The organism is Cupriavidus sp. GW823-FHT06D04 (assembly GCF_058795055.1).
In genome coordinates, this window is record NZ_JBXAHL010000006.1 from 155077 (window position 1) to 210474 (window position 55398).

The 55398-nt window shown below is 67.8% G+C and carries 55 protein-coding genes and 1 pseudogene (1 of these 56 only partly in view); 29 read left to right on the forward strand and 27 right to left on the reverse strand.

The window, feature by feature from the left end; all coding sequences use genetic code 11:
- The 3 genes from AC1Q7H_RS11475 to AC1Q7H_RS11485 form a co-directional block, all read right to left on the reverse strand.
- Positions 1–524: copper resistance protein CopQ (locus tag AC1Q7H_RS11475; protein WP_492381315.1), on the reverse strand; the 524-nt coding region annotated here is incomplete at its 3' end.
- Between the two features lie 400 nt (positions 525–924).
- Entirely contained in the window at positions 925–1491 is a 567-nt protein-coding gene (locus AC1Q7H_RS11480; RefSeq protein ID WP_211981239.1) for a TetR/AcrR family transcriptional regulator, read from the reverse strand.
- A 273-nt stretch (positions 1492–1764) separates the two neighbouring features.
- Positions 1765–2160 carry a hypothetical protein gene (locus tag AC1Q7H_RS11485; protein ID WP_013952787.1) on the reverse strand — a complete coding sequence of 132 codons (396 nt, stop codon included), beginning with the start codon at positions 2158–2160 and terminating at the stop codon, positions 1765–1767.
- A 379-nt stretch (positions 2161–2539) separates the two neighbouring features.
- On the opposite strand from AC1Q7H_RS11485, the gene AC1Q7H_RS11490 reads away from it, so the two are divergent.
- The 5 genes from AC1Q7H_RS11490 (at position 2540) to AC1Q7H_RS11510 (ending at position 5543) form a co-directional block, all read left to right on the forward strand.
- Positions 2540–3544 (forward strand): alpha/beta hydrolase, encoded by a 1005-nt coding sequence (locus tag AC1Q7H_RS11490; protein ID WP_211981238.1) that lies wholly within the window; start codon positions 2540–2542, stop codon positions 3542–3544.
- 183 nt (positions 3545–3727) lie between these two features.
- Positions 3728–4012 (forward strand): hypothetical protein, encoded by a 285-nt coding sequence (locus AC1Q7H_RS11495; protein WP_026201383.1) that lies wholly within the window; start codon positions 3728–3730, stop codon positions 4010–4012.
- A 90-nt stretch (positions 4013–4102) separates the two neighbouring features.
- Positions 4103–4795 carry an alpha/beta hydrolase gene (locus AC1Q7H_RS11500; RefSeq protein WP_211981236.1) on the forward strand — a complete coding sequence of 231 codons (693 nt, stop codon included), beginning with the start codon at positions 4103–4105 and terminating at the stop codon, positions 4793–4795.
- A 60-nt stretch (positions 4796–4855) separates the two neighbouring features.
- Positions 4856–5224: a hypothetical protein gene (locus tag AC1Q7H_RS11505; protein ID WP_211981233.1), complete on the forward strand. Its 369-nt coding sequence runs from the start codon at positions 4856–4858 to the stop codon at positions 5222–5224.
- 97 nt (positions 5225–5321) lie between these two features.
- A complete protein-coding gene (locus AC1Q7H_RS11510) occupies positions 5322–5543 on the forward strand; it encodes a hypothetical protein (RefSeq protein ID WP_211981231.1) in 222 nt (73 codons plus the stop codon).
- Positions 5544–5687: 144 nt separating this feature from the next.
- Here AC1Q7H_RS11510 and AC1Q7H_RS11515 read toward each other — a convergent pair whose 3' ends face one another.
- Positions 5688–6563: a DUF2827 family protein gene (locus AC1Q7H_RS11515; RefSeq protein ID WP_492378005.1), complete on the reverse strand. Its 876-nt coding sequence runs from the start codon at positions 6561–6563 to the stop codon at positions 5688–5690.
- A 365-nt stretch (positions 6564–6928) separates the two neighbouring features.
- Positions 6929–8059, reverse strand: a complete 1131-nt coding sequence (locus tag AC1Q7H_RS11520; protein ID WP_211981226.1) for an AGE family epimerase/isomerase — start codon at positions 8057–8059, stop codon at positions 6929–6931.
- A gap of 137 nt (positions 8060–8196) precedes the next feature.
- On the opposite strand from AC1Q7H_RS11520, the gene AC1Q7H_RS11525 reads away from it, so the two are divergent.
- The 3 genes from AC1Q7H_RS11525 to AC1Q7H_RS11535 all read left to right on the forward strand — a co-directional run bounded on the left by AC1Q7H_RS11525 (position 8197) and on the right by AC1Q7H_RS11535 (position 9259).
- On the forward strand, positions 8197–8445 hold the full coding sequence (locus AC1Q7H_RS11525; RefSeq protein ID WP_013952780.1) for a hypothetical protein: 249 nt from the start codon (positions 8197–8199) through the stop codon (positions 8443–8445).
- 239 nt (positions 8446–8684) lie between these two features.
- The gene (locus AC1Q7H_RS11530) at positions 8685–8963 is read left to right on the forward strand and encodes a hypothetical protein (RefSeq protein WP_013952779.1); all 279 of its coding nucleotides are present in this window, start codon (positions 8685–8687) and stop codon (positions 8961–8963) included.
- Between the two features lie 50 nt (positions 8964–9013).
- Complete coding sequence (locus tag AC1Q7H_RS11535; protein ID WP_436223563.1) at positions 9014–9259, forward strand: DUF6566 family protein; 246 nt, start codon at positions 9014–9016, stop codon at positions 9257–9259.
- 15 nt (positions 9260–9274) lie between these two features.
- On the opposite strand, the gene AC1Q7H_RS11540 is transcribed toward AC1Q7H_RS11535, so the two are convergent.
- Entirely contained in the window at positions 9275–10909 is a 1635-nt protein-coding gene (locus AC1Q7H_RS11540) for an acyl-CoA synthetase (RefSeq protein ID WP_153953922.1), read from the reverse strand.
- Positions 10910–11176: 267 nt separating this feature from the next.
- On the opposite strand from AC1Q7H_RS11540, the gene AC1Q7H_RS11545 reads away from it, so the two are divergent.
- From AC1Q7H_RS11545 to AC1Q7H_RS11565, 5 genes are all read left to right on the forward strand, one after another.
- Positions 11177–11881: a Crp/Fnr family transcriptional regulator gene (locus tag AC1Q7H_RS11545; RefSeq protein WP_013952776.1), complete on the forward strand. Its 705-nt coding sequence runs from the start codon at positions 11177–11179 to the stop codon at positions 11879–11881.
- Positions 11882–12001: 120 nt separating this feature from the next.
- Positions 12002–12643, forward strand: coding sequence for an AraC family transcriptional regulator (locus AC1Q7H_RS11550; RefSeq protein ID WP_211981221.1), 642 nt, complete (start codon positions 12002–12004; stop codon positions 12641–12643).
- Positions 12644–12743: 100 nt separating this feature from the next.
- Entirely contained in the window at positions 12744–12905 is a 162-nt protein-coding gene (locus tag AC1Q7H_RS11555; protein WP_211981220.1) for a hypothetical protein, read from the forward strand.
- A gap of 306 nt (positions 12906–13211) precedes the next feature.
- Positions 13212–13847 (forward strand): response regulator, encoded by a 636-nt coding sequence (locus tag AC1Q7H_RS11560; RefSeq protein WP_013952773.1) that lies wholly within the window; start codon positions 13212–13214, stop codon positions 13845–13847.
- Positions 13847–15679, forward strand: coding sequence for an ATP-binding response regulator (locus AC1Q7H_RS11565; RefSeq protein ID WP_153953924.1), 1833 nt, complete (start codon positions 13847–13849; stop codon positions 15677–15679). The genes AC1Q7H_RS11560 and AC1Q7H_RS11565 overlap by 1 nt, the downstream gene beginning before the upstream one ends.
- Positions 15680–15712: 33 nt before the next feature.
- Here the strand turns inward: AC1Q7H_RS11565 and AC1Q7H_RS11570 are convergent, their stop codons facing one another.
- From AC1Q7H_RS11570 to AC1Q7H_RS11590, 5 genes are all read right to left on the reverse strand, one after another.
- Positions 15713–15880, reverse strand: a complete 168-nt coding sequence (locus tag AC1Q7H_RS11570; protein WP_010812488.1) for a hypothetical protein — start codon at positions 15878–15880, stop codon at positions 15713–15715.
- A gap of 264 nt (positions 15881–16144) precedes the next feature.
- Positions 16145–16567 (reverse strand): VOC family protein, encoded by a 423-nt coding sequence (locus AC1Q7H_RS11575; RefSeq protein ID WP_013952771.1) that lies wholly within the window; start codon positions 16565–16567, stop codon positions 16145–16147.
- Positions 16568–16597: 30 nt separating this feature from the next.
- The gene (locus AC1Q7H_RS11580) at positions 16598–17713 is read right to left on the reverse strand and encodes an NADH:flavin oxidoreductase/NADH oxidase (protein WP_013952770.1); all 1116 of its coding nucleotides are present in this window, start codon (positions 17711–17713) and stop codon (positions 16598–16600) included.
- Between the two features lie 81 nt (positions 17714–17794).
- The gene (locus AC1Q7H_RS11585; RefSeq protein ID WP_153953925.1) at positions 17795–19141 is read right to left on the reverse strand and encodes an MFS transporter; all 1347 of its coding nucleotides are present in this window, start codon (positions 19139–19141) and stop codon (positions 17795–17797) included.
- A 236-nt stretch (positions 19142–19377) separates the two neighbouring features.
- On the reverse strand, positions 19378–20145 hold the full coding sequence (locus AC1Q7H_RS11590; RefSeq protein ID WP_013952768.1) for an SDR family NAD(P)-dependent oxidoreductase: 768 nt from the start codon (positions 20143–20145) through the stop codon (positions 19378–19380).
- Positions 20146–20308: 163 nt separating this feature from the next.
- Between AC1Q7H_RS11590 and AC1Q7H_RS11595 the strand changes: the two genes are divergently transcribed.
- Positions 20309–20902 carry a TetR/AcrR family transcriptional regulator gene (locus tag AC1Q7H_RS11595; RefSeq protein ID WP_013952767.1) on the forward strand — a complete coding sequence of 198 codons (594 nt, stop codon included), beginning with the start codon at positions 20309–20311 and terminating at the stop codon, positions 20900–20902.
- A 108-nt stretch (positions 20903–21010) separates the two neighbouring features.
- Positions 21011–22315, forward strand: coding sequence for an MFS transporter (locus tag AC1Q7H_RS11600; RefSeq protein ID WP_492381316.1), 1305 nt, complete (start codon positions 21011–21013; stop codon positions 22313–22315).
- A gap of 23 nt (positions 22316–22338) precedes the next feature.
- On the opposite strand, the gene AC1Q7H_RS11605 is transcribed toward AC1Q7H_RS11600, so the two are convergent.
- Both AC1Q7H_RS11605 and AC1Q7H_RS11610 read right to left on the reverse strand, forming a co-directional pair.
- Entirely contained in the window at positions 22339–22518 is a 180-nt protein-coding gene (locus AC1Q7H_RS11605) for a hypothetical protein (RefSeq protein WP_013952765.1), read from the reverse strand.
- Between the two features lie 45 nt (positions 22519–22563).
- Positions 22564–23301 (reverse strand): helix-turn-helix domain-containing protein, encoded by a 738-nt coding sequence (locus AC1Q7H_RS11610; RefSeq protein WP_041228613.1) that lies wholly within the window; start codon positions 23299–23301, stop codon positions 22564–22566.
- Between the two features lie 186 nt (positions 23302–23487).
- Between AC1Q7H_RS11610 and AC1Q7H_RS11615 the strand changes: the two genes are divergently transcribed.
- Genes AC1Q7H_RS11615 through AC1Q7H_RS11650 form a run of 8 tightly spaced genes read left to right on the forward strand, consistent with a single transcriptional unit; the run spans position 23488 to position 33280 of the window.
- A complete protein-coding gene (locus tag AC1Q7H_RS11615) occupies positions 23488–24654 on the forward strand; it encodes an NAD(P)/FAD-dependent oxidoreductase (RefSeq protein WP_013952763.1) in 1167 nt (388 codons plus the stop codon).
- Between the two features lie 51 nt (positions 24655–24705).
- The gene (locus AC1Q7H_RS11620; protein WP_211981219.1) at positions 24706–26160 is read left to right on the forward strand and encodes a M81 family metallopeptidase; all 1455 of its coding nucleotides are present in this window, start codon (positions 24706–24708) and stop codon (positions 26158–26160) included.
- Positions 26161–26220: 60 nt separating this feature from the next.
- A complete protein-coding gene (locus AC1Q7H_RS11625; protein ID WP_153953927.1) occupies positions 26221–27804 on the forward strand; it encodes an ABC transporter substrate-binding protein in 1584 nt (527 codons plus the stop codon).
- A gap of 34 nt (positions 27805–27838) precedes the next feature.
- On the forward strand, positions 27839–28774 hold the full coding sequence (locus tag AC1Q7H_RS11630; protein ID WP_013952760.1) for an ABC transporter permease: 936 nt from the start codon (positions 27839–27841) through the stop codon (positions 28772–28774).
- 26 nt (positions 28775–28800) lie between these two features.
- Positions 28801–29694: an ABC transporter permease gene (locus AC1Q7H_RS11635; protein ID WP_492381317.1), complete on the forward strand. Its 894-nt coding sequence runs from the start codon at positions 28801–28803 to the stop codon at positions 29692–29694.
- 16 nt (positions 29695–29710) lie between these two features.
- Positions 29711–30766 (forward strand): ABC transporter ATP-binding protein, encoded by a 1056-nt coding sequence (locus AC1Q7H_RS11640; protein ID WP_153953929.1) that lies wholly within the window; start codon positions 29711–29713, stop codon positions 30764–30766.
- A complete protein-coding gene (locus AC1Q7H_RS11645; protein ID WP_013952757.1) occupies positions 30763–31755 on the forward strand; it encodes an ABC transporter ATP-binding protein in 993 nt (330 codons plus the stop codon). The genes AC1Q7H_RS11640 and AC1Q7H_RS11645 overlap by 4 nt, the downstream gene beginning before the upstream one ends.
- A 31-nt stretch (positions 31756–31786) precedes the next feature.
- Positions 31787–33280: an N-acyl-D-amino-acid deacylase family protein gene (locus AC1Q7H_RS11650; RefSeq protein WP_013952756.1), complete on the forward strand. Its 1494-nt coding sequence runs from the start codon at positions 31787–31789 to the stop codon at positions 33278–33280.
- A gap of 13 nt (positions 33281–33293) precedes the next feature.
- Here AC1Q7H_RS11650 and AC1Q7H_RS11655 read toward each other — a convergent pair whose 3' ends face one another.
- Both AC1Q7H_RS11655 and AC1Q7H_RS11660 read right to left on the reverse strand, forming a co-directional pair.
- Positions 33294–33932, reverse strand: coding sequence for a CDP-alcohol phosphatidyltransferase family protein (locus tag AC1Q7H_RS11655; RefSeq protein ID WP_013952755.1), 639 nt, complete (start codon positions 33930–33932; stop codon positions 33294–33296).
- Positions 33933–33941: 9 nt separating this feature from the next.
- A complete protein-coding gene (locus tag AC1Q7H_RS11660) occupies positions 33942–34232 on the reverse strand; it encodes an antibiotic biosynthesis monooxygenase family protein (RefSeq protein WP_041228612.1) in 291 nt (96 codons plus the stop codon).
- A 146-nt stretch (positions 34233–34378) separates the two neighbouring features.
- Here AC1Q7H_RS11660 and AC1Q7H_RS11665 point away from each other — a divergent pair, with 146 nt between their 5' ends.
- Complete coding sequence (locus AC1Q7H_RS11665) at positions 34379–36187, forward strand: ExeM/NucH family extracellular endonuclease (protein WP_211981218.1); 1809 nt, start codon at positions 34379–34381, stop codon at positions 36185–36187.
- On the opposite strand, the gene AC1Q7H_RS11670 is transcribed toward AC1Q7H_RS11665, so the two are convergent.
- The 8 genes and pseudogenes from AC1Q7H_RS11670 to AC1Q7H_RS11705 all read right to left on the reverse strand — a co-directional run bounded on the left by AC1Q7H_RS11670 (position 36139) and on the right by AC1Q7H_RS11705 (position 45621).
- The gene (locus AC1Q7H_RS11670) at positions 36139–36606 is read right to left on the reverse strand and encodes a DUF2127 domain-containing protein (RefSeq protein ID WP_153953931.1); all 468 of its coding nucleotides are present in this window, start codon (positions 36604–36606) and stop codon (positions 36139–36141) included. The two genes, AC1Q7H_RS11665 and AC1Q7H_RS11670, sit on opposite strands and share 49 nt — an antisense overlap.
- 92 nt (positions 36607–36698) lie before the next feature.
- On the reverse strand, positions 36699–37130 hold the full coding sequence (locus AC1Q7H_RS11675; protein WP_013952751.1) for a hypothetical protein: 432 nt from the start codon (positions 37128–37130) through the stop codon (positions 36699–36701).
- A 26-nt stretch (positions 37131–37156) separates the two neighbouring features.
- Positions 37157–37636: a YbhB/YbcL family Raf kinase inhibitor-like protein gene (locus AC1Q7H_RS11680; protein WP_041228853.1), complete on the reverse strand. Its 480-nt coding sequence runs from the start codon at positions 37634–37636 to the stop codon at positions 37157–37159.
- A gap of 96 nt (positions 37637–37732) precedes the next feature.
- A pseudogene (locus AC1Q7H_RS11685) lies at positions 37733–38308 on the reverse strand (SRPBCC family protein); the annotation flags it as partial.
- A gap of 65 nt (positions 38309–38373) precedes the next feature.
- Positions 38374–39906, reverse strand: a complete 1533-nt coding sequence (locus tag AC1Q7H_RS11690) for an efflux transporter outer membrane subunit (RefSeq protein ID WP_228772381.1) — start codon at positions 39904–39906, stop codon at positions 38374–38376.
- 11 nt (positions 39907–39917) lie between these two features.
- Positions 39918–43103, reverse strand: coding sequence for an efflux RND transporter permease subunit (locus tag AC1Q7H_RS11695; protein WP_211981217.1), 3186 nt, complete (start codon positions 43101–43103; stop codon positions 39918–39920).
- A 118-nt stretch (positions 43104–43221) separates the two neighbouring features.
- Positions 43222–44472, reverse strand: a complete 1251-nt coding sequence (locus AC1Q7H_RS11700) for an efflux RND transporter periplasmic adaptor subunit (RefSeq protein WP_153953933.1) — start codon at positions 44470–44472, stop codon at positions 43222–43224.
- A gap of 183 nt (positions 44473–44655) precedes the next feature.
- Positions 44656–45621, reverse strand: coding sequence for an alpha/beta hydrolase (locus AC1Q7H_RS11705; protein WP_013952746.1), 966 nt, complete (start codon positions 45619–45621; stop codon positions 44656–44658).
- A gap of 387 nt (positions 45622–46008) precedes the next feature.
- Here AC1Q7H_RS11705 and AC1Q7H_RS11710 point away from each other — a divergent pair, with 387 nt between their 5' ends.
- Both AC1Q7H_RS11710 and AC1Q7H_RS11715 read left to right on the forward strand, forming a co-directional pair.
- Complete coding sequence (locus tag AC1Q7H_RS11710; RefSeq protein WP_041228611.1) at positions 46009–46944, forward strand: LysR family transcriptional regulator; 936 nt, start codon at positions 46009–46011, stop codon at positions 46942–46944.
- A 118-nt stretch (positions 46945–47062) separates the two neighbouring features.
- Positions 47063–47647: a superoxide dismutase family protein gene (locus AC1Q7H_RS11715; RefSeq protein WP_492377994.1), complete on the forward strand. Its 585-nt coding sequence runs from the start codon at positions 47063–47065 to the stop codon at positions 47645–47647.
- 75 nt (positions 47648–47722) lie between these two features.
- Here AC1Q7H_RS11715 and AC1Q7H_RS11720 read toward each other — a convergent pair whose 3' ends face one another.
- The gene (locus AC1Q7H_RS11720) at positions 47723–48721 is read right to left on the reverse strand and encodes an isopenicillin N synthase family dioxygenase (RefSeq protein WP_153953936.1); all 999 of its coding nucleotides are present in this window, start codon (positions 48719–48721) and stop codon (positions 47723–47725) included.
- A 542-nt stretch (positions 48722–49263) separates the two neighbouring features.
- Here AC1Q7H_RS11720 and AC1Q7H_RS11725 point away from each other — a divergent pair.
- Both AC1Q7H_RS11725 and AC1Q7H_RS11730 read left to right on the forward strand, forming a co-directional pair.
- Positions 49264–50304: an ABC transporter substrate-binding protein gene (locus tag AC1Q7H_RS11725; protein ID WP_013952741.1), complete on the forward strand. Its 1041-nt coding sequence runs from the start codon at positions 49264–49266 to the stop codon at positions 50302–50304.
- A 175-nt stretch (positions 50305–50479) separates the two neighbouring features.
- Positions 50480–52057 (forward strand): phospholipase D family protein, encoded by a 1578-nt coding sequence (locus AC1Q7H_RS11730; RefSeq protein WP_211981213.1) that lies wholly within the window; start codon positions 50480–50482, stop codon positions 52055–52057.
- Between the two features lie 25 nt (positions 52058–52082).
- Here the strand turns inward: AC1Q7H_RS11730 and AC1Q7H_RS11735 are convergent, their stop codons facing one another.
- Positions 52083–52346 carry a hypothetical protein gene (locus AC1Q7H_RS11735; protein WP_013952739.1) on the reverse strand — a complete coding sequence of 88 codons (264 nt, stop codon included), beginning with the start codon at positions 52344–52346 and terminating at the stop codon, positions 52083–52085.
- A 122-nt stretch (positions 52347–52468) separates the two neighbouring features.
- Positions 52469–53728, reverse strand: a complete 1260-nt coding sequence (locus AC1Q7H_RS11740) for a M20/M25/M40 family metallo-hydrolase (protein WP_211981212.1) — start codon at positions 53726–53728, stop codon at positions 52469–52471.
- Between the two features lie 185 nt (positions 53729–53913).
- Here AC1Q7H_RS11740 and AC1Q7H_RS11745 point away from each other — a divergent pair, with 185 nt between their 5' ends.
- Positions 53914–54996 (forward strand): GlxA family transcriptional regulator, encoded by a 1083-nt coding sequence (locus AC1Q7H_RS11745; RefSeq protein ID WP_211981210.1) that lies wholly within the window; start codon positions 53914–53916, stop codon positions 54994–54996.
- 18 nt (positions 54997–55014) lie between these two features.
- Here the strand turns inward: AC1Q7H_RS11745 and AC1Q7H_RS11750 are convergent, their stop codons facing one another.
- Positions 55015–55398: the 3' portion of a BON domain-containing protein gene (locus AC1Q7H_RS11750; RefSeq protein WP_013952736.1), read on the reverse strand. Its footprint extends 348 nt past the window's final position; the window shows 384 of its 732 coding nt (coding positions 349–732); its start codon lies beyond the right edge, outside the window; its stop codon occupies positions 55015–55017.

The window sequence follows — 55398 nt, forward strand, 5'->3', positions numbered from 1 at the left end:
GGGTCGAAGCTGCGCGACGGTTGGGCCGACACGCCGCTGCGGTCCAGGCCCGCTACCGTGCGGGCACCGTCGGTGTAGGGATCAGCCTTGCCCACGCGGGCACCATCGGTGTACGGGTCGAAGCTGCGCGACGGTTGGGCCGACACGCCGCTGCGGTCCAGGCCCGCTACCGTGCGGGCACCGTCGGTGTACGGGTCGACGCTGCGCGACGGTTGGGCCGAGACACCGCTGCGATCCAGGCCGGCTACCGTGCGGGCACCGTCGGTGTAGGGATCAGCCTTGCCAACGCGGGCACCATCGGTGTAGGGATCGGCCTTGCCAGCGCGTGCGCCTTCGGTGAACGGATCAAACTTGCCGGTGCGGGCGCCTTCCGTGAAGGTGTCGAACTTGCCGGTGCGGAAGGTGTAGCCGTACTTGTCGCCGGTGAAGGTGCTGTCCTGCACGCTGGCCGCTTGCGCAACACCGCTCGCGAGCGCGGCGGCAAGGGTGGCGGCGGTAATCAGGGTCTTGGTGATCTTGGTCATGATGGGCTCCAGGGTGCGATGTTTCGGGATCGCGTCAATTCGGTATCAGTGGCTGTGGCAGATCGCTCTTTCGATCCCGCATCTACTAGTAGATAGATACTCAGTCTCGAAAAAATGACCGCCTCCGGTCATGCAATGGGACCGCCACGTTTTCGCCTTGTCTTGCTTGTTGCCGGCGGTGCAGCGCTTCCATGAGTCAAATACTATCTACTACTAGGTAGAGAGTCAAGGAAAAACATTTCTATCGGCCCGATAGCCTATGCCTTTCTTGGCTCTATCTCATTGTTTTAAAAGCGCTTATCACCGATCCCACAGCGTCGGCAGGCTGTCAATAAAAAAGCCGCCATGCAGCTTGCGCCACATGACGGCTTCAGACGCGCCACTGATATGCGCGAAAACTTTAGCCGGCGACGGCGGCCATCAGCGTGTCCGCCGCGGCCTCAACCCGGTCAGACGTCCCGAACAGGCGCGCCGCAATCAGCCCGCTCTGCAGCGAGCCAAACACCACCTGCGCCAGCCGCGCCGGCGGCACCGGGAACGGCGTGCTGCGCTGCGGCTGCGCGCGCTCCAGCAGGCCGGCCAGCCATTGTTCGTTCATCAGGAAGAAGCCCTGCAACAGCTTGTGCACGGACTCCGGCAGGCACAGTGTCTCGGTCGACAACATGCCGCACAGGCAGATCTGGTCCGAGCCGCAGCTGGCGCGAAACGGCGCCAGGTAGATGGCCGCCTGCTCGGTAACCGGCAGGCTGGTGTCGATGGAGCGGATGCGCTCGGACAGGCGGGCGCTGTATTCCTTCACCGCCTCCAGGACCAGGTCCTCTTTGGCCGGGAAGTAATAATGGATGCTGGAGGTCTTGACCCCCACCAGTTCCGCCAGGTCGCGGTAGCTGAAGCCGTTGAAGCCGCGGCGGCGGATCAGGACGAGGGTGTGCTCGAGCAGTTGCTCGCGTACTGATTGCGTTTTCATGAAAGCAGTGTATCTACGCGAAGATAGGCGCTCAAGTTGAAATGCCCCGGGGCTGGGGTAATTCCCTAGCCCAGGGGCATCCGCGGCATGTGCTTTAGCCAGGCAGGACCTGCGCGGCGATGGTGATCATCGAGCCACTCGTCACGCAAAGCACCAGCCATCCGCCAAGCAGCAGGATACTGTCACGCAAACTCATGATGAACTCCATCGGACGGCAGTCAGCGTGACCGCCGCCGTAAAGTTGTTGGCCGCCGACCTTAAGGCCGGCAGCAATCAGGCCAGGGCGCCGTCGGTGTAGGGGTCAGCCTTGCCGACGCGCGCGCCGTCCGTGTACGGGTCGAAGCTGCGGGCCGGCCCGGCCGACACGCCACTACGGTCCAGGCCAGCCACGGTGCGGTAGCCGTCCGTGTAGGGATCGGTCTTGCCGACGCGGGCGCCGTCGGTGTACGGATCAAACTTGCCGACGCGGGCGCCTTCCGTGAACGGGTCGAACTTGCCGGTGCGGGCACCTTCCGTGAAGGTGTCGAACTTGCCGGCGCGGTAGCTATAGCCGTACTTGTCGCCAGCCGAGGTGTTGTCTTGCACGCTGGCGGCTTGCGCCACGCCACCTGCCAGTGCGGCGGCAAGGGTGGCGGCGGCGATCAGGGTCTTGGCGAACTTTGCATTCATGATGGGCTCCTGGGTGCGATGTTTCGGGATCGCGTCAATTCGGTATCAGTGGCTGTGGCAGGGTCACTCTTTCGAGCCGCATCTACCAGTAGATAGATGCCAGGTGCTAAAAAAATGACCGTGCCGGTCTTGCGATGGATCGCCACTTTTGCGCCCGTTCTTGCTTGCTTCCGGCGGTGCAGCGGTGCCATGGACTGAATGCTATCTACTACTAGGTAGATAGTCAAGGCAAAAGTTTTCTATCGGGTCGATAGCCGCCTGCCGACGCTACACGATAGGGACGCAAATCCACTTGAGGCACGCATGCGAATGAACTTTTCTTCACCCGGACACCGATGGCCTGCTAGCCTGAAGGGAACGCCCTCCCCGAAACATCGCCATGCCTGAAGGCCCCCGCCCCGCTCAGCCGGCATCCCGCCACCGCTGGCTCGCCACCGCCGCGGCACTCGCCGTGGCCGCGGGTGTTGCGCGGCATCTACTGTTTCGTGCGGTGGAACGCAAAGCCTTTGTCACGCCGACGGATGAAACAAAGGATGCGGCAGCACCCGACATTTCAGCCCTGACGGTGCGCCATGCCACGTTCGCCAGCGGCAGTCGCATCCTGCACGCCGCCTTCATGCCGGCCGCGGACCCCGAAGCGCCGGCGCTGATGGTGTGCCACGGCGACAATGAGAGCCTGCCCGACTGGGCCCCGGTCCAGGCCATGCTGGCCGGCGCGGGCATCGCCTCCTACGTCTTCGACTACAGCGGCTACGGCCGCAGCAGCGGGCGGCCAAGCGTGCGCCGCCTGCGCGAGGATGCGCTGGCCGCCTACCGGCAATTCCTGGCAACCACGCCGCAGGCAAGACGGCGCGTGGTGCTGGGGCATTCGCTGGGATCGGGCATCCTGCTGGAGGTGGCGCAGCGCTTCGATCCGCAGCCCGATGGCTATGTCATTGCGGCGGGCTTCAGTTCGGCGCGCCTGGCCGCGGTGCAGACCGGGCGCATCCCCGCATGGGCCGCGTGGCTGCTGCCGGATCCGTGGAACAACGCCGCGCGTGCCAGCCGGCTGGAGCGGCCGCTGCTGGTGGTGCACAGCCGAGACGACGCGGTGATCGTCCCACCCCACGCGGAACGCGTGGCCCGTGCGGCCAGGCATCTGCATGCGCTGGTGATGCTGGAAGCCATGCCGCATGACGCAGCCATCCTGCCGGAACATATCGATGCATTCTGGCCGCCGATCCTGCGCTTTGTGCGCGCGCAGGACGGCGATGCCGTGCAGGCACTGTTGGCAGGAAACGACGCGAAATATGAAGGCGATCCACCTGGAAACACGGATCAGGCAGGCACACCGGGCAGTCGCACAGGCACGTTGGCGACAGCAAGCGGCAAGCCCGGGCAGTAGGGTCGCGGGACGGCCGGACCCTGGCCGGACAATCTACCGCAGACGTCCGCCACCGGCAATCATCCTTGTGGGCGAGGCGCCACGGCGAGGTGCCTGAGAGACTTTCTGCCGGATTCTTGTCTATATTGGACCCCATGGCACGAGCATCGCAATTTCGCCATTGACAGCACTGGAGGTACTGCCATGCGTAGGCTTGCAAACCTGTTCAGTCCGCCGACCCCGGAGAAAATCGCCGAGAGGGAACTGCAAGACATGAGGCTGACGCTGTTCCAGGCCGAAAGACGCTTGCTCGAAGCGCAGATGCAGGTGGCCTACTACCGCGACATGGTGGCTTTCCTGGAAGACGTTGCGGCCAAGGGCGTGGAAGACGTGGTCGACAAGCGTCGCGCCACGCCGCCTGCCGTGCCGGAGCTGCCGGCACGCACGCCCGGCCTCACCACGGTCCCGATCGTTCCGTCCGCGGCCTGACGCAGCCGGGGCTGGCCCCGACCTGTGCGATACTCGCGCTGCCTGGCGCCCGTGCGGCGCGCAGGCGCACTATCCACAGGAACCAGCCCCATGAGCGAACTGCTGCCCGCGATCGAATTCGAAACCGCGCCCAATCCCGCCAGCGCCGTCATCTGGATGCATGGGCTGGGCGCCGACGGCAGCGATTTCGCCCCGGTCGTGCCTGAGCTGCGCCTGCCCGCATCGCCCGGCGTGCGCTTTATCTTCCCGCACGCGCCGGCTATCCCCGTGACCTGCAACGGCGGTTATGTCATGCCGGCCTGGTATGACATTTATTCCCTCGATGAAGCCGGCCGACGCGCCGATGAAGCCGGCATCCGTGCCTCATGCGAAGCCATTCGCGCACTGATTGCGCGCGAAAACGCCCGTGGCATCCCCACGCACCGCATCGTGCTGGCAGGCTTCTCGCAAGGTGGCGCGATTGCCTACACGGCCGGACTGAGCCATGCCGAGACCCTGGCCGGCGTCGTCGCGCTGTCCACCTACATCCCTGCGCCGGCAGCGCTGGCGGCCGAGGCCAACGCCGCCAACGCCACCACGCCCGTGTTTGCCGCCCATGGCACGCAGGATGACGTGGTGCCGCTGCAGCTGGGCGTCGCCGCCCGCGATTTCGTGCAGGCGCGGCAGCACCCGGTGACGTGGCACACCTATCCGATGGGCCATTCGGTCTGCCTGGAAGAGATCGCCGCCATCGGCACATGGCTGGCAGCGCGCTTTGCGCAGGCAGCCACCGCGCAGTCCTGATCCGCTCCCTGACAAGATGATTGCCGGCCGCTGCGCCGCGCATCACACCACGCCGCAAGCATGACTCTCGCCCCACTGTCCAGGATCGATTTCAATACCCGCAAGGCACTGCTGTTCGCGCTGGCCGCCGAACGGCTGTCGGCCTACTACGAACACCGCCAATGGATGACCGACGCCCAGGGTGCGACGCTGGCCGGCGAATGGCTGTCGCGCTCGAAACTGCAGTTGCCGCTGTCCGAGCGGCGCCTGTTGTCGGAACTGAGCGACCAGTTCGCACGCCAGCTGGCTGAGACCCTGTCACGCGAGGCCGGCCTGTATGCCGCGCACGAGATGATGGAAGCCCTCGATCCCAACTACCAGTCTGCATTTGCCTACGACATGCTGGAAGAATGCGAGCGGCTGCTGCATGAAAACGGCGTGACGGAATAGCGGGCGGGACGGCGGGCGGCGTTTGCAAAGATTGACAGTTGCATTGCGCGCGGGCGCGTAAACTTCGCGCACTGATGACGCCCCCCTCCCGCCTACCATGGAACGCAAGCACTGCCTGGCCTGGATCGCGCTGAGCATGATCGCAGCAGCCTTGCTGACACTGCTGTGCCTGATCCTGAATGACCACGCCGAGACCCAGGCCGCCAAAAGGGTCGAGCAAATGGCCGTCCGGGTGAAGCCCGCGGGCGCAGGCCTGATCCAGACCCACGCTGCGCAACAGCCGGAGCGGCTGTCGCAGGCCCTGGGCGCGCGGCGCTGAGCCGCATCGGGTGCGCCCCGGCCCGTAACTTCAGAACGACGACCAGTGGTTAAGAAGAACAACAGCACGGGCCGGAGCGCGGGCTTGAGTGTAGGCGCGGTGCCCACCGACGACTGCAAAGAATTGATAAGAGCGCCGTAGCAGCTACGCAACTGCCGGCGCAAGGCCTGCACCGCCACAAACGCCGCGCAGCAGCGCGTCATAGGCCGTCACATTGGCGGTATTGCGGATGCTCACCCCATCCAGCAACGCCTGGCACGCCTGCTCGTATTCCTCCAGCCGCGCATCGTGCTGCCGCACCGCCTCGCGCAGGGCCCTGGCCCCATCCTGGGCATCGAAGGACGCGTACTGGTAGCCAAAGCCTGACAGGAGGTCCGAGTTGTGGACCAGCGGATAGCGGCCATAGGCGGCATCGTAGTAGAGATAGTTAAGCCCGTTTTCCCACTGGTGCGTGACGACGATGTCGGTGAAGCGCGCAAGAAAATACGGCGTGCTGTAGCGCGCCTCGAACGAGGCCTTGCCCGCCTGCACGATATCCAGCCCGAGCGCAAACCGCTCAAAGGCTTCATGCCGCTTCAGGTCGATGGCATTGGTGACAAAGATGTCGCCAATGCCGGACGGATCCTGCCGATAGGCCGCCTCGCATACCAGCATCGGATAGTGCGCGGTCTTCACGACATTGATATTGGGCTCGAAGATCGCAATGCGCTTGTCCTGCGCGCCCGGCGCATAGCCGAAGCGCAGCCCGGACGGCAGTTCTCCGATCAGCTTGTCGATAAAGAATGAATCCCAGATATGCGGCACGATGCGGACCTGGCATCGGTAGACGGTCTCGAAAAAACTGCGGCAAGTGCGCGCATGCTGTGGATTGGTCCAGATTTCATCGATGCGCACGCCGTTGAAGATGCCGGTGCCGTGCTTGCCGGCGACGAGCCGCTCGATCTCCATCACATAGTCGTTGCCGACCCGATAAGCGATCACGCGCGCGCCCTGGGCGCGTGCCCGGATCTCTATTTGAATGTATTAAACGGTAATCAACATGTCCTGCCCAAAGAATTAATACACCGTTTTAGCGCACTCACGGTTGGCATTTCTTCCTGCCGACAAGCGACCGTTTCAAATAAGTCCGAAAACCAAAACAATTCCACTAAGTCCCTGTTGATTATCACCGCAGCCCCGCCACATTCGCGAAATCAGGACCGAGAATCGGAAAACCTGCGCATGAGAACGTTCATGTCTTCCGATAGATGCAGGCAGAGGGAGGCTGCTTGTCGCCTTCCATTGCAGGCATGGCGTGGCCCGGTTGGAAGACGTGTTGGCGAGCGCTGCCCGCGCAGCAGGCAGCGCATGGGGAAAGTGAGCGCAGGAGACCCGCGCAGGGCTGCCTAGACCGCTGGCGTGGCCGGCCACACCGCGCCGGTCAGCGCGGCCAGCGCGCTGTATGACGTGGCCAGGTGATAGGGCGAAGTCGACGGCATCTCCGCGCGCACCACCTCTCCCGAGCGCGCCACGCATTCATGCCAGCCTTTTTCCTGCAGGAAGCGGCTGCGGAACTGCTGCGTCCAGGCTTCCAGCGCCGCCATCGACTCCGGCGCGCCATGCACGGCGAGCGCGCGCGCGTACTCGGTCTGCGCCCAGATGCGCTGGGTATCGTCCAGCATGGAGCCATCGGCGTTCAGTGCCGCGCTGACGCCCTGCGTCGACGGCACCACGCCGTGCCGCTGCGCAAAGGCAAAGGCCTGGCGCAGCGTCTCGGCCAGCGGCAGGTCGCCGAACAATGCCGGCCTGCCGCCCACCAGCGAGAACCACTCGAACTGGTGGCCCGGCTCGATGCGGTTGCCGGCGCTGCCTTGCGGCAGCTCGGCAATGCAGCCGCTGGCCGGATCGACAAAGCGCTCATGCACGGCCATCGCGATCTCGCGCAGGCGTTCGGCATACCACTCGTCCCCGGTCGCATCCAGCGCGGCCAGGTAGGCCTCGGTCAGGTGCATGATGGGGTTCTGCAGCACGCCGGCGCCCTTGGGCCGGAAATGCTCGGTGAGCGCGGCCTGGTACAGGCCCCCGCCGTCCGCGAAGCGGTCCTCGACGATGTCGACGGTTTCATCGAGCACATCGAGCGCGTCAGGGTTGCCGCGTCGCGCGTGGTAAGTGGCGCAGGCAAAGATCACGAAGGCATGGGTGTAGAGGTCGCGCGTGGCATCGAGCGGCGTGCCGCCCGGGTCGACGCTGTAGATCCACGCGCCCCCGCCATTGCCGAAGTAGGCCTGCAGCGAGCCGAAGAGCGTATCCGCATGCGCATGGTTGCCGGCCAGCGAGAACACATAGAGCTGGCGGGCGCACGCCATGGCGCGATAGCGGGCCGGCGGCAGCGGCGCGGCACTAGCGCCGTCGAGTGCCTCGTAGGGCAACAGCAGGTCGGCATTCCAGCCACTGGCGGTCCACAGCGGCAGCACGGTGGCATCGTAATGTGCCGTCAGGGCGGCGACCCGTTGGATGAGCTCAGGCGAGATGGGCATGATCTGGCGACGAAGTACGGGCGCGGCGGAGGCCGCAAAGGCCGTATCTTGCCATGCCGCGGCCGAAAGACAGTCATGGCATTTGCGGCGTCCAGTTGCTAGCATCAATGGCGCCCCCCCGCGAATGGGAGAAACCCATGTCGACTTTGCCCCTCACGCTGACTGACGATCACCGCACATTGGTGCTTCACGTCCTGGAAGATGCACCCGGCCAGTTCACCTGGCGCATCGTCATGGAAGAACGCTGTGGCGCCGCCGACGAGGATTGCACTGTCGCAGCGCCATCCACCTACGGCTCCCGTGCAGAGGCCGAGGCCGCCTGCTGGGCCGCCGGCAACGGCATACTGAACGGTCCGCGCGCCGCAGGCGAACTGCGCGCCACCTGAAGCGTCCGCGGCGTCGCGCAATACTTGCACTACGTGCCCCGTGTCCTAGTCTGGAAGCGTGGCAGTGGCAACGCGGGGTATGCATTTACCCGCGGTTTTCCGTTCCGGCCACGCCCGGGCAACGTATGCTGCCCGGGGCGCTTCCTGCCACCTGCCTGTCATATTCCTGGCCTTAACTGACCTGGTCGCCATGCCGCCCCTAGAAACGGGCACGGTGGACAAGGCCGCAGGAGCATGCAATGGATAAGCCGGTCGTCACGCCCCAGCGCTTCGTTGAACTGATGAACGAGCGCCTCGCCAAGCATCCCCTGTTCCGCGAGGGAATGCGCGTCTATGCCATCCCGCAGCACACCGACCATCCGCGCAGCCTGGTCTGCGTGGGGCCGCGCGGCACCGAATGCGTATGCGCCACCATTGAAAACATCGTGCGGGGTGAATGTGAGGTGTTCCCCGACATCGATCAGGACTGGCACCGCCCGCCCAAGCCCGGCACCCCCGCCGAGATGCGGGCGCGCTGAGTTGCCCCGCGCGCCCGACGCCTATGCCCAGCGGATGGCATGACCAGAACGTGACGTACCGCGGCCACCGCATCCATGTCGCGGCGCTGCGCTATGGCGGCCAGCATGACGGGTGGTGGACGCTGCGCGCGGAGATCTGGCATCACGGCAACAAGCTGGCTCTGCCCTGCCCGGCCGCGCAGACGCGCTTTGGCTGCGCCACCGACGCCACGCGCGCGGGCGTTGCCTGGGGGCGCGAGGCCATCGACACGCACATCGCCGGCCAGCACGATGCCGAAGACGCGGCGCTGCACTAGTGCCGCTGCTGTTCGTCAAACGTCGATCGCCGAATCCGACTTCACCTTGCGGCGCAGTTCGAACTTCTGGATCTTGCCGGTCGAGGTCTTGGGCAGCGGCCCGAAGTAGACCGCCTTGGGCACCTTGAAGCCCGCCAGCAGCGTGCGGCAATGCGCGATCAGTTCTTCCGCGCTGACGCTGGCGCCGTCTTTCAGTTCGACAAACGCGCATGGGGTCTCGCCCCATTTGGCATCGGGCTGCGCCACCACCGCGGCGGCCAGCACCGCGGGATGCCGGTAGAGCGCGTCTTCCACCTCCACGCTGGAGATGTTCTCGCCGCCGGAAATAATGATGTCCTTGCTGCGGTCCTTGATCTTGATATAGCCGTCGGGCATGCACACGCCCAGGTCGCCGGTATGGAACCAGCCGCCGGCAAAGGCCTCGCGCGTGGCCTTCTCGTTCTTGAGGTAGCCCTTCATGCAGATATTGCCGCGGAACATGATCTCGCCGATGGTCTCGCCATCGGCCGGCACCGGCTGCATGGAATCGGGATCGAGCACCGCCACCTGCGACTGCAGGTGATAGCGCACGCCCTGGCGCGCCTTCTTGACCGCGCGGTCCTGCTCGGACAGCGTGCTCCAGTCATCCTGCTCGGCGCAGACCGCGGCCGGGCCGTAGACCTCGGTCAGGCCATAGACATGGGTCAGCTCGAACCCCATCGCCTCCATCTGCGCCAGCACCGCGGCCGGCGGCGGTGCGCCGGCCACCATGCCGCGCACCGGGCCGCGCACGCCCTCGCGCCACGCGGCGGGCGCATTGACCAGCGCGGTATGCACGATCGGCGCGGCGCAGTAGTGCGTCACGCCCTCTGCTCGCATCAGGTCGAACACCAGCCTGGGCTCGAACTTGCGCAGGCACACGTTGACGCCCGCGCGCGCCGCAACGGTCCACGGGAAGCACCAGCCATTGCAGTGGAACATCGGCAGGGTCCACAGGTAGACCGGGTGCTTGGGCAAATCCCACTCAAGGATATTGGACACGGCATTGATGGCCGCGCCGCGGTGGTGGTAGACCACGCCCTTGGGGTCGCCGGTGGTGCCAGAGGTGTAGTTCAGCGCGATGGCCTCCCACTCGTCGGCCGGCATGTGCCACGCGTAGTCCGGGTCGCCCGAGGCGAGGAAGGCTTCGTAATCGGTGTCGCCGAACGGCGCCTCTTGCGGGCCCAGCACGTCATGCACGGCGATGACCTTCAGGCCGGGGATCTCCAGCGCCATCTGGCGCGCGAGGTCGGCAAACTCGGTATCGGCCAGCAGCACGCGGGCCTCGCCATGGCGCAGCATGAAGACCAGGTTGGCGGCGTCGAGGCGGATATTCAGCGCATTGAGCACGGCACCCGCCATCGGCACGCCAAAATGCGCCTCCACCATGGCCGGCGTATTGGGCAGCAGCGCGGCCACGGTATCGCCCTTGCCGATGCCGGCCCGCGCCAGCGCGCTGGCCAGGCGCCGTGCGCGCACATAGGTGTCGCGCCAGTTCTGGCGCAGCGGGCCGTGCACGATGGCCAGGCGCTCGCCGTACACCTCGGCGGCGCGGACCAGGAAGTCGATGGGCGTAAGCGGCACGAAGTTGGCCGCGTTGCGGGCCAGGCCGCTGTCGAAATCGGTGGGCATTGCTTGTGTCTCCGCGTATCTGCGGCGTTGGCGGCGGGGCCGCGCAACAGGCCGCGTGATGCTGTCAATGCGCTGCATGGCTGCAGCGATGTCCGGGGCAAGGTGACCATTGTCCGCGCCATCCGGCGCTGTCACTTTTTCTGGCACAAGGCTATCATCGCACACGCTGGCGCACTGTCGCCCAGACGACAAACCTGCCGCAAACCCGCGCCAGGCAAGGCTTACACGATTCTTACAGGGACCCGGCCCGAGCCGCGCGTCCATGCCATGAGCGAACCTGCAGACCCGATTTCCGCCCCTGCCGCAGTCCTTGCCGGCCATGCCTGGTTCGGCGCACTGGCGCCGGAACACCAGGCGCTGGCCGCGCGCGAAACGCTGCTGCAGTCCTTTGCCGCGGGCGCCTTCATCGCCCGGCGCGGCGAGCCGTCGCGCCACTGGATCGGGGTGGACAGCGGCCTGATCAAGCTGGCGGTGTACACCCCAGACGGGCGAGGCTGCACCTTCTCAGGCGTGCCCGCGGGCGGCTGGTGCGGCGAAGGCAGCGTGATCAAGCGCGAAGACCGCCGCTATGACGTGATCGCGATCCGCGACTCGCAGGTGCTGCTGGTGCCAGAGCCGGTGTTCAACATGCTGCTGGCGCAGAGCCTGCCGTTCGCCAGCTTTGTCGTGCGCCAGCTCAACGAGCGCATGGGCCAGTTCATCGCCACCGTGCAGAACGACCGCCTGCTGGGCGCCGATGCGCGCGTGGCGCAGGCCATCGCGCAGCTGTTCCACCCGGACCTGTATCCGCGCACCAGCCCCGTGCTGGAGCTGTCGCAGGAAGAGATCGGCCTGCTGACCGGGCTGTCGCGCCAACGGGTCAACCAGGCGCTGCGCCGGCTGGCCGATGCCGGTATGGTCCACCTGTCCTACCAGAGCATCCGCGTGACCGACCTGCCCCGGCTGCGCCACTTCGGGCTGTCCGAGCTGTAACGCCGCCGTCACCGGGCGCTTGAACGATCGAACGGACGATGTCCGCGGCCTTGCGCGGCCCGTGGAATCCTGCGACAGTTACCGGCCGCACCCCCGCTCAGCTTCCGGGATGTCTTCCGCATGCCGCTTGTCAGCCGTCACCACGTCCGCTTTGCCCGCCTGCGCTTTCCCTTTGCCGTGCATGTACAAGCCCTGCACGGCACGGCGAGCCTGCGCGACGCCAATGCGCGGCGCGAGGTGCGGCCCGGCGACCCGTTCGTGGTCCACGCCTTTGCCCACTTCGACTGCGACTTGCCCGGCACGTGGCAGCACCCCTGCGCCATCGTCCTGACCGCCGTCCCGGACAGTGAATGCCCCCGCCTGGCCGGCAAGCCCGGCGACAGGCCCTGGTCGCGCCGCTTCGCCGGCCTGGTCTTTTCCCGCCCCGATACCGACTGGAATGTCGAGCGACTGGCCGCGCAATGGCAGGTGCCGGCACGCCAGGTGCGCGCCCGGCTCTTCGCCGAAGGCGAGGCCCTGCACCCGCTGCTGCGCGAGCAACGCGCCGCCCATGCCCTGCACGCGCTGGCCGCCGCCGGCCCGGTGTGCTCGCTGGACGTGCTGGCGGCGCATGCCGGCCTGCGTTCCGGCAGCGCGCTGACGCGCAGCTGGCAGAACTGGTTCGGCATCGATGCGGTGCGCCTGGTGGAAGATTGCCGGCCTGGCAGCCGCATCACAGTGCCTGCCCCCACCTGGCCCGGCCTTGTGCCGACAGCTGCCTGACGCAGCGGCTTCCGCGTCACGCGGCGGGGAATTTGAGCCACCCTGCAGTGGGAATGGTCTTGGCTATGAACTCGACGACGGACGGGCGGACACCTGGAAGGTGAACACCCCGCTCGACGGCCTGCGCTACCGCGCCCCGCCCCCCTACAACAGCGGCGGCAGCCAAACCACCAGCATGTCGATCGGCAGCACGGGCCTGAATGTGGCGATCGGCGTGAATACGGCTCGCCGCTTCTTCAGCATCTCGGTCAACCGTCCGTAACTCCGCTGCCAGTCGTCAATCCGGACAGCCAAGTCCGGACAGCGATTCAAGCCGGTGCCGCCCTGCGGCGCCGGCTTTTTTCATTCCCGCTCCGACCGCAGGCAAAAAAATACCCACCGCCGGGTGGTAGTGGGTAAGGAAAAGCGGTGTGGGCACGTCGCGGAACTGCCCACGCCTCGAATCTTCGCACCGCCACTCCGCGCGGCAAATAATCTTTCCGGACTAGTCGCACGCACGCACTTTGTGCATGGACAAGCGCCCGGGATTCTTGTCCAATGGCTTTCGCCCGCTGCCCGCCCCTCGCCCATGTCCCAGGCCCGACTGCTGCTGATCGACGACCATACCTTGTTCCGCACCGGCCTGCGCCTGGTGCTGGCCGACAGCCCCAGCGTGGCGCATATCATCGAGGCCGGCTCGGTGATGCAGGCGGTGCAGGACCATGGCGGGGCGGCCGTGGACATCCTGCTGCTCGACATCCAGATGCCGGGGCTGAACGGCATCGAAGGCGTCAAGGTGCTACGCCGGCATTTCTCCAGCGCACGCATCCTGATCGTGTCAGGCACATCGGGCCTGGAGATTATCCCGGCCGAGGTGCGGCGCGACATCGCGGGCTTCCTGCCCAAGTCCGCCGATGCCCGCGAGATCGAGGAAGCGATCGCCTGTTGCCTGGCAGGCGGCACGCATTTTTCCGGCGATGCCGATGCCGGCATCCAACCGCCACCGGCGCCCTATGCCGTCAGCGCGCTGACGCCGCGCCAGCTGGAGGTGCTGCACCAGCTCACGCTCGGCCGCTCGAACAAGGTCATTGCCTACCATATGGGCCTGTCCGAAAACACCGTGCGCGTCCATGTCGCGGCCATCCTCAGTCATCTTGGCGTGGTCAGCCGCCTGGAAGCCATCCTTGAAGCCCAACGCCGCGGCCTGGTGCAGGCGGCGCGGTGATGGCGGACCAGGCGGCATCGTCACGCATGCGGCTGCCGTGGCTGCCCCGCTACGACGAGCCGCGGTTGCTGGCCGCGCAGATGACCCTGATCGACCAGAGCTTCAGCAGTGCCATGCTGGGCTGCTCGCTGGCGGCCTTTATCCTGGCGACGGGCCTGACCCTGACCGGCAACCGGCCCGGCGCCCTGCCCTGGGCGTGCGCGATGGCCCTGGCCTGCGCGATTGCGTACTTCGGCCGGCTGCGGCTGCCGGGACGGCTGTCCGAAGCCGGCGCGGGGCGCTATGCGCGCGGCATGACCGCGATGCTGACGCTGATCGGCGCGCTGTGGGGCCTGGTGGCATGGCTATACCTGGACGTGCGCCAGCCAGCGGTGGTGATCTGCGTGTTGTCGCTGATCGCCGGCATGAGCGCGGCGGCACTGGCCGTGTTCTCGGCATGCCTGCCGGTGGCAATCGGTTTCTTCCTGCCTGCGATCGTGCCGGTCTGGATCGCATTCCTTGCCACCGGCGATATCGAGTACCTGCCGATGTTTCTCGGCACGCCGCTGTACCTGTGCGTGCTGCTGGTCTTTGCCCGCAACTACGCGCGCGTGGCGCGGCACGCAATTGCGCTGCGCTTCGAGAACGTGGAGCTGATCTCGCAGTTGCGCGAGCAGACTGCGCGCGCCGAGGCCGCACAGCATGCGGCCGAAGACGCCAGCCGGGCCAAGTCAGTGTTCCTGGCCTCCGCCAGCCATGACCTGCGCCAGCCGCTACATGCAATGGGACTGTTCCTGGTATCGCTCGGGCGCACCGGGCTGGATGAACGCCAGCGCCAGCTGGTGGCGCATATTGAAGCCTCTTCCGGCGCGGCGCGCGAGATGCTGAACTCGCTGCTGGATTTCTCCAAGCTGGAGGCCGGCGTGATCACGCCCCGGGCGCGCGCCTTCCGCCTGCAGCCGCTGCTGCACAAGCTGGAAAACGAGTTCGCGCCACAGGCCGACGCACGCGGGCTGGTGTACCGCACGCGCGATACCACCGCCATGCTCTACGGCGACCCCACGCTGGTCGAACTGGTGCTGCGCAACCTGATCGCCAATGCCATCCGCTATAGCCGGCAAGGCGGCGTGCTGGTGGCCTGCCGCATGCGCCGGCTGCACGCCGTGGTCGAGGTATGGGACACCGGCATCGGCATACCCGCCGCGCAGCACCGTGACATCTTTCGGGAATTCCACCAACTCGGCAATCCGGAGCGCGACCAGCGCAAGGGGCTGGGCCTGGGGCTTGCCATTGTCGACGGCCTGGCGCGCACCATGCGCACGCGCGTGACGCTGGGCTCACGGCCCGGGCGCGGCTCGGTGTTCCGCTTCAACATGCCGCTGGCATGGGGCACGCCGGAAGAAGCGCCACGCCCGCCGGCGCCGCACGGCCTGGACGGGCTGCGCGTGCTGGTGATCGACGACGACGCCGCCATCCGCACCGCCATGTCCGAACTGCTGGCAGCGTGGCAATGCGAGTGCCGCACGGCCGAATCCGAGGAAGAAGCGCTCGCGCTGCTGTCAGCCTTCACCCCGGCGCTGATCCTGGCGGACTACCGCCTGCGCGGCCACCGTACCGGCCAGGAAGCGCTGGACGCGATCCGCCAGCGGCTGGGCCGACACGTGCCAGCGATCATCATCACGGGGGATACGGCGGCAGACCGGCTGCGCACCGCGCACGCATCCGGCACCGCGCTGCTGCACAAACCGGTGGTACCGCAGGAATTGCAGGCAGCGATCGATACGCTGCTGCGCGACCCCGCGGCGCAGGGCGAAGGCAACCCCGACCGTCAGACGGCGGCCGTGGCAAGGTAAGCAGCACCCCCGCTCAGCCGGGGGCCGGTGGCGTCAGCCGCCAGAGTGCAGCGGGGACAGCGAATAGGCGAGCACCAGCCCCGCAACGATCGCCGGGGAACCCAGCCGGATCGCCGTGCTGCGGGACAGCACGCCCAGATACACATACAAACACACCAGCACCATCGCAGTCACATACAGCAGGCTGTCATAGACTTGCATGGATGTCTCCCTTGCCATTGTTCTTATTGCTTTACTTCGGTGGGCTGCCGACGGGGCGTGATGCGGGGTCTTGCGGGAATGCGTGGGGGGCGCTCCGTCGCCAGCATGCTATGGCTGTCTGTTGAAATGATAGTCACCACTTCGACGGAGCGTGGCAATCATGGAAATCCCTTTGCGGCACTGCACCAGTCATGACGCAGCGCCGCAAAGCAATGTCTTGATACAAGGGATTCGGGCGTGCGCAAGGCGCGCACCGCGCTGGTCTCAATCCGCGGGCAGCATCTCGGGATTCCACGCGATTTCCCACAGATGCCCGTCGGGATCCTGGAAATAGCCGGCGTACCCGCCCCAGAACGTATCCTGCGCCGGCTTGACCACGCTGGCGCCCGCCGCCAGCGCCTGGGCCATCACCGCATCCACTTCCGCCTTGTCGCCGACGTTATGCGCCAGCGAGAAATCCGTCTGCGCGCGCGGCGTCACCGGCAGTCCGGTGTCATGCGCAAGACTGGTGCGCGGCCAGACTGCCAGCTTCAATCCGGCCTGCAAGTCGAAGAAGGCCACGGCGCCGTGCTCGAACTGCTCGCCGACGATGCCTGCGGTGGGCAGGCCCAGGCCGTCGCGATAAAAGCGCACCGCACGCTGCAGGTCATCGACTCCCAGCGTGATCAGCGTAATCCGGGGTTTCATGGCGGGGATCCTCCGGTTTCGACCGGCAGCCTAGCGCTGCCCGAAAGCCGCATCGGCGAACAGGTCCTTCAGTTCGCGCGGCTGCGACCGCCAGTATTGCTTCGGCGCCTGCACGCTTGCGCCGAGCCGCGCGGCCGCATGCCAGGGCCAGCGTGGGTCATACAGCATGGCGCGGGCCAGCGACACCGCGTCGGCTTCATGGTTGGCGATAATGGCCTCGGCCTGCTCCGGCTCCGTGATCAGGCCCACCGCAATCGTCGGCAGGCCGACCTCGGCCTTCACGCGCTGCGCATAGGGCACCTGGTAGCCGGGCCCGAGCTTGATCGCCTGCTGTGGCGACACGCCGCCGGTGGTCACGTGGATCGCCGCGCAGCCGCGTGCATTGAGAGCCTTCGACAACGCCACCGTTCCTTCGATATCCCATCCGCCCGGCACCCAGTCGGTTGCGGAAATACGCATCCACACCGGACGCTCAGCCGGGAACACCTCACGCACCGCGTCGAATACCTCGATCGGGAACCGCATGCGGTTTTCCAGGCTGCCGCCGTATTCATCGTCACGATGGTTGGCCAGCGGCGACAGAAACTGGTGCAGCAGGTAGCCGTGCGCGGCATGGATCTCAATCCCATCCAGCCCCAGCCGCGCCGCACGCCTTGCCGCCGCGACAAAGTCATCGCGCACCTTGTCCATGCCTGCACGATCCAGCGCGACAGGCGCGACTTCTTCCGCGCCATGCGGTACCGCTGAAGGCGCCACCGCATGCCAGCCACCGGGCGCATCCGGCGCGATCTGCTGCCCGCCATCCCACGGCGCCTGGCTCGACGCCTTGCGGCCGGCGTGCCCCAGCTGGATCGCAATGGCGATCGGCGAATGCGCGCGCATCGCCTTGACCACGCGGCCAAGCGCCGCCTCGTTTTCGTCGGAATACAGGCCCAGGTCCTGCGGCGTGATGCGCCCCTCGGGCGAGACTGCCGTGGCTTCCACGATCAGCATGCCGGCGCCGGACAGCGCGAGCGACCCGAGGTGGATCATGTGCCAGTCGCCCGCATTGCCGTCCTGCGCGGAATACTGGCACATCGGGGCGATGATGATGCGGTTGGCGAGGGTGAGATCGCCGATGGCGAGCGGTTCGAACAGAAGGCTCATGCGTGCTGCTCCATGCAGGGATCGGACAGGAAGTATCGATTCTAGGCCGGCGCCGGAATTGCTGCCGGCCCGGCCACGCCGCTACGCCGCCGCCAACGGATCGCGCGCTGCCAGCCGCAGCCAGCTCGCGATCGCGGCCAGCCCGGCGAAGCCCGCGCCCAGCGCCAGGGCCAACCCCGGCCCGTGGTCGCCTGCGATGCCAAAGCACAGCGCCACCAGCGCCGCACCGCTGGCCTGCCCCAGCAGCCGCGCCGTGGCCACCACGCCGCTGGCGCCGCCGCTGCGCTCGCGCGGGGCGCTCGTCATCAACGCCTTGAGGTTGGGCGACTGGAAGAAGCCGAAACCCGCGCCGCAGATGCACATGCGGATGCCGATATCGAGCGCGCTGGGGTCGGCCGGCAGCATGGCCAGCGACAACATGCCGGCGCTGAGCACCGCCAGCCCCACGCCGCCGAGCACGGCCGGCGGATAGCGGTCAGACAGCCGTCCGGCAAGCGGCCCGATCAGCGCCACCACGACGGACCATGGGGTCAGCAGGAAACCGGTCTCGACCTGCCCGCGCCCGAGCACGTGCTGGAAGTAGAACGGCAGCGAGACGAAGGCCAGACCCTGCGCGGCGAAGGAGCACACCGCGGTCAGCGTCGACAGCGCGAACATGGGCCGCCGGAACAGGTCCACCGGCAGCATCGGTGCCGGATGGCCGCGCTCGCGCCACAGCAGCAGGCCGAACGTCACCGCGAAGATGCCCGCCGCGGCCAGCGACAGATGCAGCGGCGCGCGCTGCGCGCCTTCGCCCAGCGCAAGGACCAGCGCGGCAAAGGCAACAACGCTGAGCCCCGCCGCGACGCGGTCGAAGCCGTGCGTGCTGCGCGGCGTCTGCGGCAGCGAACCGCGCCCGATCGCCAGCGCCAGCAGGCCGATCGGCAGGTTAACGGCAAACAGCCACGGCCACGTGCCGAACGAGAGGATCACCGAGGCCACCGTGGGGCCCACCGCGAACGACACGCCTACCACCAGTGCATTGAACCCCAGCCCACGCCCGAGCCGGTGCGTGGGGAAGAGCGCGCTGATCAGCGCCGTGTTGACGCTCATGATGGCCGCCGCGCCAATGCCCTGCAGCACCCGCGCCGCCGCCAGTGTCGGCAGCGACCACGCCAGCGCGCACACCACGGAGGCGGCGGTGAACAGCACCACGCCGCCAAGGTAGATGCGCCGGTGGCCCAGCACGCCGCCCAGCGCGGCGAACGGCAGCAGCGTCGACACCATCGCCAGCTGGTAGGCATTGATCACCCACACCGACGCCGCCGGCGTGGCGCGCAGGTCTGCCGCGATCGACGGCAGCGCCGTGTTGGCGATCGCGGTATCCAGGGTGGCAAGGGCGACGGCGATGAGGATGGCGGCCATGCCGCGGCGCTCGCGCGAAGTCATGGCGGCGTCCGCGGTCGAGGCGGATTGGAGGGGGGCTGTGCTGGTCAATGTCTTTACCGGTTGCCGCCATGCCGGGACTGGTGGTGCAAGGGCTGCACACAAGGCATGGTGATCGTCAGGTCAAGACGATACGGGAAAACCCTTCAACGTGCTGAAGACGCGTTCATATGTGTGTACATTATCGCCCCCTGCCCGGCCAATGACACTGAGCACTGGCCGGTGCCACGCTCCCGGAGTTACTGCACCGACAGCCCGCCATCCACGCCGATGCTCTGCCCGTGGATAAAGCGCCCGGCCGGTGCCGCCAGCAGAACGGCAAGACCCGCGACATCGCTGGCCTCGCCGATGCGCCGCATCGGCACGCCGGCAGCCAGCCGCGCCTCGCGCTCCGGATCGCCCCACAGCGCGTCGCGGGAGAACTCGGTGCGCACCGGGCCGGGATTGATCGCGTTGACGTTGATGCCGGACGGCCCCAGCTCCAGCGCCAGGCTGCGTGCCGCCTGGTCGATGGCGGCCTTGGTCACGCTGTACATCCCCAGGAAGGCAGAGCCACGCTTGGCGGCAATGCTCGACATGAAGATGATGGAGCCGTCGCGGCGATCGATCATCTGCGGCGCCAGGGCGTTCACCAGCACCAGGTTGCCGCGCACATTGCCCGCCATGGCAGCATCGAACACCTCGGGTCCCTGGCTCAGCATCGACCCGGGCTGGCCGCTCGCGGCTGCATTGAGCACCAGTGCATCGACACGCCCATACGCGGCCAGCGCCTGCTCCGCGAAGGCGCGCACGCTGTCAACGTCGGCGATATCGCAGGCGATGCCGGTGGCGCGGATGCCCTCGGCCTCCAGCTGGCTGGCGGCGTCGCGCGCCGCGCCCGCATCGCGCCCGGACACCACCACGGCGGCGCCGGCCGCGCCAAGCGCGCGCGCCATTTCCAGGCCCATGCCGCGGGTGGAGCCGGTGATGACGGCAACGCGGCCGCCAAGGTCGAATAGGTTCTGCATGACTGATCACTCCTGTGAGGATTGGGAGCCGGCGCCTGGACAGCGCATCGGCACAAAAGCGGCGAAAGGGATACTGCAAATAGATGACGCCTGTCATCTATTGAATAAAGTATGATCATCATCTAAACTCCGGTCAAGGTAGAAATTCCGAAGAGGTCTTCAGATGGCACGCGCATCACGCGAACAAACCGACAAGAACCGCGAGGCGATCGAACAGGCGTCGTCGCGCCTGTTCCGCGAACGCGGCCTGAATGGCGTCAGCGTGGCCGAGTTGATGGCGGACGCCGGCCTGACCCATGGCGGCTTCTATGGCCACTTCGCCTCCAAGGACGCGCTGGCCGCGCAGGCCTGCAAGCGCGCGTTTGAAGAATCGACCGCCCGCTGGGAACGCCGCCTGGCCCGCGCCGATGGCGACCGCAAGGCCATGCTGGCCAACCTGGTAGAGCCTTACCTGACCGCCGCGCATTGCGCCAACCCGGGCGTGGGCTGTGCCGCCGCGGCGCTGGCCGTGGACGTGGCCCGCGAACCCGCCGACAAGCCCGTGCGCCAGGCCTACGTGGAAGGCTTGCGCCTGATGGTGGACGACATGGCGCAGACCGTTGAATCCGATGACCCGCAGGTGCGCCACGATGAAGCGCTGGTGCGCATGGCGCTGCTGGTCGGCGCCCTCACGCTGGCGCGTGCCACCGACGGCGATCCGCTCTCCGACGAGATGCTAAGCGCCGTGCGGAGCCGCCTGCTGGGCAGCACCGCTTAAACCCCGTTCTCCCGAAGCCTGAAACACCCCCGCCGCCGTCAGACACGGCGGGGATGGCTTCGCTTTGCCCTTTGCCAACGCCTCCCAGACCCTGACAACGAGACCCCCATGTTCGCGCAAGCCCTTTCCAGCCGGCTCGACCGGCGCGGCATCCACTACGCGTGGCTGGTCGCCGCCCTGACCTTCCTGGTAATACTCACCACCTCGGCCGCGCTTGGCCTGCCCGGTGCCTTCCTGAAGCCGCTGACCAGGGAGATGGGCTGGAACACCGACCAGATCTCATCGATCCTGGCCTTCCGCTTTGCGCTGTTCGGGCTGATGGCGCCGTTCTCGGCCCTGCTGATGGATCGCTTCGGCGTGCGCAACGTGGTCTGCGCCGCGCTGGCGCTGATTGCCGGCGGCATGGCGCTGGCCACCGTGTCGACCGAGTTGTGGCAGCTCTTTGTCGCCTGGGGTCTGATGCTGGGCGTTGGCTCCGGGCTGACCGCACTGGTGCTGGCGGCCGTGATCGCCAACCGCTGGTTCAGCGCGCGGCGCGGGCTGGTGATCGGCATCCTGACGGCCGGCGCGGCGACGGGGCAACTGGCCTTCCTGCCGGTGGCAGCCTGGCTGATCGAGCATATGGGCTGGCGCGTGGCCGTGCTGCCGGTGCTGGCTGCCTGCGCGGCGCTGGCGCTGCTGGTATTCGGCCTGATGCGCAACCGGCCCGCCGACGTCGGCCTGGCTGCGTTCGGCGAAGTCCCGGCCCATCCAGCCACGCCGCCCGCCGCGCAACCCGTCACGCCCTTCACGCTGCGCGGGCCTTTCCGGGTGCTGCGCGATGCCGCCCGCACCCAGACCTTCTGGGTACTGGCCGGCACCTTCTTCATCTGCGGGCTGAGCACCAACGGGCTGATCCAAACCCACTTCATTGCACTGTGCGGCGACTTCGGCATGGGCCCGGTGCCGGCCGCCTCGGCGCTGGCGATGATGGGTGCGTTCGATTTCGTCGGCACCATCCTGTCGGGTTGGCTGTCGGACCGCTACGACAGTCGCAAGCTGCTGTTCTGGTACTACGCGCTGCGCGGCCTGTCGCTGTTCTGGCTGCCGCATTCGAATTTCACGCTGTACGGCCTGTCGATCTTTGCGATGTTCTACGGCCTGGACTGGATCGCCACCGTGCCGCCCACGATCAAGCTGGCGGCCACTGCTTTCGGGCGCGAACGCGCGCCGATGGTGTTCGGCTGGATCTTCGCGGCCCACCAGATCGGCGCGGCCGTGGCGGCATTCGGCGCGGGGCTGAGCCGTACGCTGCTGCTGACCTATACGCCGGCGCTGTATGCGGCCGGTGCGGCTTGCATGGTGGCGGCGTTGCTGGCGCTGATGGTCAGCCGGACACGCGCGGCGGCGGCAATCGAGGCAGCGCGGGCGTAGCCTGCGCTGCCCCGGTGCCAGCCTCAGCAGCCCTTCGCGTAAGCTACGAACGAATACAGGCTCGGCGGCCGCTGGTCGCGCGACACGACATTGATGCACAGCGCCGAGGCCGCTACCGGGCCGGGCAGCAACAGGAAGCGGTTTTGCCCGATGTCGCTGCCGCTGGCGACCACCTGCCACTGCCCGTTGGCATTGGCCTCCACGGTGAAGCTGCTGGTCCAAGCGGAAAAGCGCGGGTTCCGGCCCCTTCAGCCTTTGCCCTTGCTCCTGGTCGCGGCGGCTTTCCCCTGCGAGCGCCCGACGGTCCGTTTTGGCACCGCCTCCGGCTTCGCCGCCTGGGCCGACTTCATGAAGTTGCTTTCGCTGGTGGTCACGCCCACGATCCGGGCGAGCTGCCGGCTTACGCTGATGTAGGCGTGGCCCATGCGGGCATCGAAATACAACGCATCGCCGCGCGCCAGGCGCAGCTTCTCGCCGTTGTCGAACTGTATTTCGATCTCGCCGCTGAGCACATAGACAAACTCCTCGCCGGGATGGCGCGAGAAGTCACCGGGGCCCTCGATGCGGCGCGCATGCACGGTGCCGACCACCGGGCTCATCTGCTTGCCGACGGCCTCTGCGCCAAGAAATTCATAGGTCAGCGACGATCCCCGGTAGGTCACGCCCGCGCCGGCCCGGGTCACGACAGGCCCCTGGAACGGTGACGTCTTCGTGCCGGCACCCGCGAACATCGAGCCCATGTCCATCTGCAGCGCCTGGCCCAGCGCAGCAAAATTCTCGTAGCCCAGCGCCAGTTGCCCGCGCTCCGCACGCGAGATGGTGGTGATCGAGACGCCCGACAGTTCGGCGAGGTGCGCCAGCGTCCAGCCGAAGGCCTTGCGCGCCGAGCGCAGGCGCTTGCCAAAGGTTTCGCGGTCGAGCGTGCGCGACTCGTCGTCATCGGTCCCGATGCCGCTGCCGCGCCCCTGGGCGGTGTGTGGTTTCAAGCCTGCATCCTTTTTTCCATTGGACGGAATGCTAACAGAGCAGACCGCGCCAAGGCTCATCCCCTGGCGCCCACCTTAACGCAAGATTTGCGTATTCGCAATTTGCATATACGCAAATTCTTACCTACACTCACTCCCATTCCGAATGCACGAGCGCCTCGCAGGCGCTCTCATGCCACCTGATCCATGCGCCCGACTCACGCTGCCTCACCGATTCCAGCCGACTTTCTCATCATTGGAGGCGGCATTGCCGGTGCTTCCGTCGCGTACTGGCTCGCGCCCCATGGCCGCGTCATCCTGCTCGAACGCGAAGCCCAGCCTGGCTACCACTCGACCGGCCGCTCGGCGGCGTTGTTCATGGAAAGCTACGGCACCACGCAGGTCCGCGCGCTGACGATGGCAAGCCGCGCCTTCCTGCAGGATCCGCCGCCGGGTTTTGCCTCGCACCCGCTGCTCACGCCGCGCGGCGCGCTGATGGTCGCCGGCCCCGGGCAACAGCATTTGCTTGACGCGCACTGGGACGTGGTGCGCGCCGTCGATCCCGACGCCCGCCTGCTGAGTGCCGCGCAAGCGTGCGAGCGCGTACCGGCGCTGCGCGCCGAGCAACTGGCCGGCGGCGTTTATGAGCCCGGCGCCGCAGACATGGATGTAGACGCGATCCACCAGGGCTACCTGCGCGGCATGCGCCAGGCCGGCGGCAAGCTGGTGTGCGATGCCGAAGTCACGGCCATGGCACGCGTGCAGGACCGCTGGCGCGTGGATGCTGGCGGGGCGGTATATGCGGCACCGGTGGTACTCAACGCCGCCGGCGCCTGGGCCGACGTCATCGCACGGCTGGCCGGCGTGCAACCGCTGGGGATTGAACCCCGCCGCCGCTCTGCCTTCGTCTTCGCGCCGCCCGTGGAGATGGACACCAGCGGCTGGCCCATGGTCTTCGGTGCCGACGAGGACTGGTACATCAAGCCCGATGCCGGCATGTTGCTGGGCTCCCCGGCCAATGCCGATCCGGTCGAGCCACAGGACGTCCAGCCCGAGGAAATGGATATCGCGCTCGCCATCGACCGCATCGAGACCGCGACCTCGCTCAGGATCCGCCGCCCTGCGCGCACCTGGGCCGGGCTGCGCTCTTTCGTCGCCGACGGCGACCTGGTGGGCGGGTTCGACGACGCCGTGCCGGGCTTCTTCTGGGTGGCGGGCCAGGGCGGCTACGGCATCCAGACCTCGGCGGCCATGGGCGAGACCTGTGCCGCGCTGGCGCGCGGCCTGCCGGTGCCGGCGCATCCCGCTTCGTTCGGCCTGAGCGCCGAGATGCTCGGGCCGGCGCGCCTGGCCCGCCTGGCCGCTTCGGCCTGAATCGCGTCTTCCCCCAACCGCTAGTCCCCGACTGACCAGGAGCCAACCATCGTGCGTGTCTTCAGTGCCTCCCTCGCTACCGAAACCAACACCTTTGCGCCGATGCCCACCGGCCTGTCGTCCTTCAGGGACCGCGGCTACTTCGCGGCCGGCCAGCATCCTGACCAGATGACGTTTTTCTCAGGCCCGCTGTGGGCAGCACGGATTCGCGGCAAGGAGCGCGGCTGGCAGCTGTGCGAAGGCATGGTGGCCGGCGCGCAGCCCAGCGGCACCACCACCCGCCATGCCTACGAAACCCTGCGCGAGGAACTGTTGACCGACCTGCGCGCGGCGCTGCCGGTGGACATGGTGGTGCTCGGCCTGCACGGCGCGATGGTGGCCGATGGCTATGACGACTGCGAGGGCGACCTGCTGCAGCGTGTGCGCGCCATCGTCGGACCCGAGGTGGTGATCGGCGCTGAGTTGGACCCGCACTGCCACCTGACGCCCGAGATGGTGGCATACGCCGACGTGCTGGTCGCCTTCAAGGAATACCCGCATACCGACGTGCTGGAACGCGCGCTGGAACTGGTCGACCTGTGCGCGGCCACGGTGGAAGGCAAGGTTCGCCCGGTGGCGGCGGTGGTCGATTGCAGGATGATCGTCACGGTCCACACCTCGCGCGAGCCGGCGCGCGGCTTCATCGACCGCATCCAGTCGCTGGAAGGGCGCGACGGCGTGCTGTCGATCTCGGTGGCGCATGGATTTTCATGGGGCGATGTGCCAGGGATGGGCACCAAGGTGCTGGTCTACGCCGATGGCAACCAGGCCAGGGCCGATGCGCTGGCGCGGCAACTGGCCGACGAACTGATCGCCATGCGCGACGGGCTCACGGTGCGCTACCCGGACATCGACACCTCGCTCGACGAGGCGCTGGCCTTCGACGCCGGGCCGGTGGTGCTGGCCGACGGCGCCGACAATCCCGGCGGCGGCGCAGCGAGCGACTCCACCTTTATCCTGCGCCGCATGATCGAGCGCGGCATCGGCAATGCGGCGGTCGGCCCGATGTGGGACCCGATCGCGGTGCGCATCGCCTTCGATGCCGGCGTGGGCGCACGCCTGTCGATGCGCATCGGTGGCAAGATCAGTCCGCTATCCGGCGACCCGCTGGACCTGGACTGCACGGTCAAGGCCCTGCTGCCCGACATGGTGATGACCGGCCTGTCCGACGCGCCGGTGCCGATGGGCGACTGCGCGCTGGTGGAAGCCAACGGCATCGACATCGTGCTGATCACGCTGCGCAACCAGGCCATGGGCACGGACATGTTCACCCAGCTGGGCTGTGACCTGGCGCGCAAGCAGATCATCGTGGTCAAGTCCTCGCAGCACTTCTACGCCTGCTACTCGAAAGTGGCAGGGCACGTGATCTACGCGGGCGCCCCGGGTGCCGTCACGCTTGACCTCACGACCCTGCCCTATCGCAAGATCCAACGGCCCAAGTGGCCGCTGGACAGCACCGCGGCCTGAGCGCCGGCCGCCTGGCTGCGATCACGACAACAACGACAACGACGAAAACGGAGACTGCAGATGACACCAAACCGACCCCTGTCCGCCGCGCTCGCGGCGGGCGCCCTGGTCCTGGCAGGGGGCAGCCTGCCCGTGCTGGCGCAGACCAAGACGCTCAAGGTCGTGGCGCATGCCGACCTGAAGATCCTCGATCCGACCTTCACCACGGCCTACATCACGCGCAACTTCGGCTACATGGTCTACGACACCCTGTTCGCGCAGGACGCCAGGAGCAAGCCCCAACCGCAGATGGTCGAGAAGTACAGCAGCTCGAAGGATGCGCGGCAGTGGAGCTTCACCCTGCGCCCCGGCCTGAAGTTCTCGGACGGCAGCGCGGTTACCTCGGCGGACGCGATCGCCTCGCTGCAGCGCTGGGGCGCGCGCGACAGCCTGGGCCGTGCCATGGGCGAAGCCGGCGCCGAGTGGAAGGCGGTCGACGCGCGCACGTTCACGCTGACGCTCAAGGAGCCCTTTGGCATGGTGCTCGATGCGCTGGCCAAGCCCTCTGGCTTTCCCCCGGTGATCCTGCCGGAGCGCCTAGCCAGGATGCCCGCCACCGCGCCGCTGCCCGAGGTGCTGGGCTCCGGCCCCTTCATCTTCAAGCGCGACGAATGGGTGCCAGGCAACAAGGCGGTCTTCGTGCGCAACCCGCACTACGTGGCACGCAGCGAGCCCGCGAGCGGCCTCGCCGGCAGCAAGCAGCCTCGCGTGGACCGCGTCGAATGGCTCTACCTGCCGGACGCCAACAGCGCCATCGCGGCGCTCAAGCGCGGCGAGGTCGACCTGATCGAGCAGGTACCGCCGGACTACATCACCCCGCTGCGCGGCGACGCCGGCATCAAGCTCGGCTCGGGCGGCGCCTACCAGGGCGTGCTGGTGATGAACCAGCTGCATCCGCCATTCAACAACCCGAAAGTGCGCCAGGCCTTCCTGCAGGCGGTCAGCCAGGAACGCTTCACCGCGGCCATGGGCTACCCGCTCGACATGCGCATCAACTACTGCGCCACCTTCTTCATCTGCGGCGGCCCCAACGATACCGCTGCCGGCGCCGAACCGTACCGCAAGGCCGATCCGGCCCGTGCCAAGCAGTTGCTGGGCGCGGCGGGCTACAAGGGCGAAAAGGTGGTGCTGCTTGTGCCGACCGACATTCCCCAGCTCAACGCTGAAGCCCTGATGGCGGCACAGACCATGCGCAGCATGGGCATGAACGTCGACATGCAGAACATGGACTGGGCCTCCATCGGCGCGCGCCGCGCCAAGCGGGATGCGCCCGAGGCCGGGGGCTGGAATATGTACGTGACCGTCGCGGGCGAGTTCGATGCCGATTCCCCGATCACCAATGCCTACCTCGGCGCCGCATGCGGCACCAGCCTGCCCGGCTGGCCCTGCGACAAGCCGCTCGACGCACTGCGCACGGCCTGGATCCGCGAGACCGTGCCCGCCAAACGCAAGGAACTGCTCGATGCCTTCCAGAAGCGCGCCTATGAGGCGGTGCCCTATGTGAACGCCGGCCAGTACTCGGCGGCCTTCGCGGCGCGTGCCAGCCTCAAGGGCATCGACAGGATGTGGGCCGGCATGCCCACGGTCTGGATGCTCGACAAATAACCACGAAGCACGAACCACCGGGGGAAACACGACAATGGGCTACCTGCTCCGACGCCTGGCCGCGACGCTGCCTGTGATGGCAGTGGTGGCCGTGGTGGTCTTCCTGCTGATCCACTTGTCGCCGGGCGATCCGGCGGCGCTGATCGCAGGCGACCTCGCGACCGTTGACGACATCGCCAGGCTGCGCGGCGTACTGGGGCTGGACCAGCCGTTGTGGCGGCAGTTTTTGCTGTGGCTTGGCCGGCTCGCCACCGGCGACCTCGGCACCTCCATCTTCACCCAGGTGCCGGTGGCCCGGTTGCTGGCACAGAGGCTGGAGCCGACCGTCTCCGTCGCCGCGCTGACCATGCTGCTGACCTTGCTGGTCGCGGTGCCACTGGGAACGCTGGCCGCATACCGCGCCGGCAGCTGGGTCGACCGGCTGGTGATGCTGTTCGCGGTGCTGGCATTCTCGCTGCCGGTGTTCCTGGTGGGCTACCTGCTGGTCTACGCCTTTGCCATCCAGTTGCCTTGGTTCCCGGTACAGGGCTATGCGCGCCTCGCCGACGGCGCTGGCGCATGGCTGCGCAGCCTGGTGCTGCCCTGCGTCAACCTGGCGCTGGTCTATATCGCGCTGGTGACGCGCATGACGCGCGCTACCGTGCTGGAAGTCCTGCACGAGGACTACATCCGCACGGCGCGCGCCAAGGGCCTGGGCGTGCTGCCGGTGCTGGGCCACGCGCTGCGCAACGCGGCGATCCCGATCGCCACCACCGTCGGCATGGGCATCGCGCTGCTGATCGGCGGCGTGGTCGTGACCGAGACCGTGTTTGCGATCCCGGGTGTCGGCCGCCTGGTGGTCGACTCGGTGCAGCGCCACGACTACCCGGTGATCCAGAGCGTGCTGCTGGTCTCCGCCGGGGTCTACGTGCTGATCAACCTGATGATCGACCTCAGCTACCGGCTGTTCGATCCGCGGATCAAGTACTGATGGCTTTCGCCGCGAGACCTGCTGACATGACCACTTCCCTGCCCGCGACCGAACCTGCCGTACCGGCACCCGACGATGCGCCTTTCGTGCTGCCGCGCTGGCACTGGGCGCGCAAGCACCCCACGTTGATCCTGGGCGCGCTGCTGCTGGCGGTGATCGCCGTGCTCTCCCTCGGCGCGCCCTGGATTGCCACCATCGACCCGCAGGACATCGACCCGCTGGCGCGCATGCAGCCGCCATCGGCCGAGCACTGGTTCGGTACCGACGCGCTGGGCCGCGACGTGTTCAGCCGCGCGGTCTGGGGCGGCCGCGTATCCATGATCGTCGGTCTGTCGGTCGGGCTGCTCGCAACCGTGTCCGGCGTGCTGCTGGGCCTGGTCGCAGGCTTCGTGCGCCGGGCGGACTCCCTGGTGATGCGCGTGATGGACGGCCTGATGGCAATCCCGGGCATCCTGCTGGCGATTGCGCTGATGGCCGTTACGCAGGCCAGCCTGAGCGCGGTGATCATCGCCATCGCCATACCCGAGGCGCCGCGCGTGGTGCGGCTGGTGCGCTCGCTGGCGCTGACCCTGCGCGAGCAGCTCTACGTCGAGGCGGCGCATGCGGTCGGCACCCGCCTGCCGGTGATCCTGGTGCGCCACGTGGTGCCTAATATGGTGGCGCCGCTGATCGTTCAGGCTACTTTCGTGGCCGCCACTGCCGTGCTCACGGAAGCCGCGCTGTCTTTCCTCGGCGTCGGCCTGCCCGCCCAGATGCCGAGCTGGGGCAACATGATGGCCGAGGGGCGCAATTTCGTGGCCGTGGCCTTCCACATCATCCTGTACCCGGGCATCCTGCTGGCCGCGACGGTGTTGGCCATCAACCTGCTCGGCGACGGCCTGCGCGACGCGCTGGATCCGCGCCTGGCGCGGCAACTCTGAATCCGGGAGCGCAACCATGACCATCACGATGTCGCGCGCGCTGTCCCACGTTACGCCGGCCACGGGCGAGCCGCTGCTCGAAGTGGAGGATCTCCATACGCATTTCGACACGCTCACCGGGCCGGCCCGCTCGGTCAACGGCGTCTCGTACACCGTGCGCGCCGGCCAGACGCTGGGCGTGGTGGGCGAGTCAGGCTGCGGCAAGAGCGTGACAGCGCTGTCCATCATGCGGCTGCTGCCCACGCCGCCGGCACGCATCCGCGGCGCTGTGCGGCTGCGCGGCACGGACCTGTTGCAGCTCAGCGAACGCGAGATGCGCCGCATCCGCGGCAATCGCGTCTCGATGATCTTCCAGGAGCCGATGACCTCGCTGAACCCGGTGCTGACGATTGGCCGCCAGATTGCCGAAACCGTGCAACTGCACCAGGGCGCGAGCCGCGCCGTCGCGCTCCGGCGCGCAGTGGAAATGCTGCGGCTGGTGCAGATCCCCGAGCCCGAACGCCGCGTCAACGAGTACCCGCACCAGCTTTCGGGCGGCATGCGCCAGCGTGTGATGATCGCGCTGGCGCTGGCCTGCAATCCCGAGGTGCTGATTGCCGACGAACCCACCACGGCGCTCGATGTGACCATCCAGGCGCAGATCCTGGACCTGATCCGCCGCCTGCAGCAGGAACTGGGCATGGGCGTGGTGATGATCACGCACGACCTGGGCGTGGTGGCCGAATGCTGCGACCGCGTGATCGTGATGTACGCCGGGCTCAAGGTCGAGGAAGCCAGCGTCACTGAGCTGTTCGACCGCCCGCTGCACCCCTACACCCGCGCATTGATGGCATCAATGCCATCGATGAACACCCGCAGCCGGCGCCTGGCCGAGATCCCCGGCCTGGTGCCATCGCCACAGGAAGCGCGCCGCGGCTGTGCCTTCGCGGCACGCTGCACGCATGCCAACGCGCGCTGCGCGCGCGAGCTGCCGCAGCTCACACGCCACGGCGGCGACCATGCGGTGGCCTGCTTCGCCGTCGAGGAAGGCCGCATCGAATGCAACCCACAAGCCCAGGAAGCCATCGCATGATCACGACCTCCGCCACGCCAACGCCCCTGCTCAAGGTCGACTGCCTGAAGAAACACTACCTCGCACCGCGGCGCTGGCTGGCACCGGGCAGGCCTCCGATCCAGGCTGTGGACGGCGTGTCCTTCACCGTGGAGCGCGGCGAGACGCTCTCGCTGGTCGGCGAATCCGGCTGCGGCAAGACCACCACTGCCAAGTCGGTGCTGCGCCTGATCGAGCCGACTTCAGGCTCGGTGCAGCTCGACGGCGAGGAACTGCTGGGCCTGCCGGCAAGCGCCATGCGGCAGCGCCGGCGCGACCTGCAGATCATCTTCCAGGACCCCTATGCCTCGCTCAGCCCGCGGCTGACGGCGGGCGAGATCGTGGGCGAGCCGCTGCGCAACTTCGGCCTGCAGTCGCGTGCCGAGCGTAACGAGCGCGTGCAATGGCTGTTCAGCAAGGTCGGCCTGCGGCCCGAAGCCGTGCGCAAGTTCCCGCACGAGTTCTCCGGCGGCCAGCGCCAGCGGCTGGGCATCGCGCGCGCGTTGGCACTGAACCCAAAGCTCATCGTCTGCGACGAGCCGGTATCTGCGCTCGATGTCTCCGTCCAGGCGCAGGTGGTCAACCTGCTGATGGACCTGCAGGCCGAGTTCGGCATCGCCTACCTGTTCGTCGCGCACGACCTGGCCGTGGTACGCCATATCAGCCACCGGGTCGCCGTGATGTACCTCGGCCAGATCGTCGAACTGGCCGACCGCGACACCTTGTTCTCGGCGCCGCGCCACCCCTATACGGAGATCCTGCTGTCCGCCGTGCCGGTGCCCGACCCGCGCAAGCCCGCCCGGCGCCTGCTGCTGCAGGGCGATCCGCCCAGCCCGGCCAATCCGCCGGCGGGCTGCCGCTTCCACACGCGCTGCCCGCATGCGCAAGCCCGCTGCAAGGAGCAGGCCCCCTTGCTGACCGAACGTCCCTCCGCCACCGGCATCCACCTGGTGGCCTGCCATTTCCGCTGACCGATACGCTCCAGTCCAGGAAAGGAATCCCATGTCCGACCCCACCTCTGCACACGCCACGCACTATGACCTGCTGATCGCCGGCGGCACCGTGATCGACGGCAGCAAGGCACCTCGCTTCAGCGCCGATATCGGCGTGCGCGACGGCTGCATCGCGGCGATCGGCGACCTCGGCGGGCACACGGCCGACCGGGTGCTGGATGCAACGGGCCTGATCGTCGCCCCAGGCTTTATCGACGCGCACACGCATGATGACCAGGCGGTGCTGTCGCAACCCAACATGCCGTTCAAGGTCTCGCAGGGCGTCACCACCGTGATCGCCGGCAACTGCGGCATCAGCGCCGCGCCGCTGCGTGCCGACATGGATTTGCCGATGCCGCTGAGCCTGATCGACACACCGGAGCAAGGCCGCTTCACCACCTTCGCCGCCTACCTCGACGCGCTGCGTACCATGCCGAGCTCGGTCAATGTAGCCGCCATGGTCGGGCATTCCACCTTGCGCGCGGTCACCATGGCGGCGCTGGACCGGCCAGCCGATGCCAAAGAGATCGCCGCCATGCAGGCGCTGGTCGAGGAGGCCATGCAAGCCGGCGCGATCGGCCTGTCGACCGGCACCTTCTACCCGCCCGCCGCCATGGCGACGACCGAGGAGATCATTGAAGTCTGCCGGCCGCTCAGTGCCCGCAAGGCACTCTACGTCACGCATATGCGCGACGAGTCCGACCACGTCATGGCCTCGCTCGACGAGACCTTCCGCATCGGCCGCGAGCTCGACGTGCCGGTGGTGGTGTCGCACCACAAGGTGCAGAGGCAGGCCAACTTTGGCATGAGCCAGGTAACCCTGCCCTTTATCCGCGAGGCCATGAAGCACCAGTGCGTGTCGCTCGACTGCTACCCGTACACGGCCGGCTCCACCATGATCCGCACCGACCGCGGCATGCTCGACGGCCGGGTGCTGATCGCCGCCAGCCAGCCGCACCCCGAATGCGCGGGCCGCGACCTCGACGACATCGCCAGGGAATGGGGCGTGCCCAAGGAAGAAGCCGCGCGCCGCCTGCAGCCGGGCACCGCGATCTACTTCCAGATGGACGAGGACGACGTCCAGCGCATCCTTGCCTTCGACGAAACCATGATCGGCTCAGACGGCATCCCCGTCGGCACCAGCCCGCATCCGCGCCTGTGGGGCACCTTCCCGCGCGTACTGGGGCACTACTGCCGCGAGGTCGGCCTGTTCCCGCTGGAGACGGCGGTCTGGAAAATGACCGGGCTGACGGCGCGCAACTTCGGCCTGCACCGGCGCGGTACGCTCTCCGTGGGCCACCATGCCGACATCGTCGTTTTCGATGCGGCCAACGTGCGCGATGCCGCCAGTTACGAGACCCCCACCCGGCCAGCCGAAGGCATCGACACCGTGATCGTCAACGGCGCCATTACCTGGCAGCACGGCGCGCACAGCGGGTCGCGCAACGGGCAGGTCATCACGCGGCCAGCAGGCCCTGAGGCGGGAAACGCGGTGCCTGCCTGAGGCCCCCGGCGGATCAGAACTTGGGAATGCGCAGCGTCTTGCTGACCATCAGCGTGCCCGACAGCGCGAACAGCAGCACCAGCGGATGCAGCACCGTGGGTCCCAGCACCCACGCGCCGCCCGGCAGCTCGCCGCCCAGCTGGCCTTGCCAGGCGCACCATGCCAGCACCGCGGTCAGCAGCACGCTGGTCGGGATCGGCGTGCCTTCGAAGTAGGCCACCTTGCCGCTGTCGCTGCCCTCGGCCAGCGATTCGGCGGTGACGTTGAAGCGCGCCAGCCGGCTCACGCCGCAGCAGACAAAGTAGATCAGCACGGCCAGGTCCCAGCCGCCGCGCATGCCGGCGGCAAAGGCCAGCGTGGCCGGCCCGACGCCGAACGAGATCACGTCGGCCAGCGAATCCAGCTCGCGCCCCAGCGCAGAATGCGCATGGCGCCAGCGCGCGATGCGGCCGTCCAGCACATCGAAGATAAAGGCCAGCGGCGCCAGCGCCGCCGCCGTGAAGAAATGCGACAGCTGCTGGTCGGCCACGTAGAACATGGCGAAGAACACCGACCCCATGCCGCAGGCCGCGTTGCCCAGCGTAAAGACATCGGCCAGCTGCAGCTCGCGCAGCATCGAGAAATGGCGGGGACGTTCCGGCCGGGTGCTCATGGTGCGCGCTTACAGGACCTTGGCCACGTGATGCACGTTCGGCGGCGCGGCAAAGGTTTCGCCCACCAGGGCTCGCCATTGCTGGAACTCGGGCGACTCGCGGAAATGGACCATGTGGTCTTCCACCGTCTCCCATTCCACCACCAGCGTGTAGTGTTCCGGCTGCTCGATCGAGCGGAACAGCTGCACGCCGTGGCAGCCGCGCGAGCGCAGGAACAGCGGCGTGGCCTGGCTCACGCCCTGCTCCAGCTGCTTGTCCATGCCGGGCTTGATGGTGAGTTGTGCGATTTCCTTGATCATGGTGGTTTTACCAATGGAGTAGAAGCCGGCGCACCGGCGGGTGTCTGCTACCTTAGCACGATCGCGGGCCCGCGTGCCTGCTGCAAGCATTCCGTTACACGCGGCGGTTAGCATCGTCCACCCTGCCACTACCTGCCGATAACGCCATGCGATTGTCCCTGCGCAAGCGCCACCTCGCCCGGGCCGTATTGCCCGCCCTCGCCTTGACCTGCATGGCGGGCGCGCATGCTGCATCGCAGCCATGCGGCACGCCTGCGACGCCGATTGCCGAGATCCAGAGTGCTGCCGCGACGTCACCGCTCGCGGGCAGCGTGGTGGAGGTAGAGGCCGTCGTCACCGCGGACTTCAGCGGCGATGGCGGCCTGCGCGGTTTCTTCCTGCAGACCGCGGACGCGCAACGCCTGCACCGGCCCGGCGTGTCGGAAGGCCTGTTCGTCTATGCGCCACGCACCACGGCACGCGCCGGCGACATGGTGCGCGTGTCCGGAAGGGTCGAAGAGAAATTCGGGCAGACGCAGCTGGTGCTGTCCGGCCCGCAGGCGGTGTGCGCGCGCGGCATGGCGGTGACGCCGCAGACGGTGACCTTGCCGGTCGCCGGCGAATCCGGTCTTGCCGCGCGTGAAGGCATGCTGGTGCGCCTGCCGCAGACGCTGACGGTTGCCGACACCCATGAACTTGGTCGCTATGGCACCTTGGCGCTGAGCGACGGCCGGCCCATCGCACCGACGCAACAGGCACTGCCGGGCACGGCCGCCAGGCAAGCCGCCGCCGCCAACGCCCGCAACCGGCTGTTGCTTGACGATGGCTCGACGCGCCAGTATCCCGCCGCGGTGCCCTACCCGCCACCGCGCCTGGCCGCGGACCATCCGGTGCGTGCCGGGGACACGGTCAGCGGCGTCCAGGGGGTGCTGGAAAAACGCCACGGGCAGTGGCGCGTGCAGCCGGTGCCCGGTGCGAGCGCGCCGGTGTTCCAGGCCACCAACCCGCGCCGCGGCGCGCCGTCAAGACATCCGGCCACCACGCTGCGCGTGGCCGCCTTCAATCTGCAGAACTACTTCAACGGTGACGGCCAGGGCGGCGGCTTCGATGCCCCCGGCAACCGCGGCGCGCAGGGCGCCGAGGCGCTGGCGCGCCAGCAAGCCAAGCTGCTCGCCGCGCTGAGGGGGCTGGATGCGGACGTGATCGGCGTGATGGAGGCAGAAAACGACGGCTACGGCCAGTACAGCGCAATCCGCCAACTGGCCACGCGGCTCGGGCCGGACTGGCGCGTGCTCGACGCCGGCACGCCGGCGCTTGGCAGCGATGCCATTGCGGTCGGCCTGCTGTACAACGCCCGCACCGCCGTGCCCGCCGGGCGTGCGGCCACCACCTGGCTGGGCGAGCGCAGCCGCCAGCCGCTGGCCGGCACCTTCCGCGCGACAGCTGGCGGCGCGCCGGTCACGGTCGTGGTCAATCATTTCAAATCCAAGACGTGCACCGAAGCCACCGGCACGCAGGCCGACCAGGGCGATGGCCAGGGTTGCTGGAATCCCGCGCGCGTGCAGGCCGCCCACGCGCTGGCCGAATGGCTGGGCGCGACGCCGACGGGCGTGCCCGGCGCGGGCGTGCTGGTGATCGGCGACCTGAACAGCTATGCGATGGAAGACCCCGTGCGCGTGCTGGCGCGCCACGGCTACGCCGACATGGTTGCGGAATTCGCCGGCAAGCCGGCCTACAGCTACGTCTACAATGGCCAGGCCGGCTATCTCGATCATGTGCTTGCCGATGCCGTCGCGGCCCGGCATGTCATCGCCGTGCATGCCTGGCATATCAATGCCGACGAGCCCCCGGCCTTCTCCTACGCCCCGGCGCCGGGTGCGCCTGCGGTGCCGGGCCACTACGCGCCCGACCCCTACCGTTCGTCAGATCACGACCCCTTGGTGGTCGACTTCGCCAGCAGCCCCCGCGCCAGGTAAAGCACCACCAGCAGGTTGGCTGCCGCCAGCGTGCCATGCAGCCAGCTGGGGTGGACCAGGGCCTCGTACAGTTCCAGCGGAATGTAGATGCCGCCAGACCACACCCCGATCCAGTTGCCCCATGCAAGCCCGCGCCAGAGCCCGTACGCTTCGGCAAAGCGCATCAGCGCATAGACCGCGGCAGAGCCGCCGATGGCCCACAGGCGCGCGTTGTCGGGATGCGCAAGCAAGGACAGGAAGATGGTGGGATAGCGGCTGGCCGGGTTGACGTGAATGCGCTGGATGATGGCTTCCGCCAGCGCCTGGGCGTCGCGGTGCAGCAGTGCAGCCAGGCCCAGGCCGGCCACGATCACCAGCAAGCCCTTGGCGGCTTCAAACAATGCGATGCCCCTCAGGCCCAGTGCGCCCTGCTTTGCCATGCGGTGTCCCCGGTCGATGCAAGAATTGCAAAGCCGGTATTGTGCAACACTGGCAGGCAATGCCGCAGCCTGCATGGCGCCGGTGCGCGCTTTCAGCGTCCGTATTCGCGCTCGCGCATCGGCCCGTCGGCATCGATGCCGCCGCTGGCGGCAATGGGGCCGTCCACGGTCAGCGGGCCGGCCACGCTCAGATCGCCCCTGACCACCATGTCGCCATGCACCGTCACCGGGCCGTTGAAGACCTTGAGATAGCCGCCGCCGTACGGCAGCCCGCGCGCGCTGGCGGGTCCGGTGAAGTACGCCGCGGTGAGCGGACCGCTGGCATAGACGTGTCCGGCGACAACCAGCTTGCCGTGCACGGTCAGCGGCCCCTGCACCTGCGCCGAACCGCCGATGGTGATCGGGCCGGATTCATGTGGCTGGGCGCGAAGCGGGCCGGCCACGGCCAGCAGTGCCAGCGCCACGACAGCCGCCAGCCGCCACCACGGCCCACGGGCATCGAGGCGAAGCATTCGGTGCGACATGATGTAGCCTCCGGCCGCACCGCGTCCTAGCGCTGCAGCTTCTGGTAAGTGCCGATCAACTCTGCGGTGGCCAGGATATGGCCCCGCATCGCCCGCTCCAGCGCCGCCTTGTCAGGCATCCCCAGGTCCGGCAACGCCGCGTTCAGCGCATAGAGCTTGAAGAAGTAGCGGTGCCGGCCGATCGGCGGGCATGGGCCGCCATAGCCGGCGCGGTGCCAGTCGTTCAGCCCGTCGCGCGTGCCGGCGGGCAGCCCGGCCTTGCCGATGTCCCCCGGCAGCGCCTCGGCATGGGCCGGCAGGTTGTAGAGCAGCCAGTGGACCCATGTCATTTTCGGCGCGGCGGGATCGGGGGCATCGGGATCGTCGACGATCAGCGCCAGGCTGGCCGTGCCGGGCGGCAGGCCGGTCCAGGCAAGCGGCGGGGAAATATCGGCGCCTTCGCAGGTGTGCTCTGCGGGGATCTCGCCACCCGGGGCGAATGCGGTCGATTGCAGCTGGAACGGCATACGGGCCTCGCTGGACGCATTGAGGGATGGCTCCAACTTAGGCCGGATCGGTGCCTCGCGCAAGGCGATGGCAGCAGCGGGCGCCTCCAGCAGCGCCTTGAGCCGGCGCACGGCTACGGTGGACTCGGCCTGGACGCGCTCGCGCAACATCAGGCGGTTGATCAGCGCAAAGAGCAGCGTAGGCGACCGGTAGCGGAATTCCCGCTCGATGCGCGTGCGTTCGGCCGATGGGGTCAGCGACGGCGTCATGGCGGGCGTAAGCCGGTAGGTGATGGTGCCGACCCTGCGCCCGTCGGCCACGCCCTCGATCGACCACGTGCGCGGCCGCTGGCTTTCGATAACGGTCCAGACCACCGCGCCACCGCGCTGCGCGACCATGAAGGTCTCGGTCACGCGCTCGCCCTGCCCCAGCGGATGGTCGGTCGCTCCCGCCACCCCAAGCGAGGCCGGATGCCATTCCGGCCAGTGCCGCGGCGTCGACACGTAGTCGAACACCTGGGCCGCCGGGCGGGCAATCACCACCTCGTCATGGATGGCGGTGCGGTCGGACCAGGGCAGCGGCGCCAGCAGCATGCCCACGGTGATCGCGGCGAAGATCAGTCCCCAGAACGGTTTCCTGTGTCGAACAAGCATGGCGGCGGGACAGGACGCATCCGGGGCGCACCCGTGCATCCCGTACGCATGGCGCGATGCTTCCAGTGTAGTGACTGGGAAGCATCGCGCCAGTCCCGCGCGGCTTAGCGGGCCTGTGAGGCCGGCGCGCCCTCGGCCGCCGGCGCCGGCACGGCCGCCACCGTCTCCGGCAGCGGGCCCCAGCCGCCGCCCAGCCGGCGGATCAGCGACACCGTTGCGGCAGCGCGCAGGCCGGCCACCTGGTTGGCCTCGCGCTGCGACTGCAGCACGGTGCGGTCGGCATCGATCACCGTCAGGTAATCGACCGCGCCGGCGTCATAGCGGCTGCGCGAGATCCGCGCTGCGCGCCGGGCGCCGCCAAGTGCGCCGTCCAGCGCGCCGGCCTGCTGGCTGAGCCAGCGCACGTCCGCCAGGCTGTCTTCCACCTCGCGGAACGCCACCAGCACGGTCTGCCGGTAGCCGGCCACGGTTTCCTCATGCGCGGCACGGGCACCGGCGAGGTTGGCGCTGTTGCGGCCGCCATCGAACACGGTCTGTGCGATGGTGGAGCCGATCAGCGGCCCCAGCATCCAGGTGCGCGACGACCACTTGAACAGGTTCGACAGGTCCGCCGATTCAAAGCCGAACAGCCCGGTCAGCGTGATGCGCGGGAAGAACGCCGCCTTGGCAACGCCGATGCGCGCGTTGGCCGCGGCCATCTGGCGTTCCGCCGCGGCGATGTCGGGGCGCCGCTCCAGCAGTTCGGACGGCAGCCCGGCGGGAACCGCGATCGGCGCGGCGTCGAACGGGCGCGCCGGCAGCGAGAATGCCGCCGGCGGCACGCCGGTCAGCACCGCCAGCGCATGCTCCTGGTTGGCGCGGCGGCGCTCGATGCCGGCCAGGTCCGCGCGCGCGGTGCCGAGTTCAGCTTCGGCACGGGCGGGATCGAGGTCGGTGGTTTCACCGGCGTCATAGCGCTTCTTCAGCAGCGACAGCGCATCCTCGCGCAGCCTGATGGTGGCGTTGAGCAGGTCGCGCTCGCTGTCCAGCGTGCGCAGCGCAAAGTACGCCTGCGCCACGTCGGCCTGCAGCGCCAGCTGCACCGACCGATACAGGTCCTCCGCGGCCTCGCCTTCGGCGCGGGCGGCATTGACGCTGGACGCGACACGGCCGAACAGGTCAAGCTCATAGCTGGCGAAGGCGCGTGCCTTCAGCACCGTCTGCGGCGAGACCCGCGTGCCGTCGGGCAGACCCTGCGAGGCCGCCGACGGCTGGCTGCGCGTCGGGTCCAGCCCGACGCTCAGTTGCGGGTAGAGGTCCGCCTCAGTGGCACCCGTGAAGGCGCGTGCCTGCTTCAGGCGGGCAGCGGCAATCGCCAGATCCTGGTTGGAGCTGCCAGCCGCGTCGATCAGGCGGTCCAGTTCGGCATCGCCGAAGATCTTCCACCATTCGCCGCGATGCTGGCCTTCGGCCGGCGTCGCGGTCTTCCATTGCGCGCCTTCGGCCTGGGCGGCCTCGGCCTCCTTGAAGGCCGGCACGGTGGCCGTTTCGGGCACTTTGTAAGTCGGGGCCAGCGAGCAACCCGCAAGGACTAGCGCTGCCGCCAGTGTCGCCAGCTTAGGCAGCCAATTTGTTGTCGAAAATGCAGGGGCATTCATGTTGATCACCATTATTCAGCCGATGCAGTCAGTTGCGCGCTTTGCTCTTGCGTAGCCGCGCGGCGCTGGCCGCGCGTGGCCAGCAGGCGCAGCGCCACATAGAACACCGGCGTCAGGAACAGCCCGAAGAAGGTCACGCCGAGCATGCCCGCGAACACTGCCACGCCCATGGCATGGCGCATCTCGGAGCCGGCGCCGGTGGAGATCACCAGCGGCACCACCCCCATGATGAAAGCGAACGAGGTCATCAGGATCGGGCGCAGGCGCAGGCGGCTGGCTTCGATCGCGGCCTGCACCACGGTGCGGCCGTGATGCTCCAGCTCGCGCGCAAACTCCACGATCAGAATCGCGTTCTTCGCTGACAAGCCGACCAGCACGATGAAGCCGATCTGCGTGAAGATGTTGTTGTCCCCACGCGTGAGCCACACCCCGGTCATCGCCGCCAGCAGGCTCATCGGCACGATCAGGATCACCGCCAGCGGCAGCGTCAGGCTTTCATACTGGGCAGCCAGCACCAGGAACACCAGCAGCACGCACAGCGGGAAGATCCACACCCCCGCATTGCCGGCCAGGATGTCCTGGTAGGTCAGCTCGGTCCATTCGAACTTCATGCCCTTGGGCAGCGTCTCGGCGGCAATGCGCTCGGCCGCGGCCTGGGCCTGGCCCGACGAGAACCCGGGCGCGGGCCCGCCGTTCATGTCGGCGGCGGTAAAGCCGTTGTAGCGCACCACGCTGTCCGGACCAAAGCCTTGCTTGACCTGCACCAGCGACGACAGCGGCACCATGTCGCCGGCGGCGTTGCGCGTCTTCAGCTGCAGGATGTCCTCGGCATGGGCGCGGAACGGCGCGTCTGCCTGCACCTTGACCTGGTAGGTCCGGCCGAACTTGTTGAAGTCGTTGACATAGGCCGAGCCCAGGTAGGTCTGCAGCGTGTCGAACACCTCGGTCACCGGCACGCCCAGCTGCTTGGCCTTGACGCGGTCCAGCTTGACGTCGAGCTGCGGCACGTTGACCTGGTAGTTGCTGAAGATGCCGCTCAGCTCGGGCGTGGCGCGCGCCTTGTTGGCAAACGCGTTGGTGGCCTCGAACAGCGCGTCATAGCCCAGCGCGGCACGGTCCTCGATCATCAGCTTGAAGCCGCCGATGGTGCCCAGGCCCTGCACGGGCGGCGGCGGGAACACCGCGATAAAGGCATCCTGGACGGCCGCGTACTTCTGGTTCAGGTCGGCCGCAATCGCCGCGCCGGACAGTTCCTTGGTCTTGCGCTCCTCGAACGGCTTGAGCGTGGCGAACACGATGCCGGCACTCGGGCTGTTGGTGAAGCCGTTGATCGACAGGCCCGGGAAGGCCACCGCCGATTCCACGCCCGGATGCTTGAGCGCGATGTCGCTCATCTTGCGGATCACGTCCTCGGTGCGGTCCAGCGTGGCGCCGTCCGGCAGCTTGGCAAAGCCCACCAGGTACTGCTTGTCCTGCGCCGGCACAAAGCCCTTGGGCACCAGCTGGAACACGCCCCAGGTCAGCACCAGCATCACCGCGTAGACCCCGAATACCGAGCCCTTGCGGCGGATCACGCCCTTCACGCCACGGCCATAGCTTTCAGCGCTGCGGCCGAAGAAGCGGTTGAAGCGCTTGAAGAAGCCGCCGAACACGCGGTCCATCCAGCGCGACAGCCAGTCCTTGGGCGCGTCATGGCCCTTGAGCAGCAGTGCCGACAGCGCCGGCGACAGCGTCAGCGAGTTGAACGCCGAGATGATGGTCGAGATCGAGATGGTCAGCGCGAACTGCTTGTAGAACTGGCCGGTCAGGCCCGTCATGAAGGCCAACGGCACGAACACGGCGATCAGCGTCAGCGCGATGGCGATGATGGGGCCGCTGACTTCGCGCATGGCCTTGTAGGTGGCCTCCTTCGGCGTCAGCCCCTCTTCGATATTGCGCTCGACGTTTTCCACCACCACGATCGCGTCATCGACGACGATACCAATCGCCAGCACCAGCCCGAACAGCGACAGCGCGTTGATCGAAAAGCCGAACGCATGCATCAGCCCGAAGGTACCTACGATCGACACCGGCACCGCCAGCAGCGGGATGATCGACGCGCGCCAGGTCTGCAGGAACAGGATCACCACCAGCACCACCAGCGCGATGGCCTCGAACAGCGTATGCGTCACTGCCTCGATCGAGTGGCGCACGAACTGCGTGGGGTCGTAGACGATGCTGTAGTCGATGCCGTCCGGGAAGTTCTGCTTCAGCTCCTCCATGGTCTTGCGCACGTCATCGGAGATCTGGATGGCGTTGGAGCCCGGCGCCTGGAAGATGGGGATGGCCACCGCCGGCTTGTTGTCCAGCAGCGAGCGCAGCGCGTATTCCGACGCGCCCAGCTCGATGCGGGCAACGTCCTTCAGGTAGGTGACGGCACCGTCGGCGGAAGTGCGCACGACGATGTCGCCGAACTCCTCCACCGTGCTCAGGCGGCCCTGCGCATTGACCGACAGCTGCAGGTCCGCGCCCGGCAGCGCCGGCGACTGGCCGATCACGCCGGCCGCCACCTGCACGTTCTGCTCGCGGATGGCCTTGACCACGTCGCTGGTGGCAAGCTGGCGCTCGGCCATCTTCTCGGGGTTCAGCCACACGCGCATGGCGTAGTCGCCTGAGCCGAACAGCTGCACCTGGCCCACGCCCTGCAGGCGCGCCAGCCGGTCCTTGACGTTGATCACCGCGTAATTGCGCAGGTAGGTCATGTCATAGCGGTCGTTGGGCGAGACCAGGTGGACCACCATGGTCAGGTCCGGCGAGCTCTTGACCGTGGTGATGCCCAGCCGGCGCACGTCTTCCGGCAGGCGCGGCTCGGCCTGCGAGACGCGGTTCTGCACCAGCTGCTGGGCCTTGTCCGGATCGGTGCCCAGCTTGAAGGTCACGGTCAGCGTGAGCAGGCCGTCGCTGTTGGACTGCGAAGACATGTACAGCATGTCCTCGACGCCGTTGATCTGCTCTTCCAGCGGCGAAGCCACCGTCTCGGCAATCACCTTGGGGTTGGCGCCCGGAAACTGCGCACGCACCACCACCGACGGCGGCACCACTTCCGGGTACTCCGAGATCGGTAACTTGAACATCGATATGGCGCCAATCAGGAAGATCAGCACCGACAGCACCCCCGCGAAGATGGGGCGGTCGATAAAGAATTTAGAGAGATTCATCTTGGTCTCTGCCTGCGTTGGCGTAGCGGCTCCCCTGGCGGCCCGCCGAAGCGGGCGCCATCCACATCACGGGGAGCGCTGGAGTTGTCTGGCTGTGCTGGTTGCTCGGGTCCGGGGATCAGATCACGGGCTTGCCGTCGTCGCCTTCGGCACTGGCCTTGCCGCTGGCGGCCTGCTTGCGGTCGGGCGTGGTGCCGCGCGGTTCCAGTTCGCTGCGGAAGGCCATGGCCACCGGCTTGGGCTGGACCGTGTCGCCCGGGCGCACGCGCTGCAGGCCATTGACGACGATGGTCTCGCCCGGCTTCAGGCCCTTGCGCACCACGCGCAGGCCGTCATGGTTGGGCCCCAGTTCCACTTCGCGGTAGACCAGCTTGTTGGTCTTGTCGACCACCAGCACGAACTTCTTGCCCTGGTCGGTGCCGACGGCGCGGTCATTGACCAGCACCGCCGCATGCGGCGCGCCGCCGCCCAGCTTGACCTTGGCGTACAGGCCCGGCAGCAGGCGTCCGTCTTCGTTCTGGAACACCGCGCGTACGCGGATGGTGCCGCTGCGCGGGTCCAGGCGGTTGTCGACCGACTGGATCTTGCCCTCATGCGGATTGCCGTCCTCGTTGGCCAGGCCCAGGTAGACCGGCAGGTTGGGCTGGCCACCGCCGGCACCCGGCGCGGTGTAGCGCAGGTAGCTCTGCTCGTCGATCTCGAAGCTGGCATAGACCGGCGACACCGATACCACCGTGGTCAGCGCCGGCGAGGCCGCGCCCGGTGCCACCAGGTTGCCGACGGTGATCTCGGCGCGCGACACGCGCCCGGCCACCGGCGCGGTGATGCGAGTGTAGGCCAGGTTCAGGCGTGCGGTTTCCAGCTGCGCCTGCGCGGCGCGCACGTTGGCACCGGTTTCGCGGGCCGCGTTGATGCGCTCGTCGAACTCGCGCTTCGAGATGGCGTTGTCATCCAGCAGCCGCTGGGCGCGCGTCTGTTCGCTCTGCGCGTGGGCGGCGCGCACCTGCGCCGCGGCCAGCGCGGCGTCGGCACGGGCGACTTCCGCGGCATAAGGACGCGGGTCAATGGTGAAGAGCGGATCACCCTTCTTCACCAGCGCGCCTTCGCGGAAGTGCACGGCGTCAATGGTGCCGCCGACGCGCGGACGGATCTCTACGCGCTCCACGGCCTCGATCCGTCCGGAGAACTCGTCCCACTCGGTGATGGTCTGGCCGACCACAGCGGCCACTTCAATCGCCGGCGCGGGCGGCGGGGTGTTGGCATGAGCTTCACCGCTATGCCACGGGCGCAGGATCGAGCCGGCCACGCCGGCGCCCAGCACCAAGACGATGGCGAGGGCAATCAGGGTACGTCGTTTCTGCTGCTGCATTTCTCAAACTCCTGGATCGGGTTTTCTTCAACCGGAAAAGCAAATGGCCGAACGCCGCCTGCCGGTCCGCGTGGGCTGACCGGAACCATGGCCAAACTGATGGTCGGACTTAGGACCGCTTGCGTATTGCGGCGGTCCTGGCTCTGGCCGAAACAGAGCCGGCTGGCGGTTGTCTGGAGCGGCTCAGCCGGCGGGCTTGGCTCCAGGCCGGCTGGCGTTGGCGTCAGCGCGGCGTTCAGTCAGGGATGAGGTATCGTCGGCCGCGGCCAGACATCGCCGCAGGAACCGCGCACCTTCGTCGACCCATGCCTGACAGCTGTCATGGGCCTCTTCCACGCCGTCGCCGCAGGCGCCGGGCATGATCATGGCCTGGGCCGGCACACCGGCCTTGGCCAGGCGCCCGGCGAAGGCTTCGCCCTCGGCACGCAGCGCGTCGTATTCAGCCACCTGGACCAGCGTGGGCGGCAGCCCGGCCAGGCGCGAGGCCAGCGCCGGGGCGGCATACGGATGCACCGTATCCGCCGGCGTCGGCAGGTAGTCGCGATAGTTGTCGGCCAAGCGCCGCAGGGTGTCCATCGGCACCTGCCCGCCGTCGAACCCCGCGCAAGAGGCATGCTGCAGGCACGGGTCCGTCACCGGGCGGATCAGCCATTGCCCGCGCGGTTGCGCGGTGCCGCGGTCGCGCAGCATCTGCGCCAGCGCGATCGCCAGGTTGCCCCCGGCCTCCTCGCCCACCAGCGCAAAGCGGGTCTTGTCCAGCTTCAGGCGCCGGGCATTGCGCAGCACCCACTGCACCGTGCTGTGCGCGTCCTCCGGCGCCGCCGGGAACGGATGGTCCGGCGCCAGCGAATACGCCGGCGTTACCACCACCGCCGGCACCGTGGTGGCCAGGTCCTGCACCAGCTTGCATGCGTGTTCCAGGCCGCCTTCGACAAAGCCGCCGGCATGCAGGTACACCAGCCAGGGCAGCAGGGGCGCGCCCTCGGCACCCGGCGCCGGATAGCCCGCCGGGTAGCACACCCGCACCAGGATCTCGCGCCCGTCGCTGGTCACCGTATGCTCGGCCACGCGCGCCTGCCCCTGCCCGGCTGCCGTGGGGGCAGTGGCGGCGCTGGCTGCATCAGGGCGTTGGCCTGGCTTCTGGGACATGGCATTGGCGCACGAAAGAAACAATGCGCTTGAGTGTTGCGATGCAACGGATTATGGTGATTGACGAGGATGGGATAAAGCGAGAGATCGCCAATGCACTGTTCCGGGATTGGAATAATCTCAAACCGCCTCGTCATGCCACTGAAACGGCATATCCCCACGCATGACAAGGTCTTGGATTTTGTGATTCACTGCGGCTCTCGGCACGCGTGGCGGTCTGCCAGGCCGGTGCGCGCCCGATCAGAATCCATGCCGGAACCCGCGCCCAGCCAGCGCGCAGTCCCAGTACCAGCCAGCCCGCAGACTCCCCACAACAACAACCAGCATGGCCACGTGCGTCACGAGCGCGCGCGGCACGCCGTTCGGATCTATCGTCGGAACCTCATCATGGACCGTCTCGTATCAATGCAGGCATTCACCCGGGTCGTGGACGTCGGCAGCTTTGCGCGCGCCGCGGAATCGATGGACTTGCCCAAGGCCACGCTGACCCGCCTGATCCAGAACCTGGAAACCCACCTGGGCGTCAAGCTGCTGCACCGGACCACGCGCCGCATCAGCGTGACCAACGACGGCGCGGCCTATTACGAACGGTGCGTGCGCATCCTGGCCGATGTCGAGGAGGCCGAGCAGTCGCTGACGCGGCAGAATAACTCGCCGCGCGGCACGCTGTCGGTGGACACCACCGCGGGGCTGGCGCAGCTGGTGCTGGTGCCCCACCTGCATGAATTCTTCCAGGCCTACCCGGACCTGAAGCTGAACCTGACCATCAACGGCAAGCCGATCGACCTGCTGCAGGAAGGCGTGGACGTGGTGCTGCGCGTGGGCACGCCGGTCGAGGAATCCATGGTGGCCCGCCGCATCGGCCATGTGCAACTGGCGTTCTACGCCTCGCCGATCTACCTGAACCGCTTCGGCACCCCACACGACCTGGCCGAGCTGGCCCAGCACAAGGCGGTCAATTTCCTGTCCAACCGCACCGGCCGTGAGATGCCGTGGCCCATGGCGCGCGGCATGGAGCGCAGCGAGGTGTTGCTGCCATCGGCCATTTCCACCAACGATGCCGATGTCTACATGGGCTGCGCGCTGGAAGGCCACGGCGTGGCACGGGTCTCGCGCGCCATGGCCGAGCCCTATGTGGCCAGCGGCCGGCTGGTGGAGATCATGACCGACTGGCAGACCGAAGAACTGCCGATCTCGGCGATGTATCCGCAGAACCGGCACCTGTCGGCCAAGGTGCGGGTGTTCGTCAACTGGGCAGCGGACCTGTTCTCGCGCCACCCGCACTTTGGTGCGGCACAGCAGCGGCTGGCGGTCGCGGCCTGATGGCGTGATAGGCTAGTGGCCGCAGTCTAGTGCGGTATGTAGGACAAAACCGGAAATCGGCCTGGCGCCGGCCAGCCTATACTGTTTTTTCCGAAATCACGACAAGAAGAGGAGTCCGATGAAACAAGTGCTTACCCCCCTGGCGGCCTGCATTGCAGCGACCATTGCACTGGCCGGCTGCGCCGGCTCCGGCAAGACCTCCTCGTCTGCAGCCAGCGCGTCCGGCGCCAGCACCAGCACCAGCGCCAGCGCCAGCGCTAGGGCGACGGCCACGCTCCAGCCCAAGAGCGGCACCAATACCGCCGGCACCGTGAACTTCCAGCAGCAGCCGGGCGGCGTGATGATGACCGCGGCGATCACCGGCCTGCCGCCCAGCTCGGTGCACGGCTTCCACGTCCATGAGAAGGGCGACTGCTCGGCGCCTGACGCGATGAGCGCGGGCGGCCACTTCAACCCGACCGGCAAGCCCCACGGCCAGATGACCATGCCCGACCACCACGCCGGCGACATGAACAACGTCACCGCGGACGCCAACGGCAACGTGCGCGTCAGCATGCTGCTGCCGGACCTGACCGTTGGCACGGGCGCCAACGGCGTGATCGGCCGCGCGGTGGTGGTACACAAGGACCCGGACGACTACAAGACGCAGCCGACCGGGAATGCGGGCGGGCGGATTGCTTGCGGCGTGGTGGCGGCTTCGTGATCGCGTCACAAACGGCCGGCGGGCTTTGACAAGCCCGCCGGTGTTCTCCCTCGGCAGCGACAATCACTCGCTGCCTCAATACCCCTTGAAATTCGCATTCACCCGCTGCCGCAGGTAATCCCCCGCGCTGATCGGCGGATACTTGCCGCCGGGCCCTTCGATCATCGCACTGCGGTTGGCCTGGCAGAAGAACGCCATGCTGTAGCGCGGACCCATGTATTCATCCGGCGCGGGATTGCGCACGCGGTGGAAGTTCGACGGCAGCCGGTCGTCGCTCCAGCGCATCAGCATGTCGCCGATATTGCAGGTGATGACTTCCTCGTCCGGCTCGATCGGGGTCCATGCCTGCGCCTCCATCTCCTTGCCGGGGCAGACCTGCAGGCCGCCCTGGCCGGGGCGCTGGAACAGCAGCGTCAGGCAATCGAAATCCGTATGCGCGCCGGCGCGCCAGAGGTCCAGCTTGTCGCGCAGTTCGGGCGGGATCGCGTAGTAGTGCAGCAGCCGTAGCGTGCTCTGGTAGTCCGGCGCCCGCGGATCGTGCGCCTGCGTGAAGAAGTCGCTGGCAAAGCCGAGCTTGCCGGCAAAGCACGACAGCACCTTCATGCCCACCTCCCAGCATTGCGCCTCGAAGGCAAGCATGGTGGCGCGGAAGCCTTCCAGTTCGTCATCGCCGGGCCACAGCCCGGCCATATGCGGGCGCGTGATCTGGTAGGACTCCTTCTGGTCCGGGGTGCCGGTCGAGGGGCGCACCTGCGCGCGGCTTTCCCAGCCGGCGTTGTTGGCCTTCTGCAGCGGGTATTGCGCCTTGACGGCGTCGGGCAGCGCGAAGAAGTGCTCGGTCATGGCGAAGGCTTCGCGCACCCTGGCCAGGTCGATGCCGTGGTTGGCGATCTGGAAGAAGCCGACGTCGACCGATGCCTTCCACAGTTCATCGGCGATTTGCGCCTTGCGCCGCGCGTAGTCGGACAGGTCGATGCGGCGGATCTCGCGCTGGCGGGTTTCCGAACCGAACGCGCCCATGCGCGATTCGCGGTGGAGTTCGGCCAGGGCGTAGGCGGTGTCTGGTTGGCTCATGGTGTTCCTTGTGCAATGCGGGTCAGGGATTGGCCCCTCGCCGGCACAGGCAGACCACCCATGGCAACGCACGCCGGGACAACGCGCTCCTGAGGTCGCCTGTGCCAGCCTGCGCGATGGCGAGGGGCACGGACTTCAAGAGCAATTCCCGGCCATCCGGCGTGCGTCTGCGACGCGCCGCGGGGATGGTGAACGCTTCTACTCTTGCCTGAGGTTATGCAGGTTCCGGGCCAGGGGTTTTGCACCGGGATCGCAGCATTGCGCCGGGGATTGCGCTGTGATGGCGCATGCCGGGCAACGGCTTGGTGCATGGCGCCGCGCAGCGCCCGGCACGGATCCTGCTGAAACCGCAACGGAGTAGAAGCGTTCAGCGGCACGCCGCCCGGAAATTGCTCCCGATGATGTGCACGGTCCCCGCGCATGCCCTGGCCGCATGCCGGCGCGGCGTGGTGCCGGCGTCTCGGGAGGCCACGCTCTCCTTCTGCACCCGCGCCAGCCGCCCGCGCACGCATCGTCCAGTGACATTCGTTCCGGAGAAAGACATGCGTCGCCGTTCCTTCCTGCGCGCCACTGGCGCCACCGCCCTGCTTGCCGCCGCCCCGTTCGCGGTGCCCCATGTCCGCGCGGCGGGCTCGCTGCAGAAGTTCAAGTTCAATCTCGGCTGGAAGGTGGAAGCCTCGGGCGCGGGGTTCCTGCTGGCGCACCAGCGCGGCTACTACAAGGACGCCGGGCTCGACGTCACCATCGATACTGGCAACGGCTCGGCTTCGGCCATCAGCCTGGTCGCGGGCGGCGCCTATGACTGCGCCTCGGCCGACCTGGCGGCGATGATCGAATTCAACACCACCAACCCGTCCGCCGCGCTCAAGGCGGTGGCCATCCAGTACGACCTGAATCCGAACGCGATCCTGGTGCGCAAGGGCAGCGGCATCGTCAGGCCCGCGGACCTGGCCGGCAAGTCCATCCTGGGCCAGCCGTTCAATGCCTCGCGCAAGCTGTTCCCTGTCTTCGCCAGGGCGCAGGGCTTCGACCCCGGCGGCGTGAAGTGGGAGAGCGTCACGCCCGATATCGGCGACACGCGCTTCGTCAAGGGCGACTTCGATGCCGCCGCCTATTTTTTCTTCACCGGCCTGCTGAACCTGAAGGCGCGCGGCATGGGGCCAGAGAAGATCACGGTGTTCCGCTTCTCGGACTATGGCATGAAGTCCTACGGCAACGGGCTGGTGGCCAACCGCAAGAGCATGACATCCGATCCGGAGGTGATGAAGGCCTTCGTCAAGGCCTCGACCCGCGGCTGGCTCGACGCCATTGCCGATCCCGCCGCGGGCGGTGCCGCGGTCAAGGCGCGTGAGCCGCTGGCCGACCAGGCGCTGGAGACGGAGCGCCTGCGCCTGATCGTCGACGGCACCATGAAGACGCCCGACACCCGGCGCGACGGCTGGGGCGCGGCCACGCCGGCACGGCTGCAGGCAACGCTGGATGAAACCGTCGGCGCCTTCGGCATCAAGGCGCCGCTGACGGTGGCGGACATCTGGACTGACCAGTTCCTGCCCGCGCCGTCGGACCGCCGCCTCAAGGCGTAAGGAGAGCACGCCCGTGTCTATCCCGTCCCTGGCCTGAGCGATGCGCCGGAGCCCGGTGGCGCCCCGCCACTTCACGCTCCCGGTGCGTAATTAAGCCCGCCGCCCGCGCGGCATGGCAACATGACGGAATTGCCGTAACGATCAGGACCCCGCGAGGGGTCCGCAAGGACCCGTCATGCCATCGCCGACAGACGCCGCGTTCGCCCCCCACCGCCGCCTGCGCGCCAATTCGCTGCTGCTGTGCTGCGCTGCCCTGCTCGGCGGCTGCGCCTTGCCGCCGCTGGATCACCGCACTGAATCCTCTGCGCTTACGCCTGCCGAATCCCAGGCCACGCCGCTGGGCCAGGCGGTGGCCGGCGAAGTGACGCGCCATCCGGGCCTGAGCGGCATCCATCCGCTCGAGAATGCCTACGCCGCCTTTGCGGCGCGCGTGCATCTGGCACGCACCGCGCAGCGCACGCTCGACGTGCAGTACTACATCTGGCGCGACGACCTGACCGGCACCCTGTTGCTGGAAACGTTGCATGAAGCCGCCGACCGCGGCGTGCGCGTGCGCCTGCTGCTGGACGACAACGGCATCGCCGGCCTGGACGAATTGCTGGCGGCCATGGACGCGCATCCGCAGGTCGAGGTGCGGATCTTCAACCCGTTCGTGATCCGCCACCCCAAGACGCTCAATTTCCTGACGGATTTCCGGCGCCTGAACCGGCGCATGCACAACAAGTCCTTCACCGCCGATGGCGTCGCCACCATCATCGGCGGGCGCAATGTCGGCGACGAATACTTCGGCGCCACCAATGGCGTGCTGTTTGCCGACCTCGACGTGATCGCCGTGGGCCCCGCCGCCGGCGACGTGGCGCACGATTTCGACCGCTACTGGTCCAGTGCGTCGGCCTACCCGGTGGACCGGCTGGTGCCGCCCGTCAGCGTGGAACGGCTGCAGGCGCTGGCCAGCAATGCCCGCGCCGTCGAGCAGAATCCGGCTGCCACCGCCTACCTCGCCGCAGTGCGCGACCTGCCCGACGTGCAGCGGATGCTGAACGGCACGCTGCAGTTCCAGTGGGCAACAACGCGCATGGTCAGCGACAACCCCGCCAAGGCGCTCGGCGAGGCGTCGCGCGACACCATGGTGGCGCACCAGCTGCGTGAAATCCTGGGCGACCCGCAGCGCGAGCTTGACCTGGTCTCGCCCTACTTCGTGCCATCGACGGGCGGCACGTCCTATTTCGCCGATATGGCAAAGCGCGGCGTGGCGGTGCGCGTGCTGACCAATGCGCTGGAAGCCACCGACGTGGCCGCCGTGCATTCGGGCTATGCCAAGCGGCGCAAGGCGCTGCTGGAAGCCGGCGTGGACCTGTATGAGCTGCGGCGCTCGGCCGCGCCCGGCAAGAAGGAAGAGCGCGCCGGCCCCTTCGGCAGCTCGGGCTCCAGCCTGCACGCCAAGACCTTTGCCGTCGACGGCACCCGGGTCTTCGTGGGCTCGTTCAATTTCGACCCGCGCTCGGCCACCATCAACACCGAACTGGGCTTCGTCATCGACAGCCCGGAGCTGGCTGGCCGGATCGAATCCACCTTTGCCAGCGTGGTGCCGAGCGCGGCCTACCAGGTCAGGCTAGATGAAACCGGCAAGCTGTACTGGCTGGAACGGCGCGACGATGAAGTCATCCGCCACGACACCGAGCCGAACACCAGCTGGTGGCGCCGGCTAAGCATCTGGTTCATGTCGATTCTGCCGATCGAGTCGATGCTGTAGAACGGGTACCCGGGAGCGCGGCCCGTCAGATCTGGTCGAGCAGGCTGCGCACCACATCGGCCAGCCGGCCGGCGCGCTGGCGCCCCTTGGTGTCCAGCGCCATGCCGCTGCCGCCGGCAAGCGCCTTAAGGCCAAACAAGGCATCGCCAACGTCACGCCAGGCTGGATAATCGGCATGGATTTTTTCCAGCGCGGCGGCGCCGGCGGCCACCTGCGCGGGTTCGGGCGTGCGGCCGGCGGCCAGGTCTTCCAGTGCCGTGGCCGCGTCCAGCAAGCCTTTGCGGTTCATCTCCGTCTCCCCCTGCAATCTCTCTTTTGTCATGGCCGCCGCATGCGGGCAGCCATGACACTGTAGCAGGCTTGCCGGGAGAGGCAACCAGGCGCTGGCAGCGCAGGCCTGGCGGCACCGCCTCAGTTGCGCCCGATATCCTGCAGGATGCGGGTCATCAGGTACAGGCGCGGCACGATCGAGTCCAGTTCGATGTACTCGTCGCGGGCGTGATAGCCGAAGCCGGCCAGCCCAAAGCTTTCCACCACCGCGGGCTTGCCCGAGCGCGCGGCATAGCTGGCGTCAGTGGCGCCGCCGGTGCCTTCGGCCAGGGCCAGCGTGCGGCCGTCCAGCTCGGCGTAGATCTCTTGCGCGCGCTTGGCCAGCGCGCGGCCGCGCGCGTCGGCCACGAACGGCGGGCGGCCCTCTTCCATCGTCACCGTGGTCTGCGTCTCCGGCACCAGCTGGCTGGACTTGGCCTTTTCCTGCAGCGCCACCTTCAGCTTCTCGGCAGCGCCGGCCGCGGTGGTGCGCACATCGCCGTAGGCGACAGCGCTTTCCGGGATCTGGTTGCGCACCGTGCCGGCCTGCGCCTGGGTCCAATTCAGCTGCGAGCCCGGCACCTGGCTGGCGGTGTCGCGCGTCTGCTGCAGCTGGTGGGCGAGTTCGATCAGCGCATTGCGGCCGCGCTCCGGCGCGGCGCCGGCGTGGGATGCGCGGCCCTTGACCTGCATGGTGGCAGTGGCGGTGCCAGAGGCACCCAGCAGCAGCGACTCGGCCTTGACCACATCCTTGGCCGCGGTGGGCTCGCACGACAGCACTACGTCGTGCTGCGCGGCCAGCGCGTCAATGGCTTCGCCGGAGCCGACCGAGCCGACCTCTTCGTCAGGGTTGAACAGCACCGTGATCTGCGCGTAGTCGCGCCAGCCCTGGTTCTTCAGGATCTCCAGCGAATGCAGGATCACGGCGATGCCGCCCTTGTCGTCGGCAATGCCCGGCCCGTAGAGCCGGTTGCCTTCCTCGCGGATGGGCTGCGTGGCCAGCGTGTTTTCCGGGTACACCGTGTCCATGTGGGCGATCAGCATGATGCGGCGCTTGCCGGTACCGGTGAAGGTGGCCTTGACCATGGTGCCCGGGCCCTTGGTGACCGGCATGCGTTCAACCTTCGCGCCCAGCGCCTTCAGGCGCTTCTCGGTATAGCCGGCCATCTGCGCCAGCCCCTTCGCGTTGGCGCTGCCGGATTCGATCGTCACCATCTCCTTGAGCGACTGCACCAGCGCGGGCTGGGCCGACTGCGCGGCGGACAGCAGCGCGGCGTCGGGCTGGGCGGCACTGGCCAGGGTGCCGGCCCCGGCAAGCGTCAGGGCGGCGGCAACGGCAACGTGGCGAACGGAAAACGGCATGGAATCTCCTCGGATTGGTCTTGTTGGTGCCATGCCCCGGCGCACGGGCAGCGCCACGGCACAACTGCACGATGCTAGCCCTTGCCAGAACCTTAGGGGAGGATCAATATCGCCAATCCGGATGCCGATCCCGCCACGGCATCCTGCCAACTCCTCGCGCCATGCACCCGACCACGCCCCCAGGCATGCCAGCCGCCATCGAGCAGCCGTCACAGAACATCCCGCTGCATGTCCGCCTGCTATGGCTGCCGCAAGCCATGCCGGGCAGCCTGTTCACCACGCTCGACGTGCTCCGCACCGTGGCCGGCGTCGCCAGCCTGCAGCGGCCCGACGCCGCGCCCACGCTGAGCTGGCAGCTGTGCGGCAGCAACGGGCGCACGCTGGCGGCGGACCTGCCGGGGCTGGTGTCCTCCACCCGGCGCGCACGGGCCGCGGACCGCCGCACGCTGCTGGTGATCCCGGCCCTGCTGGCCAGCAATGCGCTGCAGCTGGGCGAGATCGTGCAGCGCGATGCCGCGGCGCTGCGCCTGGTGGAACGCCATGCGCAGGCCGGCGGCTGGATCGCGGCGTGTTCGTCGGGGATGGTCTTTCCGCTGCAGCTGGGGCTGCTCGACGGCGCCAGGACCGGCGCGCCGTGGATGTACCAGAGCTGGATGATGCGCCAGTATCCGCATTGCGACCTGGGCAGCGACCAAGCCATGAGCGTGCACCAGCGTGTGTTCTCGTGCGTGGCGCCGGCGCTGCAGGTGGAATTCATGCTGCGCGTGCTGGGCCACCTGCACGACCCGGACCTGGCACAGGCGGCGTCGCGGCTGATGCTGTTCCAGCCCGAGCGCCAGCGCAGCGTGCCGGCGCTGGTGTCGCAACGCTGGCTCAGCCGCACCGCCGACAGCCCGGTGTATCGCGCCATCCAATGGCTGCAGAAACATGTGTCCGAGCCCTACAAGCTGGCCGCGGTGGCCCAGGCGGCCGCGGTCAGCGAACGCACGCTGCTGCGGCATTTCCGTCAGGTCACCGGGCTGAGCCCTCTGGACTACCTGCACACCCTGCGCGTGGAACGCGCGCGCATGCTGCTGGAAGTCACGCTGCACGGCACGCAGGGCATTGCCGAAGCCTGTGGCTACAGCGACGCCGCTGCGTTCCGGCGGCTGTTCCAGCGCACCACGGGCATGTCAATGTCAGACTATCGCGCCCGCTTTGCGCTGCGGGCGCGGCGACGCTACTGGCGCATGGAAGATGCGGCGGTACGGCGCGGCACCGGGGAGTGACCGCGCCCAGGGCAGCGCTCAGGTGCGCAAGGCGATGTGGTTGACCACGTTCTCCACGCCCTGCACGTACCATGCGTCGCGCTCGGCCTGGCGCCGCGTGTCCTCGCTGGTGACGCAGCCTTCCAGCGTCACCACGCGGTTCTCGGTATGCACGCTGACCTGGCCGGCATCGACGAAGGGATCGGTCTCCAGCACCAGCATCAGTGCCTCGGTGATTTCATCGTCGCGGTCGGCTTCGGCGGGCGCCACCACCAGTTCATTGACCACGCAGCGGCAGCCGCGCGACCACCAGGCCAGCACCCCTGCCAGGCGCATGTGCGACAGGCTGATCACCTGCCCCCACAGCGTTACCACGCCGTCGTGCACTTCCACTTCAATCCAGCCGCTGCGTTCGCCCACGGC

Bases quoted from the DNA above. Each gene is read 5' to 3' on its own strand.
- AC1Q7H_RS11730 (WP_211981213.1), top strand. From the start codon at position 50,480: ATGCCATCGCCGACAGACGCCGCGTTCGCCCCCCACCGCCGCCTGCGC.
- AC1Q7H_RS11680 (WP_041228853.1), bottom strand. From the start codon at position 37,636: ATGCCGTTCCAGCTGCAATCGACCGCATTCGCCCCGGGTGGCGAGATC.
- AC1Q7H_RS11660 (WP_041228612.1), bottom strand. From the start codon at position 34,232: ATGATCAAGGAAATCGCACAACTCACCATCAAGCCCGGCATGGACAAG.
- AC1Q7H_RS11690 (WP_228772381.1), bottom strand. From the start codon at position 39,906: ATGAATGCCCCTGCATTTTCGACAACAAATTGGCTGCCTAAGCTGGCG.
- AC1Q7H_RS11540 (WP_153953922.1), bottom strand. From the start codon at position 10,909: ATGCCCACCGATTTCGACAGCGGCCTGGCCCGCAACGCGGCCAACTTC.
- AC1Q7H_RS11495 (WP_026201383.1), top strand. From the start codon at position 3,728: ATGCGTAGGCTTGCAAACCTGTTCAGTCCGCCGACCCCGGAGAAAATC.
- AC1Q7H_RS11485 (WP_013952787.1), bottom strand. From the start codon at position 2,160: ATGAATGCAAAGTTCGCCAAGACCCTGATCGCCGCCGCCACCCTTGCC.
- AC1Q7H_RS11575 (WP_013952771.1), bottom strand. From the start codon at position 16,567: ATGAAACCCCGGATTACGCTGATCACGCTGGGAGTCGATGACCTGCAG.
- AC1Q7H_RS11590 (WP_013952768.1), bottom strand. From the start codon at position 20,145: ATGCAGAACCTATTCGACCTTGGCGGCCGCGTTGCCGTCATCACCGGC.
- AC1Q7H_RS11695 (WP_211981217.1), bottom strand. From the start codon at position 43,103: ATGAATCTCTCTAAATTCTTTATCGACCGCCCCATCTTCGCGGGGGTG.
- AC1Q7H_RS11735 (WP_013952739.1), bottom strand. From the start codon at position 52,346: ATGAACCGCAAAGGCTTGCTGGACGCGGCCACGGCACTGGAAGACCTG.
- AC1Q7H_RS11585 (WP_153953925.1), bottom strand. From the start codon at position 19,141: ATGACTTCGCGCGAGCGCCGCGGCATGGCCGCCATCCTCATCGCCGTC.
- AC1Q7H_RS11615 (WP_013952763.1), top strand. From the start codon at position 23,488: ATGCGCCCGACTCACGCTGCCTCACCGATTCCAGCCGACTTTCTCATC.
- AC1Q7H_RS11580 (WP_013952770.1), bottom strand. From the start codon at position 17,713: ATGAGCCTTCTGTTCGAACCGCTCGCCATCGGCGATCTCACCCTCGCC.
- AC1Q7H_RS11740 (WP_211981212.1), bottom strand. From the start codon at position 53,728: ATGCCGTTTTCCGTTCGCCACGTTGCCGTTGCCGCCGCCCTGACGCTT.
- AC1Q7H_RS11510 (WP_211981231.1), top strand. From the start codon at position 5,322: ATGGAACGCAAGCACTGCCTGGCCTGGATCGCGCTGAGCATGATCGCA.
- AC1Q7H_RS11665 (WP_211981218.1), top strand. From the start codon at position 34,379: ATGCGATTGTCCCTGCGCAAGCGCCACCTCGCCCGGGCCGTATTGCCC.
- AC1Q7H_RS11525 (WP_013952780.1), top strand. From the start codon at position 8,197: ATGTCGACTTTGCCCCTCACGCTGACTGACGATCACCGCACATTGGTG.
- AC1Q7H_RS11720 (WP_153953936.1), bottom strand. From the start codon at position 48,721: ATGAGCCAACCAGACACCGCCTACGCCCTGGCCGAACTCCACCGCGAA.
- AC1Q7H_RS11500 (WP_211981236.1), top strand. From the start codon at position 4,103: ATGAGCGAACTGCTGCCCGCGATCGAATTCGAAACCGCGCCCAATCCC.
- AC1Q7H_RS11600 (WP_492381316.1), top strand. From the start codon at position 21,011: ATGTTCGCGCAAGCCCTTTCCAGCCGGCTCGACCGGCGCGGCATCCAC.
- AC1Q7H_RS11505 (WP_211981233.1), top strand. From the start codon at position 4,856: ATGACTCTCGCCCCACTGTCCAGGATCGATTTCAATACCCGCAAGGCA.
- AC1Q7H_RS11725 (WP_013952741.1), top strand. From the start codon at position 49,264: ATGCGTCGCCGTTCCTTCCTGCGCGCCACTGGCGCCACCGCCCTGCTT.
- AC1Q7H_RS11630 (WP_013952760.1), top strand. From the start codon at position 27,839: ATGGGCTACCTGCTCCGACGCCTGGCCGCGACGCTGCCTGTGATGGCA.
- AC1Q7H_RS11745 (WP_211981210.1), top strand. From the start codon at position 53,914: ATGCCAGCCGCCATCGAGCAGCCGTCACAGAACATCCCGCTGCATGTC.
- AC1Q7H_RS11565 (WP_153953924.1), top strand. From the start codon at position 13,847: ATGGCGGACCAGGCGGCATCGTCACGCATGCGGCTGCCGTGGCTGCCC.
- AC1Q7H_RS11550 (WP_211981221.1), top strand. From the start codon at position 12,002: ATGCCGCTTGTCAGCCGTCACCACGTCCGCTTTGCCCGCCTGCGCTTT.
- AC1Q7H_RS11655 (WP_013952755.1), bottom strand. From the start codon at position 33,932: ATGAGCACCCGGCCGGAACGTCCCCGCCATTTCTCGATGCTGCGCGAG.
- AC1Q7H_RS11670 (WP_153953931.1), bottom strand. From the start codon at position 36,606: ATGGCAAAGCAGGGCGCACTGGGCCTGAGGGGCATCGCATTGTTTGAA.
- AC1Q7H_RS11545 (WP_013952776.1), top strand. From the start codon at position 11,177: ATGAGCGAACCTGCAGACCCGATTTCCGCCCCTGCCGCAGTCCTTGCC.
- AC1Q7H_RS11650 (WP_013952756.1), top strand. From the start codon at position 31,787: ATGTCCGACCCCACCTCTGCACACGCCACGCACTATGACCTGCTGATC.
- AC1Q7H_RS11520 (WP_211981226.1), bottom strand. From the start codon at position 8,059: ATGCCCATCTCGCCTGAGCTCATCCAACGGGTCGCCGCCCTGACGGCA.
- AC1Q7H_RS11595 (WP_013952767.1), top strand. From the start codon at position 20,309: ATGGCACGCGCATCACGCGAACAAACCGACAAGAACCGCGAGGCGATC.
- AC1Q7H_RS11710 (WP_041228611.1), top strand. From the start codon at position 46,009: ATGGACCGTCTCGTATCAATGCAGGCATTCACCCGGGTCGTGGACGTC.
- AC1Q7H_RS11530 (WP_013952779.1), top strand. From the start codon at position 8,685: ATGGATAAGCCGGTCGTCACGCCCCAGCGCTTCGTTGAACTGATGAAC.
- AC1Q7H_RS11640 (WP_153953929.1), top strand. From the start codon at position 29,711: ATGACCATCACGATGTCGCGCGCGCTGTCCCACGTTACGCCGGCCACG.
- AC1Q7H_RS11570 (WP_010812488.1), bottom strand. From the start codon at position 15,880: ATGCAAGTCTATGACAGCCTGCTGTATGTGACTGCGATGGTGCTGGTG.
- AC1Q7H_RS11675 (WP_013952751.1), bottom strand. From the start codon at position 37,130: ATGTCGCACCGAATGCTTCGCCTCGATGCCCGTGGGCCGTGGTGGCGG.
- AC1Q7H_RS11645 (WP_013952757.1), top strand. From the start codon at position 30,763: ATGATCACGACCTCCGCCACGCCAACGCCCCTGCTCAAGGTCGACTGC.
- AC1Q7H_RS11625 (WP_153953927.1), top strand. From the start codon at position 26,221: ATGACACCAAACCGACCCCTGTCCGCCGCGCTCGCGGCGGGCGCCCTG.
- AC1Q7H_RS11705 (WP_013952746.1), bottom strand. From the start codon at position 45,621: ATGTCCCAGAAGCCAGGCCAACGCCCTGATGCAGCCAGCGCCGCCACT.
- AC1Q7H_RS11560 (WP_013952773.1), top strand. From the start codon at position 13,212: ATGTCCCAGGCCCGACTGCTGCTGATCGACGACCATACCTTGTTCCGC.
- AC1Q7H_RS11715 (WP_492377994.1), top strand. From the start codon at position 47,063: ATGAAACAAGTGCTTACCCCCCTGGCGGCCTGCATTGCAGCGACCATT.
- AC1Q7H_RS11490 (WP_211981238.1), top strand. From the start codon at position 2,540: ATGCCTGAAGGCCCCCGCCCCGCTCAGCCGGCATCCCGCCACCGCTGG.
- AC1Q7H_RS11700 (WP_153953933.1), bottom strand. From the start codon at position 44,472: ATGCAGCAGCAGAAACGACGTACCCTGATTGCCCTCGCCATCGTCTTG.
- AC1Q7H_RS11480 (WP_211981239.1), bottom strand. From the start codon at position 1,491: ATGAAAACGCAATCAGTACGCGAGCAACTGCTCGAGCACACCCTCGTC.
- AC1Q7H_RS11635 (WP_492381317.1), top strand. From the start codon at position 28,801: ATGACCACTTCCCTGCCCGCGACCGAACCTGCCGTACCGGCACCCGAC.